59 protein-coding genes (1 of these 59 running past the window's edge) are annotated in these 56,456 nt (G+C 56.7%); 28 read left to right on the top strand and 31 right to left on the bottom strand.

The annotated features are described in order from the left end of the window. From Q7U76_11930 to Q7U76_11855, 16 genes are all read left to right on the top strand, one after another. Positions 1–459, top strand: partial view of an O-antigen ligase family protein gene (locus tag Q7U76_11930; protein ID MDO8357091.1) — the end only. Its footprint begins 831 nt before the window's first position; the window shows 459 of its 1,290 coding nt (coding positions 832–1,290); the start codon falls outside the window, past its left edge; its stop codon occupies positions 457–459. Next, positions 452–1,087: a CatB-related O-acetyltransferase gene (locus Q7U76_11925; GenBank protein ID MDO8357090.1), complete on the top strand. Its 636-nt coding sequence runs from the start codon at positions 452–454 to the stop codon at positions 1,085–1,087. The genes Q7U76_11930 and Q7U76_11925 overlap by 8 nt, the downstream gene beginning before the upstream one ends. Before the next feature lie 77 nt (positions 1,088–1,164). Further along, entirely contained in the window at positions 1,165–1,647 is a 483-nt protein-coding gene (locus tag Q7U76_11920) for a putative colanic acid biosynthesis acetyltransferase (GenBank protein MDO8357089.1), read from the top strand. Next, on the top strand, positions 1,644–2,282 hold the full coding sequence (locus tag Q7U76_11915; GenBank protein ID MDO8357088.1) for a methyltransferase domain-containing protein: 639 nt from the start codon (positions 1,644–1,646) through the stop codon (positions 2,280–2,282). The genes Q7U76_11920 and Q7U76_11915 overlap by 4 nt, the downstream gene beginning before the upstream one ends. Before the next feature lie 3 nt (positions 2,283–2,285). Further along, positions 2,286–3,116, top strand: coding sequence for a glycosyltransferase family 2 protein (locus Q7U76_11910; GenBank protein ID MDO8357087.1), 831 nt, complete (start codon positions 2,286–2,288; stop codon positions 3,114–3,116). Between the two features lie 38 nt (positions 3,117–3,154). Then, on the top strand, positions 3,155–4,429 hold the full coding sequence (locus tag Q7U76_11905) for a glycosyltransferase family 4 protein (GenBank protein ID MDO8357086.1): 1,275 nt from the start codon (positions 3,155–3,157) through the stop codon (positions 4,427–4,429). Continuing rightward, positions 4,429–5,340, top strand: a complete 912-nt coding sequence (locus tag Q7U76_11900) for a hypothetical protein (protein ID MDO8357085.1) — start codon at positions 4,429–4,431, stop codon at positions 5,338–5,340. The genes Q7U76_11905 and Q7U76_11900 overlap by 1 nt, the downstream gene beginning before the upstream one ends. Before the next feature lie 300 nt (positions 5,341–5,640). Beyond that, on the top strand, positions 5,641–7,236 hold the full coding sequence (xrtD, locus tag Q7U76_11895; GenBank protein ID MDO8357084.1) for a VPLPA-CTERM-specific exosortase XrtD: 1,596 nt from the start codon (positions 5,641–5,643) through the stop codon (positions 7,234–7,236). A gap of 12 nt (positions 7,237–7,248) precedes the next feature. Beyond that, a complete protein-coding gene (locus Q7U76_11890) occupies positions 7,249–8,877 on the top strand; it encodes an MraY family glycosyltransferase (protein MDO8357083.1) in 1,629 nt (542 codons plus the stop codon). Between the two features lie 28 nt (positions 8,878–8,905). After that, positions 8,906–11,293: a tetratricopeptide repeat protein gene (locus tag Q7U76_11885; protein ID MDO8357082.1), complete on the top strand. Its 2,388-nt coding sequence runs from the start codon at positions 8,906–8,908 to the stop codon at positions 11,291–11,293. After that, positions 11,290–11,892 carry a polysaccharide biosynthesis/export family protein gene (locus Q7U76_11880; protein ID MDO8357081.1) on the top strand — a complete coding sequence of 201 codons (603 nt, stop codon included), beginning with the start codon at positions 11,290–11,292 and terminating at the stop codon, positions 11,890–11,892. The genes Q7U76_11885 and Q7U76_11880 overlap by 4 nt, the downstream gene beginning before the upstream one ends. Positions 11,893–11,896: 4 nt before the next feature. Then, entirely contained in the window at positions 11,897–13,132 is a 1,236-nt protein-coding gene (locus Q7U76_11875) for a hypothetical protein (GenBank protein ID MDO8357080.1), read from the top strand. Beyond that, positions 13,114–14,904 (top strand): Wzz/FepE/Etk N-terminal domain-containing protein, encoded by a 1,791-nt coding sequence (locus tag Q7U76_11870; GenBank protein MDO8357079.1) that lies wholly within the window; start codon positions 13,114–13,116, stop codon positions 14,902–14,904. The genes Q7U76_11875 and Q7U76_11870 overlap by 19 nt, the downstream gene beginning before the upstream one ends. A gap of 23 nt (positions 14,905–14,927) precedes the next feature. Then, the gene (locus Q7U76_11865) at positions 14,928–15,764 is read left to right on the top strand and encodes a CpsD/CapB family tyrosine-protein kinase (protein MDO8357078.1); all 837 of its coding nucleotides are present in this window, start codon (positions 14,928–14,930) and stop codon (positions 15,762–15,764) included. A gap of 7 nt (positions 15,765–15,771) precedes the next feature. Then, the gene (locus Q7U76_11860) at positions 15,772–17,172 is read left to right on the top strand and encodes an AAA family ATPase (GenBank protein ID MDO8357077.1); all 1,401 of its coding nucleotides are present in this window, start codon (positions 15,772–15,774) and stop codon (positions 17,170–17,172) included. Positions 17,173–17,310: 138 nt separating this feature from the next. Then, on the top strand, positions 17,311–18,744 hold the full coding sequence (locus Q7U76_11855; protein ID MDO8357076.1) for a porin: 1,434 nt from the start codon (positions 17,311–17,313) through the stop codon (positions 18,742–18,744). Positions 18,745–18,781: 37 nt separating this feature from the next. On the opposite strand, the gene Q7U76_11850 is transcribed toward Q7U76_11855, so the two are convergent. Beyond that, positions 18,782–19,483, bottom strand: a complete 702-nt coding sequence (locus Q7U76_11850; protein MDO8357075.1) for a hypothetical protein — start codon at positions 19,481–19,483, stop codon at positions 18,782–18,784. A gap of 36 nt (positions 19,484–19,519) precedes the next feature. Further along, the gene (locus Q7U76_11845) at positions 19,520–20,560 is read right to left on the bottom strand and encodes a PstS family phosphate ABC transporter substrate-binding protein (protein MDO8357074.1); all 1,041 of its coding nucleotides are present in this window, start codon (positions 20,558–20,560) and stop codon (positions 19,520–19,522) included. Positions 20,561–20,771: 211 nt separating this feature from the next. Between Q7U76_11845 and Q7U76_11840 the strand changes: the two genes are divergently transcribed. After that, positions 20,772–21,479, top strand: a complete 708-nt coding sequence (locus tag Q7U76_11840) for a response regulator transcription factor (protein MDO8357073.1) — start codon at positions 20,772–20,774, stop codon at positions 21,477–21,479. Between the two features lie 192 nt (positions 21,480–21,671). Here Q7U76_11840 and Q7U76_11835 read toward each other — a convergent pair whose 3' ends face one another. Continuing rightward, positions 21,672–22,055 (bottom strand): CBS domain-containing protein, encoded by a 384-nt coding sequence (locus Q7U76_11835; protein ID MDO8357072.1) that lies wholly within the window; start codon positions 22,053–22,055, stop codon positions 21,672–21,674. 282 nt (positions 22,056–22,337) lie between these two features. Here Q7U76_11835 and Q7U76_11830 point away from each other — a divergent pair, with 282 nt between their 5' ends. Further along, complete coding sequence (locus Q7U76_11830) at positions 22,338–23,135, top strand: hypothetical protein (GenBank protein MDO8357071.1); 798 nt, start codon at positions 22,338–22,340, stop codon at positions 23,133–23,135. A 104-nt stretch (positions 23,136–23,239) separates the two neighbouring features. Here the strand turns inward: Q7U76_11830 and Q7U76_11825 are convergent, their stop codons facing one another. Continuing rightward, entirely contained in the window at positions 23,240–23,896 is a 657-nt protein-coding gene (locus Q7U76_11825; GenBank protein ID MDO8357070.1) for a hypothetical protein, read from the bottom strand. A gap of 556 nt (positions 23,897–24,452) precedes the next feature. After that, positions 24,453–24,665 (bottom strand): fibronectin type III domain-containing protein, encoded by a 213-nt coding sequence (locus Q7U76_11820; GenBank protein ID MDO8357069.1) that lies wholly within the window; start codon positions 24,663–24,665, stop codon positions 24,453–24,455. A 1,036-nt stretch (positions 24,666–25,701) separates the two neighbouring features. Between Q7U76_11820 and Q7U76_11815 the strand changes: the two genes are divergently transcribed. Beyond that, positions 25,702–26,172, top strand: a complete 471-nt coding sequence (locus Q7U76_11815; protein ID MDO8357068.1) for a methylglyoxal synthase — start codon at positions 25,702–25,704, stop codon at positions 26,170–26,172. 156 nt (positions 26,173–26,328) lie between these two features. Then, positions 26,329–27,279, top strand: a complete 951-nt coding sequence (locus Q7U76_11810; GenBank protein MDO8357067.1) for a hypothetical protein — start codon at positions 26,329–26,331, stop codon at positions 27,277–27,279. Positions 27,280–27,402: 123 nt separating this feature from the next. On the opposite strand, the gene Q7U76_11805 is transcribed toward Q7U76_11810, so the two are convergent. Then, on the bottom strand, positions 27,403–28,524 hold the full coding sequence (locus Q7U76_11805; GenBank protein MDO8357066.1) for a hypothetical protein: 1,122 nt from the start codon (positions 28,522–28,524) through the stop codon (positions 27,403–27,405). Positions 28,525–28,585: 61 nt separating this feature from the next. Further along, entirely contained in the window at positions 28,586–28,999 is a 414-nt protein-coding gene (locus tag Q7U76_11800; GenBank protein MDO8357065.1) for a hypothetical protein, read from the bottom strand. Positions 29,000–29,661: 662 nt separating this feature from the next. On the opposite strand from Q7U76_11800, the gene Q7U76_11795 reads away from it, so the two are divergent. After that, complete coding sequence (locus Q7U76_11795; GenBank protein MDO8357064.1) at positions 29,662–31,311, top strand: DUF839 domain-containing protein; 1,650 nt, start codon at positions 29,662–29,664, stop codon at positions 31,309–31,311. Between the two features lie 26 nt (positions 31,312–31,337). Then, positions 31,338–31,736, top strand: a complete 399-nt coding sequence (locus Q7U76_11790; GenBank protein MDO8357063.1) for a hypothetical protein — start codon at positions 31,338–31,340, stop codon at positions 31,734–31,736. A 47-nt stretch (positions 31,737–31,783) separates the two neighbouring features. Here the strand turns inward: Q7U76_11790 and Q7U76_11785 are convergent, their stop codons facing one another. The 3 genes from Q7U76_11785 to Q7U76_11775 all read right to left on the bottom strand — a co-directional run bounded on the left by Q7U76_11785 (position 31,784) and on the right by Q7U76_11775 (position 33,511). Continuing rightward, the gene (locus Q7U76_11785; protein ID MDO8357062.1) at positions 31,784–31,999 is read right to left on the bottom strand and encodes a hypothetical protein; all 216 of its coding nucleotides are present in this window, start codon (positions 31,997–31,999) and stop codon (positions 31,784–31,786) included. 14 nt (positions 32,000–32,013) lie between these two features. Beyond that, the gene (locus tag Q7U76_11780) at positions 32,014–32,952 is read right to left on the bottom strand and encodes a DUF3473 domain-containing protein (protein ID MDO8357061.1); all 939 of its coding nucleotides are present in this window, start codon (positions 32,950–32,952) and stop codon (positions 32,014–32,016) included. Positions 32,953–33,088: 136 nt separating this feature from the next. Then, positions 33,089–33,511: a TraR/DksA family transcriptional regulator gene (locus Q7U76_11775; GenBank protein ID MDO8357060.1), complete on the bottom strand. Its 423-nt coding sequence runs from the start codon at positions 33,509–33,511 to the stop codon at positions 33,089–33,091. Between the two features lie 293 nt (positions 33,512–33,804). On the opposite strand from Q7U76_11775, the gene Q7U76_11770 reads away from it, so the two are divergent. Further along, complete coding sequence (locus Q7U76_11770; protein MDO8357059.1) at positions 33,805–34,212, top strand: hypothetical protein; 408 nt, start codon at positions 33,805–33,807, stop codon at positions 34,210–34,212. Here the strand turns inward: Q7U76_11770 and Q7U76_11765 are convergent. From Q7U76_11765 to Q7U76_11755, 3 genes are all read right to left on the bottom strand, one after another. Further along, positions 34,209–34,529, bottom strand: coding sequence for a hypothetical protein (locus tag Q7U76_11765; protein MDO8357058.1), 321 nt, complete (start codon positions 34,527–34,529; stop codon positions 34,209–34,211). The two genes, Q7U76_11770 and Q7U76_11765, sit on opposite strands and share 4 nt — an antisense overlap. A 16-nt stretch (positions 34,530–34,545) precedes the next feature. Further along, a complete protein-coding gene (locus Q7U76_11760; GenBank protein ID MDO8357057.1) occupies positions 34,546–35,259 on the bottom strand; it encodes a response regulator transcription factor in 714 nt (237 codons plus the stop codon). Between the two features lie 139 nt (positions 35,260–35,398). Beyond that, positions 35,399–35,641: a hypothetical protein gene (locus Q7U76_11755; protein MDO8357056.1), complete on the bottom strand. Its 243-nt coding sequence runs from the start codon at positions 35,639–35,641 to the stop codon at positions 35,399–35,401. A gap of 299 nt (positions 35,642–35,940) precedes the next feature. Here Q7U76_11755 and Q7U76_11750 point away from each other — a divergent pair, with 299 nt between their 5' ends. The 5 genes from Q7U76_11750 to Q7U76_11730 all read left to right on the top strand — a co-directional run bounded on the left by Q7U76_11750 (position 35,941) and on the right by Q7U76_11730 (position 38,063). Next, a complete protein-coding gene (locus Q7U76_11750) occupies positions 35,941–36,174 on the top strand; it encodes a hypothetical protein (protein ID MDO8357055.1) in 234 nt (77 codons plus the stop codon). 259 nt (positions 36,175–36,433) lie between these two features. After that, positions 36,434–36,700, top strand: a complete 267-nt coding sequence (locus tag Q7U76_11745; GenBank protein ID MDO8357054.1) for a hypothetical protein — start codon at positions 36,434–36,436, stop codon at positions 36,698–36,700. Beyond that, on the top strand, positions 36,697–37,080 hold the full coding sequence (locus Q7U76_11740; GenBank protein MDO8357053.1) for a CBS domain-containing protein: 384 nt from the start codon (positions 36,697–36,699) through the stop codon (positions 37,078–37,080). The genes Q7U76_11745 and Q7U76_11740 overlap by 4 nt, the downstream gene beginning before the upstream one ends. Before the next feature lie 170 nt (positions 37,081–37,250). Next, a complete protein-coding gene (locus Q7U76_11735) occupies positions 37,251–37,787 on the top strand; it encodes a phosphate-starvation-inducible PsiE family protein (GenBank protein MDO8357052.1) in 537 nt (178 codons plus the stop codon). Between the two features lie 9 nt (positions 37,788–37,796). Beyond that, entirely contained in the window at positions 37,797–38,063 is a 267-nt protein-coding gene (locus Q7U76_11730) for a hypothetical protein (GenBank protein MDO8357051.1), read from the top strand. Positions 38,064–38,259: 196 nt separating this feature from the next. Here the strand turns inward: Q7U76_11730 and phoU are convergent, their stop codons facing one another. The 18 genes from phoU to gspE form a co-directional block, all read right to left on the bottom strand. Continuing rightward, a complete protein-coding gene (gene phoU / locus Q7U76_11725; protein MDO8357050.1) occupies positions 38,260–38,952 on the bottom strand; it encodes a phosphate signaling complex protein PhoU in 693 nt (230 codons plus the stop codon). A gap of 5 nt (positions 38,953–38,957) precedes the next feature. Further along, positions 38,958–39,758 carry a phosphate ABC transporter ATP-binding protein PstB gene (pstB, locus tag Q7U76_11720; protein ID MDO8357049.1) on the bottom strand — a complete coding sequence of 267 codons (801 nt, stop codon included), beginning with the start codon at positions 39,756–39,758 and terminating at the stop codon, positions 38,958–38,960. 1 nt (position 39,759) lies between these two features. Then, entirely contained in the window at positions 39,760–40,683 is a 924-nt protein-coding gene (pstA, locus tag Q7U76_11715; GenBank protein ID MDO8357048.1) for a phosphate ABC transporter permease PstA, read from the bottom strand. Then, a complete protein-coding gene (gene pstC, locus Q7U76_11710) occupies positions 40,683–41,627 on the bottom strand; it encodes a phosphate ABC transporter permease subunit PstC (protein ID MDO8357047.1) in 945 nt (314 codons plus the stop codon). The genes pstA and pstC overlap by 1 nt, the downstream gene beginning before the upstream one ends. Before the next feature lie 283 nt (positions 41,628–41,910). Further along, positions 41,911–42,921: a PstS family phosphate ABC transporter substrate-binding protein gene (locus Q7U76_11705; protein MDO8357046.1), complete on the bottom strand. Its 1,011-nt coding sequence runs from the start codon at positions 42,919–42,921 to the stop codon at positions 41,911–41,913. 472 nt (positions 42,922–43,393) lie between these two features. After that, positions 43,394–44,074, bottom strand: coding sequence for a hypothetical protein (locus Q7U76_11700; protein MDO8357045.1), 681 nt, complete (start codon positions 44,072–44,074; stop codon positions 43,394–43,396). A gap of 81 nt (positions 44,075–44,155) precedes the next feature. Next, on the bottom strand, positions 44,156–45,286 hold the full coding sequence (locus tag Q7U76_11695) for a PstS family phosphate ABC transporter substrate-binding protein (GenBank protein MDO8357044.1): 1,131 nt from the start codon (positions 45,284–45,286) through the stop codon (positions 44,156–44,158). 29 nt (positions 45,287–45,315) lie between these two features. Then, on the bottom strand, positions 45,316–46,680 hold the full coding sequence (locus Q7U76_11690) for a porin (GenBank protein MDO8357043.1): 1,365 nt from the start codon (positions 46,678–46,680) through the stop codon (positions 45,316–45,318). Between the two features lie 359 nt (positions 46,681–47,039). After that, a complete protein-coding gene (gspK, locus tag Q7U76_11685; protein ID MDO8357042.1) occupies positions 47,040–47,987 on the bottom strand; it encodes a type II secretion system minor pseudopilin GspK in 948 nt (315 codons plus the stop codon). Then, positions 47,974–48,522 carry a type II secretion system protein GspM gene (gspM, locus tag Q7U76_11680; GenBank protein MDO8357041.1) on the bottom strand — a complete coding sequence of 183 codons (549 nt, stop codon included), beginning with the start codon at positions 48,520–48,522 and terminating at the stop codon, positions 47,974–47,976. Before gspM ends, gspK begins: the two co-directional genes overlap by 14 nt. Then, the gene (gene pilM, locus Q7U76_11675; GenBank protein ID MDO8357040.1) at positions 48,519–50,093 is read right to left on the bottom strand and encodes a pilus assembly protein PilM; all 1,575 of its coding nucleotides are present in this window, start codon (positions 50,091–50,093) and stop codon (positions 48,519–48,521) included. The genes gspM and pilM overlap by 4 nt, the downstream gene beginning before the upstream one ends. 110 nt (positions 50,094–50,203) lie before the next feature. Continuing rightward, positions 50,204–51,106, bottom strand: coding sequence for a type II secretion system protein GspN (gene gspN, locus Q7U76_11670; GenBank protein ID MDO8357039.1), 903 nt, complete (start codon positions 51,104–51,106; stop codon positions 50,204–50,206). Continuing rightward, positions 51,103–51,723, bottom strand: a complete 621-nt coding sequence (locus Q7U76_11665) for a type II secretion system protein GspJ (GenBank protein ID MDO8357038.1) — start codon at positions 51,721–51,723, stop codon at positions 51,103–51,105. The genes gspN and Q7U76_11665 overlap by 4 nt, the downstream gene beginning before the upstream one ends. Further along, positions 51,695–52,108 carry a prepilin-type N-terminal cleavage/methylation domain-containing protein gene (locus tag Q7U76_11660; GenBank protein MDO8357037.1) on the bottom strand — a complete coding sequence of 138 codons (414 nt, stop codon included), beginning with the start codon at positions 52,106–52,108 and terminating at the stop codon, positions 51,695–51,697. Before Q7U76_11660 ends, Q7U76_11665 begins: the two co-directional genes overlap by 29 nt. Positions 52,109–52,150: 42 nt before the next feature. Beyond that, positions 52,151–52,768, bottom strand: coding sequence for a hypothetical protein (locus Q7U76_11655; GenBank protein ID MDO8357036.1), 618 nt, complete (start codon positions 52,766–52,768; stop codon positions 52,151–52,153). A gap of 24 nt (positions 52,769–52,792) precedes the next feature. After that, positions 52,793–53,248 (bottom strand): type II secretion system major pseudopilin GspG, encoded by a 456-nt coding sequence (gene gspG, locus Q7U76_11650; GenBank protein MDO8357035.1) that lies wholly within the window; start codon positions 53,246–53,248, stop codon positions 52,793–52,795. Positions 53,249–53,391: 143 nt separating this feature from the next. Then, positions 53,392–54,621, bottom strand: a complete 1,230-nt coding sequence (gspF, locus tag Q7U76_11645; GenBank protein ID MDO8357034.1) for a type II secretion system inner membrane protein GspF — start codon at positions 54,619–54,621, stop codon at positions 53,392–53,394. Positions 54,622–54,625: 4 nt separating this feature from the next. Further along, the gene (gene gspE, locus Q7U76_11640; GenBank protein MDO8357033.1) at positions 54,626–56,353 is read right to left on the bottom strand and encodes a type II secretion system ATPase GspE; all 1,728 of its coding nucleotides are present in this window, start codon (positions 56,351–56,353) and stop codon (positions 54,626–54,628) included. Between the last annotated feature and the right edge of the window lie 103 nt (positions 56,354–56,456).

Here is a 56,456-nt window from a genome sequence, read left to right as displayed (position 1 = left end):
TCGGGTCGTGTGACAGCCTGGAAGTGGACGTGGGAGTTATTTGTCCACAATCCGGTCCTAGGAGTGGGGTTCCGTGCTCATGAATACCTCCTGAAGGCCGACTCATCGGCGCACAACGGCTATCTCGCGACATTGGCGGAAGTCGGGCTGCTCGGTTTTCTGGCTGTCGCGTACTTAATCACTCGTGGGATGTCCCTCCTCTGGGCCGGCTCTCGAGAAATTGGAGCAGGGTTCAGCCAAAGCATTCTGTTCGGACTCTGTGTCGGGTATCTCCTGCTTGCGGTCTTCGAGCGATATCTCATTAATGTCGGCAATCCAACGTCACTCTTGTTTCTCGTCAGCATCATGAGGCCGGGGGTGATGGAGGGCCCTGTGACTGAGCCGGATGAACAGCTATTCGAGCCTGCGGACGAGCTGACTATCGAGCCACCGGGGGAGGGAGTCTACGGACATGGCTGATCGCACATCCGAGATGACCTATGAAACGCGAGACAGCACCGTGCTCAGCGCGAGTCAATCTCGCGTCAGGGACTGCTGCCGTGTTCTTGTCGGAAAAGGTAAAGACCTTCTCAAGCAGATTCGGGCCTGGCTCCTCGTTCGCTTTCGATACAGGGGCGCCCGCGTCGGGAGGGATTTTCATGTGGGCAAGGCTGTGAGTATCGGCCCGGGATTCGTCGCCGGCGACTTTGTGTACATCGGGCCTCATAGTCAGCTACCGCCTCACGTGCATATCGGACATTACTCATCCCTGTCGGCGTACGTCGCGATTGTCGGGTCCGACCATCATTACGACAAGCCAGGTGTGCCGGTGGTCTTTTCAGGGCGGCCTCCGTCTGTTATCACGACGATCGGGCAGGACGTATTGATCGGCCATGGAGCGATTCTGTTGCGGGGGATTTCGATCGGGAACGGGGCGGTCGTCGGTGCAGGCGCGATTGTCACGAAGGACGTGCCTCCCTATGCCGTCGTCGTCGGGGTTCCAGCCAAGGTCTTGCGCTATCGGTTCGATGAGCAGGAACAGGCGATTCATGAAGCGATGCTGGCGCAGCCGACGAAGCGCGGTCAGCAACCGGGGCCACTGATGTGATGCGAATACGGTCGAACCATCAATCCTTTCCCAGTCCGCACTCGTATCGGAATCGAGCGGGTCGAATGTTATGGGGCATGGTGTGGCTCCTGTTGTTTCGTTCCAGCCCACGGCCGTTCCACGCCTGGAGGCGGTGGCTACTGCGATTGTTCGGCGCGAAGGTGGAGCAAGGGGCGCATCCCTATCCCTCAGCCAGAATCTGGGCCCCCTGGAACTTGACGATGGGGGAGGGCAGCTGTCTCGGCGATCATGTGGATTGTTATGCCGTCGATCAGGTCATCCTTGAACCTCACGCAACGGTCAGTCAATACGCATTCCTCTGTACGGCTAGTCATGACTATAGGTTTAGTGACATGCCGGTCATCTCGGCCCCGATCAGGATCGGGCGTCGGGCATGGGTGGCTGCGGATGTATTCGTCGGGCCTGGCGTGACCATCGGCGAGGGGGCCGTGGTCGGCGCTCGCGCGAGCGTCTTTCGCAACGTTGATCCTTGGACCGTGGTAGGCGGGAATCCTGCCCGCATCATCAAAAAATATGAACTGCAACAGGAAGAGTCATGATGGAAACAGCGGTCGATATCTCCGGGTATGTCTACGAAGACCCGGAACTGAACGCGTCGCATGATTATCTCGTGCCGGCGCTCTTGGCAGAGCTTGCGGCACTGCGGCTTCCCACGGTTCACAAGCGTGTGTTCGAGGTGGGGTGTGGGAATGGAGCGGTGGCTGATGTGTTGACGCGGCAAGGCTATCTGGTGACCGGTGTCGATGCATCCGCTCAGGGCATCGAGCAGGCCAAGCGGCGCTATCCTCAATCGAATCTGCAACTTGGATCGGCCTACGACCCTCTCGCCGAAACCTATGGAAAGTTCCCGGTGGTGGTGAGTTTGGAGGTCGTCGAACATCTCTACGCTCCGCGGGTGTTTGCGCGCGCGCTGTTTGATCTCGTGGAACCGTCGGGAACCGTAATCGTCTCGACGCCGTATCATGGTTACTGGAAGAATCTCGCTATGGCCTTGACGGGACGGCTAGACCATCACTTCACCGCATTGTGGGATCATGGGCACATCAAGTTCTGGTCGATAGGGACGCTGAGGCTGTTGCTCCAGGAAGCCGGATTTCATTCCATCAGGTTTCGTCGGGTAGGGCGCGTGCCCGCGCTGGCCAAATCCATGATCGCGATCGCCACAAGGTCATAAGCCATGAGTGTGTCGATTCTCATTCTGACGTTGAACGAAGAAGCCAACCTGCCGGAGTGCCTTCAGTCGGTAAAATGGTCCGACGACATTGTGGTGCTGGACTCATTTAGCAGCGACCGCACCGTGAAGATTGCCGAGGAAATGGGTGCGCGAGTCGTGCAACGCCGCTTCGACAATTGGTCCGCCCATCAGAATTGGGCGCTCGAGCAGATTCCGTTCAAACATCCCTGGGTCTTTTATCTCGACGCCGACGAACGGATGACAGAAGAGCTGAAGGATGAGCTGGTTTCCATTGCGGCTGATTCGACTCGGGGCGACGTGGCCTACTACTGTGGCCGCCGGAATATGTTCATGGGCCGCTGGATCGGGCATGCCATGCCGCCTGGCATGATCATGCGTCTATTCCGTCCTCGCCACGTGCGATTTGAGCGCTTGGTTAACCCGGTTCCCGTGATCGACGGCTCTCATGGCTACCTCCGCGGCATGCTGGTCCACTACAACTTCAGCAAGGGGATCTCGGAGTGGATCGAAAAACATAACCGCTACTCGCAGTTGGAGGCGCAGGAGGGGATGAAGCTGCTCCTCCAGCCCTCGGAGACACAGCCGGAACTGTTCAGCACCGATCGCGCACTGCGCCGTCGCGCCCTCAAAAATCTTTCCTTTCGATTGCCCTGGCGGCCGTTTTTGAAGTTTCTATATTTGTATATCTGGCAACGGGGGTGCATGGACGGACGGGCAGGATTTACCTACTGCGTACTGCAATCCTTCTATGAGTACCTGATCGTGCTGAAGATGCGAGAACTCGAACGGCGGGAACGGGGCTTACCAACCTGAAAGGAATCGAGACGACCCTGCCAGGCGTCTCTGCCTATATGGCTAAAACAATCTTCATCAACCGGTACTTTTATCCCGACCACTCCGCGACCAGTCAGCTCCTCAGCGATCTCGCCTTTGACCTCGCCTCTCGCGGCCAGGACATTCATGTGATTACCGGTGGTCAACTCTATACCGATCCCCGGGCGTCGCTTCTCTCCGAGGAAGTGATTTGCGGTGTACATGTGCATCGTGTGCGCACCTCACGGTTCGGCCGCGCGCGAATGTGGGGGCGGATGCTCGACTATCTGACGTTTTATGCCGGCGCGACGTGGCGATTGCTTCGCTCGATCAGACGGGGCGATGTGGTGGTGGCCAAAACCGATCCTCCGATGATGTCGGTCTGCGCCGCCTGGGCGGCCAAGATCAGACAAGGTGTGCTGGTCAATTGGGTTCAGGACCTGTTTCCTGAAGTGGCCACTTCTCTGGATGTCTCTGGTGTGCGTTTTGTCGCACCGATGCTGAAACGGTTGCGCAACGGGTCGCTATTGCAGGCTCGATCGAACGTCGTGCTCGGCGGACGCATGGCCCAGCGCCTCCGTGACGAGGGGGTTCCGTCCGATCGGATTACGGTGATCGAGAACTGGGCCGACGGAGACGTCATTCAACCGGTCTCCAAGGAAGACAATCCGCTTGTGCGCGAGTGGCAACTGGACGGCAAGTTCGTTCTGGGCTATTCAGGCAATATGGGGCATGTCCACGAGTTCAAGACCATGATCGATGCGGCGGAGCGATTGAAAGAGGAGCGCGGCATCGCCTTCGTATTTATCGGCGCCGGCATTGCGCGGCCATGGCTCGAAGCGGAAGTCGCGGCGCGGGGCTTGACGAACGTGCAGTTCCGCCCCTACCAGCCGGCCGATCGTTTGCGTTGGAGCCTGAGCGTGCCGGACGTGCATGTCATTTCGTTGAGGCCGACGCTGGAAGGGATGATTGTGCCGAGCAAGTTTTATGGCATTGCCGCTGCGGGACGGCCGGTCATTCATGTCGGCGATCCTGATGGAGAGATTGCCCGTATCCTGGAGCGCGAACAATGCGGGTGGAGTTTCTGTATCGGTGAGGTCGGTCCCATGGTGGAATGCATTCGAGAGTTGTCTGATAACCGTCACAAGGCGACCGAAGCCGGGCAGCGGGCGCGACAGGCATTCGATCGGCAGTATGCCCGTGTGCATGCCCTGCAGACCTGGCGGACGCTGCTTGAATCTGTGTCCGCTCCCGTTTCCCGTCTCCAGGCGCAAGCCGAACCGGCATTGCTGGTTGCGGCTGGAAAAGAATAATGCGCCGGCACACGATTGCGCTGCTCGTGCTGATCTTGCTCACTGTCGCCACTGCGATAATCGTGCTGTCTCGCGCGCTTTCCACGATTGAACAGACGGCTGTGGCCGCGGTCCCGCGTCCGTTCGTCGTGTTTGACGCTACGCTCTATACGAACAAGCCCTCGCTCGCGGACTACCATGTCCATCCCTTCACGATGCTGTACGAGTCGCGCCTCTTTGTGGCCAACCAGTTATCGCCCTCGATGCCTTCAGAGGTCATCGTGCGGTCTCTCGCGTATGAGCTGCGTGCATCGACGGATCCGGTGGTCCTCGACATCGAGCGATGGCCGCTCACTGGAGATGGCGTGGCGGTGGCATCGACTGTGGCCAAATATCTCTCCTTGCTCTCGTGGGTCAAGGGCGAGGCGCCAGACGTTCCATTCGGACTCTATGGTACCGTGCCGATTCCCGATTATTGGCGCGCAGCCAGTGATCCGATGAGTCCGCAATTCCTGGCGTGGCGCAGGGACAACGATCGGCTGGCTCAGATCGTCGATCACGTCGATGCGCTGTATCCCTCGATCTACACGTTCTATCCAGACCGCCAGGCCTGGGTCGCCTATGCTAAGGCACACATCGCGGAAGCCCGCCGTCTCGCAAAAGGCAAGCCTGTCTACGGCTTTCTTTGGCCGCTGTATCATAACCAAGGCAATGAGTTGCTCGGCCAGCGGCCGATCGAACCGGACTATTGGGACCTGCAATTGGCCACGATGGCGCAACATGCCGATGGCGTTGTGATCTGGGGAGGGTGGGGAGATCATGGACCGGAACCCTGGAATGAAGAGGCTCCCTGGTGGCAGGTGACGAAACGGTTCATGCAGCAACTTGGTCCCTCTTCTCTCAGTGCTCCCACCGCCGCCAGGGCCCAATAATGTCGTGAAGCGGTTCATTTCATAGCGCTATCTCGGCCTGGCCTCGATCAATTTCCCTCGCTGCATGCAATCGAGAGCCCTCCGACTCACCCCTGTATCCCCCCAACTTGTTTTAACATTTTGTTAACACAAACTTGATATTGGCGATGCCATCGTTTTGCCGGTGAACGATAGACTGAGCCTCCTACTAATCGCCTAGCTCCTATGTGAGGGCTCGTCTGGTGGATGAGACCTGTTGAGAGGACCCGGATGAATAGTCACCCCACAGTGTTCGAAACCCCGCTGCCTTCTGTTTCCGTGATGTCTCAGACACGACTGCTGGTGGGCATGAGTGCTTGGGTGTTCTGGGGCGTACTGGCCGTTGTGCTGGCAGTGCTGGGCTATCTCTACGCAGACAGCCTGCGAGTCCTGGCGCAGTCCTGGCTGGAAGATGACAATTATAGTCATGGGCCGTTCATTCCACTCATCTCCCTGTACCTGATTTGGCTTCGATGGAATCAGTTGCGCGCGGTCGTGCGACAGGGCGCATGGTGGGGACTCCCGATCGCAGCCGTTGGACTCGTTGTCTATGTCGTCGGCGAGTTTGCCGCCATGCATGCGGTGGTCCAGCTCTCGTTATGGGTTGTGAGCGTGGGATTGCTGACATGTGTCATCGGGCTGTCCGGTATCCGCCTGCTGGCCTTTCCCTTGCTGTACCTTCTCGCCGCCATTCCAATGCCGGAATTTCTGCAGGGGGAATTATCCAATCGTCTCCAGTTATGGTCCTCGGCCTTGGGGATCGGATGTCTCCAATTCATCGGGGTCATGGCCTACCGGGAAGGCAATGTGATCGATCTGGGGCCGATCCAACTGCAAGTCGTCGAGGCCTGCAGCGGGCTCCGGTATCTGTTTCCCCTCACGGCGCTCACGTTGCTCGTGGCCTATCTCTATCGTGAATCGCTCTGGAAACGTGTGCTGCTCGTGCTGTCCAGTATTCCCATCTCGATCCTCCTCAACGGCTTTCGGATCGGTACCATCGGCCTGTTAGTCGAGACCTATGGCAAGAGTGCGGCCGACGGCTTCAGCCATTTCTTCGAGGGCTGGATCTTCTTCGTGGCGAGTTTGGGTCTCCTTTGTGCTGAGATGTGGCTGTTGGCTCGTGTGGGTGCGGCCACATCGCGTCGTCCATTTATCGAATTGATCGGTCCTCCGTCAGATGACATACGCAGAACGGCGTCGACACTTGCCGTGTCCCCCCCGGCTGGTCCTGTGTCTCCGGTTCCCATCCTGGCGGGAGGGGCACTGCTTATTCTGGCGGCCTTGGTTGCTCCATCAGTTGCCCCGCACGAGTTTCCTCCTCCTGCGCGGCAGCCGTTGCTCGACTTTCCCTTGCAGCTCGGCGAATGGTCAGGTGTCTCTTCTGTCATGGAGCGACAGTACCTCGACGCCTTGCAATTGGACGATTACGTGCTCGCGGACTACAGCGCGGTCGAGAAGGTTCCGGTCAATCTGTACGTGGCCTATTATCTCTCACCGAAAAAAGGCCGCTCGTCGCATTCCCCCCGGCAGTGTATTCCCGGCGGGGGCTGGGAGATTTCCTCTTTCGAGCCGCTGATGTTTGATCAACGGCAGGATATGACTAAGGCGTTGGAGGTCAATCGTCTGGTGATTCAGAAGGGCGGACAGAAACAGATTGTGTACTACTGGTTCAAGCAACGTGATCGCTGGATCACCAGCGAATATGGCGTGAAGTTCTATCTCTTTTGGGATTCCTTGACGCGCCACAGGGCAGACGGCGCGCTCGTGCGTCTCGTGTCGGGCGTCAATGCCGGCGAGACCGAGGCCATCGTCGATGCGCGTCTGCAGACCATGGCCGGTCTCGTGACACCGCTGTTAGACCGTTATGTTCCGGATTAAGGAATGACGGATATGGGCACGGCGATATTTTTCAGCTTCATGGGATCGTTGATCATCTGTATGGCATTGATCCCGGCGTTGACGTCATCTGCCTGGCGGTTCCAGTTTGTCGACGTTCCACGCGAACGCCATGCCCATGATGCGCCGATTGCCAAAGTCGGGGGAATCGCGTTTGCGATCGCGACTTTTGCGGCTGTACTACTCTGGTCGCCCAAGGAACAGTTGATTTTGATCAGTCTGCTTGGCGGTGCGGTCATCCTTCTCTTCGGCATGTGGGATGATCGGAACGGCCTCAACCATCGCATGAAGTTTAGCGGGCAAATACTGGCTGCCGCTATTGTTGTCTGGTTTGCCGGTGTTCGTCTGACGACCGTACCCTTCATGGATGAGACCCTGCTTCCCCTCTGGTTGGCCGTTCCACTCACCGTTCTGGTGATCGTGGGGGTGACGAATGCCGTCAACCTGGCGGACGGACTCGATGGTTTGGCCGGCGGGTTGTCTCTGCTCAGCTTTGCGGGCATTGCTTATCTCGCGTACCAGGCGAACGAGCCGCTGCTGGTGCTGTTGATGGTATCGGTCCTGGGAGGGCTGTTGGGATTTCTCCGCTTCAATACCTACCCGGCCAAGATCTTCATGGGCGATGCCGGGAGCCAGTTTCTGGGCCACTATCTGGCCGTGGCCGCTATTTTGTTGACCGATTCCGGCAGAACGCTCTACAGCCCCTTGCTGGCGCTGTTTATTTGGGGGGTGCCCCTGCTGGATACGATTGGAGTGATGGGGCAGCGCCTATTGGAAGGCCGGTCCCCGTTTGTCGGCGATCGCAACCACATCCACCACAAGTTGTTGGCCAGAGGGCTGACCCATGGACAAGCCGTTACGGTGATCTACCTTGCTCATGGCGCGATGGTGAGTTGCGCCTATTTGTTACGGTGGCAGTCGGATGCCGTCCTATTGGGTATCTACCTCTTATGGGCCGCGGCGATTCTCTCCATGTTCGTTCGATCGCCCCAGCAGACGGCGTTAGCGATCCTGTCCACAGCAACGAACGGCTCCGTCCAAGCGACGGACCATCGATTGCAGGTACGAATCGGAGAATGGGCACTTGCGGCGCTTCAAGTGGCGGTGCCTCTCTATCTCATCGCATCGGTGGCGATGCCGAGGGAAATTCCTTGGGATGCCGGGATGATCGCTGCGGGATTGCTGATAGCCCTGTTGGGTTCACTGGCGGCAGGTCGCGGAACGCCATGGGCCGTACGGATGGGTCTGTATGTCGGGAGTACCTGCCTGATGTACTACAGCGAAATCTCCCCGCGCCTTTCCGGACCAGAAATGATGACGCCCGTCAATATCGGGTTCGTGATCTTAGCGGGACTCGTCGTGTTGACCATCCGGTTTGCCGGGGAGGACCGGTTTCAAACGACACCGTTGGACTACTTGATTGTCTTATTGGCGGTCGTCATGCCGTTCTTGCCGGACATGACCGCGGGCGACGTGCCGGTCAGTCTTCTCGCGGCAAAACTGATTGTGTTGTTCTTTTCATTCGAGCTGCTGCTCCATATCTATGCTTCTGCGGCCACCCGCTTGGGCTGGGTTTCTGCTTGGATGTTGGGCGGGTTGGTGTTACGGGCCTGGTGGTGGTGATCGGATTGTGGAAGGGGAGGCAGGTGTCATGAAACAGGGTATCGCTCTCGTGCTGGCAGTTCTGATGATGAGCGGGTCTCTCGGCTGCGGAGGCCCCGAGGAGCGCAAGGCCAAGTATCGCCTCCACGCGCAGGAATACTTTCAGCAGGGCAATTTCCCCAAGGCCCGCGTGGCGATCCGGAATGTCCTGAAGATCGATCCCAAAGACGTCGAAGCCTATTTCCTGTATGCGCAAGTCGAGGAGAAAGAGCGGAACTGGCGCAATGCCGTTGCGGGGTATCAGCAGGTGGTGGAATTGAGCCCTGATCACGACCGCGCGCAGATGAAGCTGGCCAAGTACTATCTGGAAGCGCGCGCGCTGGAGCAGGTGACGAAGATCACGGATCGGATTCTGTCGAAGACCCCGGGACATGTCCCTGCGCAGGCATTACAGATTGCCGTGACGGCCGTGTCCGGGAAGTTGAGCGAGGCTCTCAGCCAAGCTGAACGCTTGATCGCCACTGCCCCTGCTGAGACCGATGCGGTCTTGCTCATGGCGTCGTTGTACGCGGCCAATCAGCGCGGAGAGGCAGCGCTCCCGCTGCTCCGGCAAGCGCTGGAAGCCCAGCCGCAGAACCTTGAATTCCTCGACACTCTGGCCACGATCTTGATCAAGCAGGGACAGATGGAAGAAGCAGGATCGACGCTGCAACGGATCATTGCGCTGGAGCCGACGATTATGAATCACCGGCTGCGTCATGTGGCCTTCTACGATCAGCAGCAGCAATACGATAAGGCTGAAGCGGTGCTCAAGGAGGCGATCCGGCTCGATCCCGACAACGAGACGCAACGGCTGACATTGGTCGAGTATGTGGCGAAGCGGCGCGGACTGGAGCAGGCCGAATCAGCCCTGCTGGATGCGCGCAAAGACCTGCCGCGTTCGGGCAAGCTATGGTTCGCGCTTGGGGGTTTGTACGAATCGACGCAGCGGGTAGACAAGGCTCGCGAGACCTATCGTGCCATCCAGGATGAATTTCATGGGAAGCCTGAGGGGTGGGAAGCCAAAGTGAAGCTCGCAGGTCTCGATTGGGCGGCAGGCAAAACCGATGACGCGGAACGCCAGCTTCAAGACGTGCTGAAGGAAAACGCTCGATCGGTCGACGCGTTGTTGTTGCGGGGAAAGATCGCCTTGCAGCGTGGGAACGGAAAAGACGCCACGCAGGATTTCCGGTCCGTGCTCAAGGACCAGCCTGAATCGGCTGACGGACATCTGTTGCTCGCACGAGCCTATTTGATGACGGGTGAGACGACGCTCGCCCGCGAGAGTTTGGCTGTCGCGCTCAGCGTGAAGCCGACGTTGATGGAAGCCCAGCTGATGCTGGCGGGACTGGATGCGTCCGTTGGCCATACCAAAGAAGCACGAGAACGCTTGGAACCGCTCATCGCTCGCGATCCCGGTAACGTGACCCTGTTGGGCATGATGTTTCAGTTGCAGACACAGGAGAAGGATTGGGGACAGAGCCAAGAGACGTTGACGAAGCTGCGGACTGCCGGCGCGGACCAGACGGTCGCGGATTTGGCGGAAGGGCATGTCGCCATGGCCCAACAGCAATGGGACAAAGCGGACGCCGCCTATTCCCGAGCCGCCGAACAACGGCCACTGGCGCCGGAACCGCTCCTGGCCCTGGTGCAGCTTGGGATCAAGCGTGGGCAGGTTGCTCAAGTGCAATCTCGGCTTGAAACATTGTTAGCGGCCCATCCCGATCATCCTTTTGCGGATGGATTTCTGGGCGAGCTGTTGCTGACGAAAGGCGATACCGCGGCGGCCATCGCGCATTTTGAATCCGCGGCGCGTCTGAATCCAAAGTGGAGCACTCCCTGGGTCCACCTGGCCCGCCATCACTACGCGGGAAAACATCTGACGGAGGGGGACGAGGCCCTGCGCAAAGGGCTTCAAGGGAGTCCGGACAATGAACAGATGCGCTTGCTGCTGGCGGTGAGTCTCGATGCGCAGCGACGGTTCGACGAGGCCATTGTCCATTACGAAACGGTGCTAAAAACGAATCCGAAGTCGATGCTGGCCGCAAACAATCTCGCGGCGACATTGGTCGATCACAAAAGCGATCCAAAGAGTCTTGAGCGGGCTCTGACGCTGAGTCGGGCCTTTGAGTCGCAGACGCCGAATCCCTATCTGCTCGATACCTTGGGGTGGGCCCACTATAAGTTGAACCACGGGGGGGATGCCGTGCGTTTACTGAAGCAAGCCACGGCCTTGGCGCCGGACCATCCGGTGCTGAACTATCATCTTGGTGCGGCGCTGTCGAAGTCCGGACAGCCTGGCGACGCGCTGGTGTATTTAAGGAAGGCCGTAGCGGCAGGCACGCCGTTTGAGGGATTGGATGCTGCGAAGGCGCTGCTGGCGGAGGTGGCGGGATGAGGAAATTTCTGCAGGGAGGATTGGTTCGCCGCTTCGTGTGTGCGGCAACGGTTGCAGGGGGACTCTGTCTGTTCGGGATCAACCTGAGTCAGGCGGCAGAGGCGGCGGTCGCCGAACCCAGCTACCTGCTCGGCCCTGAAGATGTGCTGAAGGTGGCGGTGTGGAAAGATGAGCATCTCACGCAGGAAACGGTGGTGCGCCCCGACGGGATGATCACATTCCCGCTGATTGGAGATGTGTCCGCGACGGGTCGTACGGCAGAGGACGTTCGCGTCGAAATAGCGAAACGGCTGAGCAAGTTTCTCCCGAATCCCAATGTGACGGTTACCGTGCTGAAAGTTCTGAGCAACCGCATCTATGTGCTCGGCCGCGTGAATAAGCCGGGTGAGTATCTCGTCGGCCACTACACCGATGTGCTGCAAGCCTTGAGCATGGCGGGGGGATTGACGCCCTATGCGGCGGAGAACGACATCAAGATCATGCGCCGTGGCGGAGCCAATCAGCAGGTCTTCCATTTCCGGTATGGAGATATGCAGAAGGAAAAGGACCTGAAACAGAACATTTTGTTGGAGCGTGGCGACGTGGTGATGGTGCCGTGACCGAATGGGACCATCGAATGCCGATTTCAAGCCTGTGTCCGTGGGAATCCGGCTGCGAATGCGCATCTTGGCCGGCTTGTGTGGCCTGATGCTGATGACGTCTGCCGGTATTCGAGGAGAGGTTGGTGCGGCCGAATGGTCGGCAGAGCCGTCGTTGAGCGTGAAAGGCGAGTACAACAGCAATTTATTATTGTTCAATGGGAACAATGAAGTCTGGGGCCATTGGGTCAGCCCGGCTGTGAAATTCAAGGGATCTACAGAATCGTTGGCAGTAGAGGGAAACGTCAAGAGCGACTTCGTTCAATACTACGGCAACCAGGACAGAAGCCTGACGAATCTGTATTTCCCGTTGCGGGCCTCGTACCAGTCGGATCGGCATACGTTCGGATTCGAGGGCGGCTTCACCAGGGACAATACGTTGATGGGGGAATTGAAACAGACCGGATTCGTGTTGGGTTTCACCCAACGAAGCCTGTGGACGGCCATGCCCAGTTGGACGGTTGGCATCACGGAACGGCTCTCCTGGCAAAGCAACTACCAGTTCATGGATGCGCAGTATGAAAACGGGCTTCGATTGGGTCTCGTGGATTATCAAGTGCACGGGGGGACGACGGGACCGACCTATAACCTCGGTCTGTTGGATCAAGTCCAACTGACCGGCGAATACACGGTGGTCCTCACGCCCGCCATCCGGCAAGACTCCACCTATTACGGCCTGCAGGGCGGGTGGACTCACGACTTCGGCCATGAGATGACCGGTTCATTCTCCGGAGGAGTTCGGTTCGTGACCTCGACGCAAGAGATTCCAGGAGGGGCGCTGACCGATCGTGAGACTGTCTGGGTCTACAAAGGGACTCTCCGGAAGAACTTTGAGCGCACGACGATTCAGATGGACGTCAGTCGAGAGATCAATCCCAGCGGGTTCGGCCTGTTGCTGCAAAGCGATCGCCTGGGCGGATCACTGTCGCACAACCTGACTGAAACCCTGAGCGCTTCGTTGAATGGAGGCCTCTACTTTGTGTCGGGGGTCGTGACCAATGCCACGAGCGGCTCCGTGCCGCAGTCGAGCTTCACCTCGTTGAGCCCGAGCCTGTCATGGAAGTTCAGTCCATGGTGGACGCTGGATGTTTCGTACGCCTATGCGGAACGTGCCGTGAATAGCCTGAATCAATGGAATTTCTCACATTCGACGTTTGTCATGGTGACGTACGGAGGACAGAAATGGTCGGTGTCCCGATGAGCAGCGGCCGTGCGCCTCAGGCGACAAGAACGATGGACGCTCCGGCAAAAGATCTCTATGACTATCTGGCATTGCTGCGCCGGCGCAAGACCTTGATTCTCATGGTCGCCGCGTCGCTCTTGGCGGCCAGCGCCGCGCTGGCGTTTCTGCTGCCGGCGGTATATCGGTCGACTGCGACGATTCTCATCGAAGAGCAGGAAATTCCACCCGATCTCGTCCGATCGGCCATTGCAACCTACGCCGATCAGCGTATCGAGACGATCAAGCAGCAAGTCTTGAGCCGTTCGACCTTGTGGCACATCGTCGAGCAATATGGCCTCTACAAGGATCTTCGGAAGCGGAACCCGACGGAAGAAGTTCTCGCTCGTTTCGTCAAGGACATCCAGATCGACGTGATGAACGTGAAGGTCATCGATAAGCGCACACAGAATCCCACCCAGGCGACGATTGCCTTTACACTGTCGTACGATGGCGAGAGCCCTGAACTGGCACAGAAGGTAGCGAATGAGCTGACCAGCTTATTCCTGGGTGAAAATCTCAAGACCCGCGAACGGCATGCGCAGGAAACCACCGCGTTCTTGAAGCGCGAGGCCGAGAGTCTTTCGCATCATATCCAGGATCTGGAAGGCAAGCTGGCGGGGGTGAAACAGCGAGCCGCCGGTGCGCTTCCCGAACTGGTGCAACTGAATATGCAGCTCATGAGTTCGACTCAACGGGAAGTCATCGATAGCGACCGCGAGATCAGAAGCTTGAAAGAACGAAAGACCTACCTGGAAGGAGAGCTGGCCACGCTGAAGCCGCATACCCCTCTCATCAATGCGAGCGGCGACCGGATGCTGGATACGAGCGAGCGCTTGAAGGCGCTGCGCGCCCAATATGCCAGCGCATCGGCCTACCTCGAACCAGAGCATCCCGATCTCATCAAGATGAAACAGGAGCTGTCGTCGCTTGAGAAGGAACCAGGCGCGACGGATGGGCGTGAGGAACTATCGAAGCGTCTGACAGCGGAGCAGGCGTCGCTCGCGGCATTGCGTGAACGGATGGAGGCCTCGCATCCCGATGTGGTGAAAGCTCAGAATGTCGTCGCCTCGCTCGAACGAGAACTGCAGGCCGCAGTAGCCAGGCCGCCAAAACCGCTCACCGTGAAGCCAGAGAATCCTGCCTATATCAACATTCAGTCGCAGTTGGCATCGACGACGGCGTCACTGCAATCTCTGGAAAAGGCACGGGTAGATCTGAAACAGCGAATGGCCGAATACGCCAAGCGAGTGGAGACGACACCGACGATCGAGCCCGAGTATCTTGACCTACTGCGGGATCGTGAAAATTCTGTGCGCAAATACCAGGAGATTACCTCTCGCTTAATGGAAGCTCAGGTCTCCGGTGAATTGGAAGTGCAACGAAAAGGGGAGCGGTTCTCGCTGATCAATCCGCCGGAGTTGCCGGAGAAGCCCGACCGCCCCAACCGGATGGCGATTCTGCTGCTGGGTGCGTTTCTCGCCGTCGCCGGAGGAGTAGGAACCGGCGTCGTTGCGGACAATGTGGATCGCACGATCCATACGTCCGACCAGCTTGGTCGCGCCATGGGGATGCTCCCGTTAGGTGTGATTCCCTATCTGCCGTCTGAAGACGAAGTGGCGCAGCTTGGACGCCGCCGAGCGGTTGTCGGTCTTGCCGGACTCGGCGTGCTGGTGGTTGGCGCAGTCGTCCTCCACCTGACATGGATGCCTCTGGATGTGTTGTGGTACACGATCATGAGAAAACTTGGCTGAGCGGGAGAGAAGGGGAACGGCTGATGGACTATTTGCAACAGGGGCTAGAACGGTTCAAGCAAGAGCATGGATCGGAGGTACCGCCTCAGAGGCGGCAAGCCGGCGCGTCCCGACCGGTGCCCCCGCCCATCGTCTATACCTCGACGAAAACCGTTGAACTCACCGATGAGACGATGCGGACCCAACGGCTGATTTCCGGGTTCGAAGGAGGCGCCTTTGTCGACGCCTTTAAAATGCTGCGAACACAGGTCGTGAAACAATGCCGTCAGAACGGGTGGAATGTATTGGGCGTGACGAGTCCGACTCCACACGAAGGAAAAACGCTCACGGCGGTGAATTTGTCACTGGCGCTGGCGATGGATTTGGCTCACACGGTTCTGCTCGTCGATGCCGACATGCATCGGCCGGCCGTTCACGAGGCCTTCGGTATGGATAGCTGTCCCGGCTTGACCGAGCATCTCTTTGACGAGGTGCCGCTCGAACAGCTGTTGATTCACCCCGGGATCGGCCGGTTCGTGTTTCTTCCAGGCGGACGCGTGATCGCGAATTCCGCAGAGGCTCTCGCCTCGCCCAAGATGGCGGTGTTGGTGGAGGAACTGAAGCACCGGTATCCCGCAAGGCTTCTGGTATTCGACTTGCCGCCGCTGTTATCGCGCGCCGATGTCCTGGGGTTCGTTCCACACATCGATGCGCTGCTCCTGGTCGTCGAAGAAGGCCGGACGGCCTCGACGGATGTGAAGCGGGCCATGGGGCTGCTCAAGGGAAGCGTGCCGGTCCTTGGCGGCATCTTGAATAAATCCGGCCGAGGGGCACTCACGAAGCGTCGGGCGAACGACCTTCTCATGACAAGTTCGAGGTAACGGATAGATGTACGAAACCTATTATCGGCTGCAGATCAAACCGTTCACGCTGCTGCCGGACCCCGGATTTCTCTTCCTGGGATCCAAGCACAAGATGGCGCTGAGCCTGCTGGAATATGGACTGGTCAACGGTTCCGCCTTTATCGTGATCACCGGTCATCCGGGCACAGGGAAAACCACGCTTCTGAACCGTTTGTTGGAGCAATCGCGCCATCAATGGACGATCGGCCTGTTGGCGAATACGCATGAGGGGTTGGGCGGGCTCATGCCTTGGATTACGGCATCTTTCGGCCTGGAGACGAAAGGCAAGAGCGAAGTGGAGCTCTATCATGAGTTCGGGAGGTTTCTCGAGGGGGAGCAGGCTGCCGGACGGCGTGTTTTGCTGGTTCTCGACGAGGCCCAGAACGTCGGATCGGTGATGCTGGAAGAACTGCGCCTGCTCTCGAACCTGAACGATGGGCGGCGGCGTTCGTTGCAGATTCTGCTGTCGGGACAACCCGCGCTTCGAGATCTCTTAGAAGGGCCTGGGATGGAACAGTTCGCCCAGCGCATCGCAGTGGAATATGCGCTCGAGCCGCTGGCCAAGGAGGAGGTCATTGCCTATATCGCCCATCGAGTTCACATAGCCGGTGGACGGAGGCCGTTGTTTTCCAGACTTGCCTGTTTGAAAGTCTTTGCGTTGACCGGCGGGGTTCCCCGGCTGATCAATCAGCTCTGTGACCATGCGTTGGTGTATGGGTATGCCGCACAGGTCGAAATGATCACGGCACAGGTCGTTCTCGATGCCGCACGTGTCCGTGACAAGAACGGATTTCTGCCGTTTCGGGCAATTCCTGACACGATCGAGCCGAGCCTGAGCGAACTCGAGGCGGAAGCGGAGGAGGTGGCCGCACAGACTTTAGTGCGGTCTGAGCCGAAGGGATCCTCGCCGAGCACAAACCCGGCATCTTCGCCTGATCCCGCATCTTTCTACCGCAAGGCCCTTTCATTGAAACAGGCGGGAGAGTTTTCTCAGGCCCTCGCACTCTTGGACCGGCTGACGGACGATGGAGTATGGGGCATCAAAGCACTCGGGCAGAAAGGACTCTGCTTGAAGGCGATCGGTCGGTACGAGGATGCGCTGGCCGCTTTTCGCACGGCGCTTGACCGTCCGTCTGGATCGCCGCAGGACCTGGTCTCGCTCCGGTATCTCTACGCAAGGACGCTGGAATCCATGGGACGGTCCCAAGAGGCCGTCGAGTACTATCGAACGATCAGCCGTGAGAGCCGACAGTATCGCGATGTGGCCGTGCGGCTCGATCAGCTGGCCCCCTCCACGCCGCTTGATGCCGAGGCCATGGCCTCCCCACCAACGTGGTTACAGTCGTTGGTCAGGAGCTGTAGCCAACTTCTTCGCAGCACCAGCTGACCGACCAACCAACCATTCACCCCCATCCTTCTGGCAAGTTAACCGTTACCGGACCTAGCCGTAACCTGTCTGTAATCCCCGATTCCTATTCTGCTCCCAGCAATATGTCCTGGTACATTTCTGAGCTGCGGAGGGCGGATGAAAATCGGATTGAGTCGTGCAGTCTGTCTGGCAGGAGGCCTCATCGCATCGATCCTGTTCGGGGCATCGGATGGATATGCAGGAAAACTTGAAGATCTCCTGTTGGAAAACAAGCAAATCACGGTCGATCAGTGGGTTCAGCTCAAGGCCGATGAGGAAAAGCGGCAGGTCAAGGAGTTCGAGGAAAGTCGGGGAGTCGGCGATGTGCCGATTCGAGAGCGCTGGTACGAAAAAATCAGCATACGTGGCTATACCCAATTCCGCTATAACAACTCCACCAATAATAATCTGTTGATCAATCAGCAGGGAGACCGCTCGATCGGAAAGAACGATGAGTTCTTCTTGCGCCGGGCTCGTGTGATCGTCAGCGGACAACCGCATGAGCGTGTGTTCATCTATGTCCAACCGGAGTTTGCCAGTCTCTTGGCCGGGACCGAACAGACTGTCACGTTACGTGACTGGTATGCCGATCTCTTTCTCACGGAAAACAAGGAATGGCGAATCAGGGCCGGACTGTCGAAGGTGCCGTTTGGGTTCGAGAACATGCAGTCCAGTCAGAACCGCCTGGGCCTAGACCGGAACGATGCGATCAACAGCGCCCAAAACAATGAACGGGACCTCGGCCTGTTTCTCTACTATGCGCCGACACATGTGCGAGAACGATTCCGTCGTCTCGTAGACAGCGGACTCAAGGGCTCAGGTGATTACGGCATGCTCGGCATCGGCGTTTATAATGGGCAGACGGCTAACAAGCGCGATGCGAACAAGGACAAGCACGTCGTATTCCACTCCATGTATCCGATGGAGTTCCCCAATGGACAAATGTTTCAGGTCGGTATGGATGCCTATACCGGACAATTCAACGTTTCGACGGCGCCGGTGGTGCCTCTCGCAGGAGTTCCCAACGAGCAGGTGTTGGGAGGGTTTTCGCCAATTCTGAGAAACGGTGGAAATTATCTGGACGAGCGGGTCGCCTGGCACTTCGTGCTCTTTCCCCAGCCCTTCGGTCTTCAAGGGGAATACACGATCGGGCGGGGCCCTGAATTGAACCGAGCCAGGACAGAGGTCACAAGCGGCACCCTCCGGGGGGGATATCTTCAGTTGTTCTATAACTACCGTTGTGAAAGTCTCTGTGAGAGCGTCATGCCGTTTGTCCGCGCGCAGGAATATTATGGCGCGAAGAAGCACGAAGCGAATGCTCCGAAGAATACGGTGCGGGAGGTGGAGGTTGGCTTGGAGTATCGGTTCAATCAGGCGCTCGAACTGACGTTGGAGTATACCTGGACACAGCGGACGTCAGCAGACTCGTCCGCGACTCCCGCATCCTGTGCCGACAATTCTCTGGGGATAGGGGCGCCGGCTTGTATCCAGACCCCCTATCAGCTTCAGTCAGGCAACTTGGTCCGATTTCAGCTTCAGTGGAGTTTTTAAGCGGTTTCGGCAGGGAGAGATTGCAACGGATGGAGTTCTACGGCGCCGTAGAGACTGGCTTCACGGGCAGGCGGTGCACCTGAATGATCAGCTCGCGCCTATCCCATTTGAGCAGCTTCCCGACTCCGAAGGAATCTGTCGATCGCTGAAACTCCGGTGGCTCGAACCGCAATGTCCCTTTCTGGGGGGTCAGAGAGCGAAGGGGAGTTAGTCTGTCATCCTCTGTATCGGCTACGGTGGTATCGGCAGTGGTATGGGTGTCCGACCGATTGTTGCTCAGCAAGACATGCAGGTCCTCTCCATCCAGAAACATCCCGCCTGACGTGACTTCGCGTTTGACGCCTGACACATGCCGGGACTGGTAGAACGTGACCACTTCCTCGGGCGTAGCCTTGCCGATGGCCAGGCTCAGCAACGGAGCCCAAAAGAGGACAGCATCCTCGTCGAACGCTCGGTGCCGGCGCGGAATACTCAAGTCGTCGTAGAGTGGCAATCGCACCAGCGGCTCTTGGATCACGATACCTCGCAGGACTGCCGCCATACGCTCGGTTGATATGTCGGCCGGATGGCTGTGTCCGCTATTCTGTCCAACAGAGGGATCGGCTTGGAGTCGAACGAACGCGTTCGGCGTCTCATAGATGGTGAGGGTCGGAAATTGCCCTGATGAACAGCCGACGAACGCCGTGAATCCAAGAGCGAGCCATGCATGGAAGCGAAAGAATGCAAGCGATCGTTTCATGCAGGTAGTCTTTTCCTCACGACGAGAAATGAAAAATTACTCGCTGATCGGACGGCCAGGCGACTCAAGTTGAACCGCTTTGACAGAGCCGGACCATTTGGATGTGAGTCGTGTCAGTTCAGCCAGGGACAGCGGAAAATATCCGTGATCGAGTGCGAGTTGCTGGCCTTGTTGGCTCAGGGCAAACCGCACGAGTTCCGTCAAGGCCTGCGACGGTGCAGTCTTAGGCGGCCTGGCGATATAGAGATAGAGGTTGCGCCTCAAGGGGTACGACCCATCCATGGCCGTTTGGAAGTTCGGCTCGATGTAGCGGCCACCCTTCACTGAAGCAATCGGAACGGGTTTCACCATCGAAGTCCGGTAACCGATTGCGCTAAACCCGATGCCTTGCGGGTCCTTGACCAGGTCCAGCACCACTGACGCAGATCCTTGGGCGTTGATCAACTGAGGGCGAAACGTCCCGCCTTTGCAGACTTCTTCTCTGAAGAGGTAACTCGTGCCGGATTTCCCGTTCCGTCCATGGAGTCGAATAGGAGCGTCAAACCATTCGTCCATCAGTCCAACGAGTCCCCAGGAGTCAACGGCGTAACTCAAGCCGCGCCGCCGTTCGCGGCAGAACATGGCATCCAATTCGTCCAGGGACAAACCGGTAATCGGATTGTCCCTGTGAACGAAGATGGCCAATGCATCGTTTGCGACGGGAACTTCAGTCGGTTCGTAGCCGTATTCCTTGACGAATACAGAGATCTCTGCAGCCGTCATGCGCCGGGACATCGCGGCGATCTCGGTCTGATGTGCGAGGAGAGCCTCCAGACCTGTTTCTGATCCCGCTCCTGTCGCGGTAATTTTCATCCCGGGATGCCGGCGAGAAAGATCGCCGACCCATGCGTCGATCAACGGTTTCATCGTGTCGGAGCCGGCGGCCGTGAGCTTCCCGGAAATCTGTTCCTGAGCGGCGTAGGCGGGAATCTGAGGGTCTAGTTCCGGTCGAACTTGAGCCAACGCCTCGAACCCAAGTCCGAGCGATAAGCCAAGAACGATGAGAGGGGACCAGAGGATCCATCGGCGATATTCCATCAATCATTGCTCCAATCAAGTATTGCTTCACGGTACCTAATCCTATTGTTATAAAAACCAGAGGTTTCTGCCAGGTCAACGATATGTTAACTCGGCGTTAACTCCAGGCAGTCATGAGGGTGCACAATTTGTCTTGAGGTGTAGGAGTTTACCGACAGTTAACACCACCCTAACGATGATTTTTTCATGTCCGGTCTATAGTCACCTCGTAATGTTGGCTACACCACCACCGATGACCGTCGCGCGGAATACGATTCTGATCTTCATGGAGGCTGAGCCATTCGCTCAGTCGCTCAAGAAGGCTTTCGACGCGAGCGGATATCAGAGCACGGTCGTGACGACCAAGTCTGCTGCTTATGCGGCAGCCAGAACATCCGTGCCCTCGCTGATCATCATCGATCGGCAACAGAGGACTCTTGCCAATTTGCGCCAACTCCAGACTCTCGTTGCCGTACCTATTGTCGCGGTGCAAGAGGGGACGGTCCCTTGTACCGAAGACGACTGTATCCGAGATTATGACCAAGGCGTAGACCTGGTCATCTGCAGTCAAAATACTCGTGAGCTCGTCGCCCGCGTGCGCGCTATCTTGCGGCGGCGTGAGCCTCGCCTGGAATCGACGACGTACTATAGTGCCGGCGCGCTTCGCATGGACCTGGACCGCCACGAAGTGACCGTCAACGGTCGATTGGTCGATCTGACTCCGAAAGAATTTCAGATCCTTCGTCAATTTCTCGAATCGCCCAGCCGGGCCTTCTCCCGTCAGGAAATGCTCAATCGGGTCTGGGGCGACGGGTTTGCCCTGGAAGAACATGCCCTCGACGTCCACATCCATTCCCTCCGGCAAAAGATCGAAGCGGATCCAGCTACCCCAAAAATCATCGTCACCGTGCGTGGTATCGGCTACAAACTGAGAGCCTAACGAGGTTTTCCTTTTTGCCATTCAGGCGCAATCGCTGCTGTTTCGGCGTGAGGTGTGTGGCCAGAGGCTAGGGGTGACCCAATCGTTCTGAGGCGGACTAAACTAATAGGTTCCAAACTGCTCAGGCCCCTTCCTTCCGCAAGATATGCGGAAGGAAGGGGCCTGAGTGAAAGTGCGTGAAGTACAGAGTGTTTAGAATTCGTCGATGGAGACCGGCCGGAGTAAATCGCGAACGGAGAGGATTCCCACCACCGATCCACCCTTGGTCACACCGAGGTGCCGTGTCTGGTGCCTGTTCATCAAGTCTGCCGCTTCGGTGAGGGGGCAGCGTTCTTCGATTCCGACAATCGGGCTGCTCATGATGTCTTCGACAGGAATAAAGTAGGGGCCACGGTCCGAGCCGACGACCTTCCTGACGATGTCCGATTCGGTGACAATGCCAATCACACGACCTTCATGAGAGATCAGCACGCTGCCCACATTGCAGGCCTTCATCAGCTTGGCCGCCTCGATCACCGAGGTGCCCGTATCGACGGTCACGAGATCTTTCTTCATCAATTGTCCGACTGTAATCATCTGTTCCTCCATTCAATGTAATTGTATTTCTATTAAGATGATCCTACCTGGTCTGCATTGCGCCCCAGTTAGAGGTGTATTACCGGTGCGTAAATTTCAGCACGTATGAGCAGCCTTGCCGAAACCCTGGATTGTGCCATTGCTGCTGCTTCATGCTAGCAGGCTCGCAGCCTCCATCCGTTAACCCAATCTTAACTGGAGCCCTGTCGCCTTCCTCAGTATTATCCCTTCGCCGATGTTCTGAATGGGATAAACCGGTTGGATGAAGGAAGATAGAACTCTATGAGCTGGACGACTCGTGTCTGGACCGTTGCGATCTGTCTGTGGGCTATCCCAACTCATGCCGCGGTTCTCGATCCCTGGGCCTTCACGTCGCTGGGGACCCTAAACGCGTCTGATGCCATCTCCATCAACACGGACACACTTCAACTTACTGGTGGGGCCTCCTACACCGGCGTGATCGATCCGGTATCCGGCGCGAGCATCTTCGCGTTCGATGACATCACCGCCACCAGTCTCTCCATCTTCGGAACCCGCACGTTGGGGTTGCTGTCGAAGGGCAATATCGCGTTCACCGAAACGATCGACCTGCTTGGCAGCGGTGGTCTTGATCTGGTCGCCACCGGCACGATGATACTCGCGAACTTACAGACCAAGGGAAACGGAGAGGCGGTATCTCTCACAGCCAATCAAATGAACGTGGGAGGGATGGTGGATGCTGGCGCCCGGTCGATTGTGGTGGCGAACAAGACTGAAGCCATAGGGCTAATTAGACCGAACAACATTGTGAGTGGAACGGCGGGGATTTCTGGCTCGAGCGGGTTAGTGGTCACGACCGGAATGGGGATCGCCCAACACAATGTGGAATTGGGCTCGGGTCTGATCAGTCTGACCGGCGGAACTATCTCGGGCCGAGTCGCCGTTTCTACGGCAGGTCAGATCATCGGCACTTCTGGAGTGAGCCTCGTTGCGCCTGTTCCGTTGCCCGCCGCACTTCCGTTATTTGCAACCGGGTTTGGGATACTCTCTCTGTTCTTGAAGCGCCGGAGACTCTCACGAAAGTGCGGGGTCGTTGCTTGACTTCGCACTCCGTCATCCACGTCGAGCACATCGTCGAAATCCAGGGTACTAGGTCCAGCATGTTCTCATTCTCATCCCATTGGCCTGGGTAAAGATCATCCGCCTCATTGTTCGAATTCGTCCCATCCGCTCATACGGCTGCCGAAGACCAGCGTTCTGTGGCTCGTGGTGACGAGGATGAGACCATTCTCGTTAGTCACCTTCGTGATGTGCTCGTGCAGGCCAAGTGCTTTTGAGGAGAATGCTCCGAGTAGCGGGCCGAATCCTATCAGACGCTCGTTGGTGACGGCCACCGCGCCGTAGTCGTTGCTGTGCATCCGTTCGACTCTTTCATGCACTCCGAGCGCTTCTTCGAACCAGATACCGTTCGCCCCGCGAAATCCATAGATATGGGTATCGGTCCTTACCAGACTGAACGTGGGCATCATCCTCCGCTCGACAATTTTCTCGCGCACATCGCGATCTATGTCGCTCCAGGCGAAGGTCCGGCTTGAGAATCCGAGCAGCCGCCGCGAGGTGACGACGATGGCATTGATCCCCTTGGCTCCAGAACCGACGACGATCTCCTGCACATCCAGAGGGATCTCCCGACGGCCGCTCAAGGGGCTGGTTGCTACGGCCTGCCCCCCTTCGATCCAGACGGAGACATCATCGTCGAGTTCAAGAGTCTGTGCGTTGGCCAAACTCAGAGGACAGGCCAGCGCAAGCATAAGCAGTGGAAAGACATACTGGGTTCTTGAGGCTGGTCCGATCCATATCACGAGTCATTGTACCGCAGTTGGAGGCGGGATCGAAGGACGCAGGGGAGACTGCAGGATATCGTACATCATTCGCTTTTCAGGGAAACGTACGGGACTATTACCTGCCTCATCACTTGATGTCGTAGTACTGGCCGAGCCCCTCTAGTTAGAATTCATCAATTCGAACAAGATCACAGTTTATCGGCGAGAAGCCGTCCGGACGAGAAAACTTCCGAAGAGCTGACTAGTTTCATTGCTGGACGGGTGGCCACTGCTAAAATGAGTCTCGCCGAAGTTGATAGAAAGCAGATAGTCGATCTTTCTTAGCTGAGCAGAGAATGGTGCACCGATTGAGGGAGATCAACGAAGGGTTAAGAACGAGTTACGCCGAAGGGCCGTGAGGGAAGGACGAGGAGGCATATTCTTTCCTGAGAGGTCGGCAGTATGTGAAGACGCCCAATTATTTACATACAGTGAGATATACCGCGACAGCGGGTGAGAGCGATTGATGCCACAAAAACACCGCCTTCCTTCGCGCACGTGTCCGTTCGATCTGTATGAAAGCGCGTGGCGAAAATCAGAATAGGTCGAATTGAATGGGACTGGCTGGTGGGCTCTCTCCGGCGGCATTGTAGGCCGTCACGGTAAGATCGTATCGCTCACCGATCGGCAGGTCTACGGTAAGCTGGGGCTCGGAGCCGGCATCGATTGTCTGTCGGACCGAGGTGGACAGGGCGGTGATGTACGCTCTGTATCCAGCCGCATTGCCAGATGAGGAAGGGCTCCACATGAAAGTTACTGTCCTTGTCGGGGACCTGTTTTCCGATCTGAGCGGTTCAGCGGCAGTCCCATTCTCCGGCGTATCGCGCTGAGATCCTCCTCCGATTGTTTCATAAGAGGCTGGAGCCCTATCTGCTGGCGCTGGCACATTCGCCGGATCGACGGCATCCCCGGATGTCGAAGGCGTGAGCGGACCGTCGTTTCCACCGATCGGTTGTTGAGGGGGCTGTGACAGGGAAGGATGTGAAAGAATCGTCCCTTGTGAGCCCGTGGCAGGCTCTTGAAAGTCGCCACAGGAAACGAGCAGCAGTCCTGAGAGGAACGGCCAGAGAATTGTTTGGATGGATAAGCGCCGGAGCATGGATCCTATCGATAAATTGAGCGCCTCGATACATTCGTTGGACAGACTGTGCTCGGTAAGTACTTAGCGGCAGGCCTGTTACGGGAACTTCATGGTTGATGTAACAGGATTGTTAATAGTTCTTCGACGAACGCACAACAGGTCGTCAGCGATGCCACGATCTTTGATAGGCATCGTTTACACGACCTTTAGATCCCCGGAATCGTTTGGTGACAGCACATGGGTATGCTTCTGGTAGCCATGTTGGGAACATGACTCGGATGTTGTTCTGTTTACAGCGGCTTTGTTATCGACGCCGTGGCGTCGCAGTTGGAAGTTGAACCGGGCGATGGAAGAGATGGAGGGGAATCCGTATGTTTACCGGCATGAGGGGAGCCTTCTTCTTGTTCGTCTCTCTCGTCTTTTTCCTGATGATCGTCAGCCTGCTTGGGTTGGGAGCCGTGATGAGACCAGTCCGGTGGAGTGAACGTCCGAGACATGCGGGATAAACGTCCTCTTTTCCTCAGTGCTGACCGCTTGCCCGCACTCCATCAGCCCTCTTGATGCCGTGCAAGAGCGATCGAAATCCTCCCGCAAGTCATTGATCCCATGGACCATCCTGGGTATGAAACCCGCTCGTAACAGTGGCCGGGCATACTCTGTATAGAATCACTGCAGAGGAATATATCCGAATCAGAGGGTGATCATGCACGACAATATCGTACCGATGGCCGAGCAGAAAACGATCGCCATCGTGGCTCATGACAACCAGAAGCAGGATCTTCTCGCCTGGGCCAAATTCAACCGCGAGGCGCTCGCGGGCCATCACCTCATTGCGACCGGGACGACATGGAAACTGCTCCACACGGAACTCGGTCTCCCGGTGATTCGGCTCCAGAGCGGACCGTTGGGAGGGGATCAGCAGATCGGAGCCAAGATCAGTGAAGGCGAGATCGACGTCTTGATCTTCTTCTGGGACCCGCTGGAACCGCACCCGCATGACCCGGACGTGAAAGCGCTGTTGCGGATTGCCGTGGTGTGGAATATTCCCATCGCCTGCAACCGGGCGTCGGCGGACTTTCTGATCTCGTCTTCTCTCATGCCGCAGGAGTATCAGCGCCTCGTGCCGGACTACGATGGCCATCGGAATCGCCCGGTCCATCTGGACGCGGCGTAGTCTGGCAGCAGAACGATCAGTATTTACCTCATGCTAGCCTTGAATTTACCTGCCTGTAACGTGGGTCGGCGAAGCTCATAGCAGACACTATGAACTGGAAGAGTCATTGGCGACACAAGTCGGTTGGTTGCCGGTTTTCTCAATCGAAAGGAAGGCATGTACAAAGGAAAGTTGTCGGCGTTACAAGAATTTATGAGCGAGGTCAGTGCCCTGGCGTTTCATGCCGTGATCGTGGCGCTCAGCGCTGGAATTGCCTGGTCACTGCCGAGCATTGCTCGGCAATTCCTGATATTCTGGTCGCGTGTCGAACAGGAGAAAATCCTCTTGCTGACCATTGAGGTCGGCGTGGCGCTGGTGCTCATTGTGATTTCCAATTATCTGTGGCGCGCGCATCAAGACCGCCGGCAGGCCGTGATGGCAAGGGGCGCGGGACTGGTTTCGTTTTTCCCGTTGCACGATCCTGGGGCCGGCAAAACCATCCGTGACCTGAAGCAGCAGCAAAGTTTGGGCCGCACAGTCCTCGCTATCGGGGTGACCGGCCATGGCACGGTCGTGGGCGATAAGGCTGAGATGCATGTCTTGTTGGAAACCTGTCTCGAAGCAAAATTGATTCTCTTGAATCCCTTCTCGGAAGAAGCGGCCAGGCGAGCCCAGTCGCTCTCACATCCGGACATTTCTCCGAACCGATTCCGGCAGGAACTGCAAGACACGATTGCCCTGATCAAGCGGTTTCGCGCCAGCGGAAAGGTCATCCGGTTGAAGCTCTACTCAGATCGGCCACATTTGCGAATGGTGATCCTCGGCGACTATCTTTGGCTCCAGCATTACCACACGGGCCTCGACGTCCGCTGGATGCCCGAATATGTCTTCCAACACAACCTCGACCATCACGGGCTCTATACGCTCTTTTATCAGTACTTCACGAAACGCTGGGAGAATCAGGAGATTCCCGAATACGATTTTCAGACGGACGAACTGGTCTATCGGGCAAGAAACGGTAGCGAATTGCGCAGAGAATCGTTCGGGCTTGGAGACTCGGCCGAGTTGATGGCGACGGCAGCGGCGTTGGCTGAACCAAGCCTGGCGGTGGCTCAGGCCGGAATCTAATGCGCGAGATATGGATACGCCGCCCGGTGTCGGTGAGACGTGAATTGTTACCTGTGTATGGTTGCTGAATCGATTTCTGGGCAGTCCTATACCTCACGTTTCACCGTTTATGTCTTGTCTTTGTCAGTGTCCGCCCATCGGGAAGAACGACACCCCGATCGAGATGGCGATCAGCACGATGATGATCCACTCAAGCACTTCCATGCGGCGGGTGGTCGCCCGGTCAGACATCTTGCCGTAGATGCTTTCCAACGTCTCCAGCTTACGCAGAATGCTCGCATCCCAGGCTTCCAGGTGGAACCGTTGGGAGGCGAGGCGGTAGACGCGAGCCAAGTACTGGTCGCCTAAGAGCTTCAGGGTGTTCGTCACTCGCTCGAAGAGGAGTGCGCCATCGACTTGCAGTTGCGCGATATGCGTGGTGTCCTTGTCGTGCGAACCGGGAAGGGGGAGCAGGCGAGGCTTTCGTGCGAGCGCGGCATACCCTTCATCCAACGCCGCATCGAGCTGTTCGTCGAGCATCCGCATTTCCAGGAGTTCCACATTGGCAAATTCCAGCACCGCTCGCACGTCGTCCATGTCTTTTCCAAAGAGGACGGCCGAGTGCCAATCGATGAGTGCGGCGTCTTCGACTCCATACGAAATGCGGCAGGACGTGGCATCTTGAATTTCCTGATCTGCGAGCGGGGTCCGTTCACCGCGTAGCACTTGCGCCAGTTCTGCTTCCCGGCTTGTCCAAAGCGGAAGTCCCTGCGACGGCGAATAGGATTCGATCGAGAAGATGATGTAATCCTCCACCTCTTTGGCAATTTTCGGCCGTTCGATCGACGGATGAAGCGCCTGAACCAGTTGTTCCACCCGCTTGCGGGATTCTGTGAGCAACGGCTCGTTTTCGTAGAGCGATTCACTGAGCTCCAGCAAGCCCTCGAAGGGACCGTTGAGCGTAAATCTGTACGTGATGGTGACCGCGCCGAAGTCATACACCATGACTTCGACTGTGGGGCTGGATCGATATTGGCCGACCGCGAGGCTTCCGCCTTCTTGCATGAGGCGGAGCGGAGCCGGCCGGTATTCGAAATATTGAGGGGATCTCGTTTTATGCCGGAGGCGGCCACGCTGCGTGTCGGCGGTGATCCGGCGGTTCACTTCCTCCAAATTGATCGACCACCCGATATCGTAGGCAAATACCGCATAACAGGTGCCGCTGTTGATCGTGAGTGACGGAAGCGGTGTAGTGTTTATTGACATCCTTTTCATGTCCTTCACGGGAATGGAGGGCCCAACAACAGCCCGGAATCCGATCGGTCGATTAGGGGGAAGTCAGCTCCTGTACGATGCCCTGACTGTCGTAGCGGATACGAATTTCTCCCCGTAACCGTTCCGTCCTCTCCCTATTCAGATCATGGGCGCCTAGCCCAGGATCGATCCGTTGCATGCTGGTCACGGCTGTTCCTGAGGGGCCGATCTGAGCGGTGGGAATTTCGAGGCGAGGGGCCGAAAAGATCGGGCGATAGACGGCGGTGTCCCCACCAGGAGACGCGATGACCATATCGGGTGGCCCGTATCGTTCGATCACATCATGCTTCGTTGTCGCGCCGACACGAATCCAATCCGGATGGCCAGGCGGCGAGACACATCCCGCGAGAAGACTGAGCACTGGCAGCATGATCGAGACAGAAAGCAGAAATGAATTATCTGTGACCGGCAGCGAGATATTATTCATGAGTGGCTCTCCGTTTCACACTCGGTCAACTCTACTCTCTCCTGGCAAGGCGACACAAATCTCATCTTGGGCTGACTCAGCAATGTTCCTCCTTTTTCATATTACATCACTCCGCATCATCTTAACGCATGCCTGCTGCGAATTCGGCTCCGATGAAACCACGCTGTTGCACGATCTTCATACAACAGAAACAATGTCGTAACGAATCAGTGGCATGGATACTGTCCGTCTTCCAGAGCACCTGTCTCTTGGAGATCATGCGGTTCAGTCCGTGGGAATTGGAGGTTCTTGTGTTGATCGAACGGCTGCCCATGTCGACAAGGTGGCTGAAAACTGGTCTGCTCTGGTTTGCTCCGCGCGCGCCTCGGTCCTAGTCTTATTCTCCCTCCGTCGATCCACACGATCTCACCTCGCGTGAACAGGTAATTACTTAACATGGCTGTTACGCGTTCTTGAGGCCAGTCAGATCGAGACGTAACGGCTTGCTGTGACACTGCTTCCTGTGGGAGTGCCGAGAGCGTGGCGGCAAGAAGGAGACTGCAGCTTCTTGATGCTGTGCGGTTCCCGGCTCAATCGGACATCAGGACAGCATGTGATCCTGCATGTCTCTCAGTCTGCGACCGTTCCCAGCCTTTCACGCACCCAACTGGAGGAGGGCGGAGATGGCACAGTCGTTCGGGCAGAGAGGGCTCAGTCAATCACGAGTGGCGACATTCACAATGGCACGCTCGCTGCAGCTGGTTTCATCCGGCACGGTGAGGAAATGTGGAAAGGAGTCGATGATGGCAAAACTCAAGAAGCGATTGGTGAAATGGGGGTTCGCTGCGGCGAAAGTCGGTTTGGCCGCTTCTATTCTTGCGGCTCCGGCTGTGTCTGCCCAGGCGAGTGAATTCGAAGGGTTCGAGGGGTTAGATTTTGGCGCGCTCGTCCAGCGTGGACTGGAGCGGTCTTCCACCGTGTGGTTCGGAGTCGGCAGGCCCCTGAAGGAATCGGCTTCACCCACGACAGGAGATTATCGAACACCGACTCAAAGGGCTTCGGAGCATGTGTTGTTGGCCGATGGTCTCAAGGCCGAGTACGTGACTCGGATAGCCGCCAATGCGGCGGACATGTTCGCGTTTTGGCCGAGTGACGAGAGTCCGACACACCTGATTTTCTGCATTGAGGGAGGGCGTCAAGACCTTGGGACCTTTCTGCCGGGTGGCTTGGTCAGAAAATTCAATCCTGCCGTACAGCGCATCAAGCTGTCGGACGGCTCGGTGGAGACGATCCTGCGCGGGACGATAGCGTGCGACGGCATTCGCCGTACGCCGTGGCAGACGATCCTGGCGACAGAAGAGGCCAGTGACGGCGGGGCCTATGAGATCCTGAATCCGTTGGCCGTGACGAATCAGACGATCACGGATCGTGCGCTGGGTTCCATCGTCGATGAGAACGGATTACCCTCCACCTCGATTGTGAAGCGGACGGCGTTGCCCAAGATGGCGTGGGAGGGAATCGGAGTGACGCCCCAGGGTGTAGTCTATGCCGGAGATGAACTGCGACCGGGCACTCCGGCGAACGCCGACGGCGGCGCCATGTTTAAGTTTGTTCCGGCGATCCCCAGGACCACCAACGCCCCCATTGCCACGCTTGCGGAATCTCCTTTTGCTGCCGGCAATGTGTATGCGCTTCAGGTGTCCTGCCAGAGCGCCACGCAGCAATTCGGGCAGGGCTGTGAAATCGGGAATGGCGCCTGGATCAATGTGAGCGCGGCGAACGCACGGACAGACGCCAATACCATGGGAGCGACCGGCTACTATCGTCCAGAGGATCTTGAGTTGGATGACATGTTCGAGGGGCCTGGTGTTCGTTTCTGCTGGACGAATACCGGTCTGGCCGAAGGGGGCAACTATGGGGAGGTCCTTTGCGGTGTAGATTCCGATCCCCTGACTGCGAGCGCGACTCAGCGAACGGTCGTCGTGAACCGATTTGTTGAAGGCGATCAGGACATGAACCAGCCGGACAACTTTGCTTTCCAACCGAAGACCGGGAATCATTATGTCATCGAGGACAATCCAAACGGAGACATCTTCGCCTGTTTGCCGGATGGCGCAGACCTTAATCTCAAAACCGACGGCTGCATCAAGATTCTGTCGGTGAAGGACTCGTCCGCAGAACCGAGCGGCTTTAAGTTCTCTGCAGACGGGCGGACGGCCTATTTGTCGATTCAGCACAGCAGCGACGGCTTGATGCCGAAGATCGACGATTATGCGACGGACGACATCATCAAGATCACTGGGTTCAAGATCCCTTTCCGGTTTCAACACTGAGACGCGGCCGTCCACGCGTCTCCTATTTGGCTAACAAGACGTGCGCGCTGGAACAAACGGCGCGCACGTCGGACTCACACACTATGTATCTCTCTCCCGATCGATCTCTGGTAACACCTCTGTCCGACCCCGAACTCGCGCTACGTCGTGAAGTCTTGGTGACGGGACTGTTCAAGTATGTGGCGGAGATTCAAGAGCTTGAGGACGGCTATGCATTCAAGTTTCGCCGCTCGGGATTGCTCAACAGGCGAATCGCGGATTACCTACTATTCGAAGGGTTGCATGCGCCCCAACTGACGTTCGCACTGATCGAGGAATCGAACGAAGGTGCGTTGTGGTTACAGGTGCGAGGATCGGTGAGCGAGAAGGCGAAGGTCACAACGGGTTATGTGCCGAACCATTCACTTATGCCATCTCTGGCCTAGGCTCTGGACCCATGCCTGTACCAATCCCTGGCTCGATGAGGTCGAGCCTAGGCGAGGGCCGGTTTATTCTTTTTCCACCGGTCGCTTCCGTAGATGGGCGTGCGGGCTCGGCTTGGGTGTGGATGACGGCGGCGTTGGCGGTTTTGGACGATCACGCGGTCGATGATGTCCCCGCAGTGGAGGCAACGAAACGCCGGAACTCTGGTTCCCCCCTCGCAGATGATCTCAGGCACTCTTAAGCCGGCACAACGGGTACAGGGCATAGATCCCTCCTTGGTTAGACGGTCGTGAGTCGCGGCGACTCCTCTTGGGAAGCACGTGGGTCTGAATTGAGCGCTGTGCGGACGGGCGCGCTCAGGACCTGGTCGCGAATCGCGAGTACGACTTTGCAGACCGGTCCAAACTGAAAATCTGTGAGCAGCTGATCGAGCCGGACGGCTGTCTTGTCCAGATTGAAGTAGTGACGGAATTCTGAGAGGGCGGTACCCCGCATGCGCGGCTGTGCGGCATCGATCTCCCAGGTCCGCATGGAGACGACGATCGGTTCGTCGAGCGCTTCGATTCGAGAGAGAAGGGATTTCAATATTGGATAGCTGAATGCTCTGAGATATCCGCCACTGCCGATGGCCTTGCGGAATCCTCCAAGATTCATGGTTGAGGGTGGGATTTCCCAGAGACGGATGCCTTCCAACGCAAGCCTATGGATCCATGGGCTTGCGCCTGGTATCCCTGCCAGGTCATGGCGGATGGGAAGCACGCTGCTATCGTATAGAAATCCTTCTTCGGCCACGATTTGCAGGGCCCAGGGTGTGTGCGCGGTGATACTCAGGCTTGGCGCTCGAAATCCGACGACTTGGTGTCCGGTGACATCCTCCAGAATATCTTTGGCTCGACGAATGTCTTCTCGAAAGCGCTGCGGGGTTTGCGCGCCGACCAACTCATGCCCATATCCGAGACAGGCAATCTCGTGGCCGGCGGCCGAAACTTCGCGAATGACCGATGGGTGCTGTTCGGCCAGCCACCCGAGCGAAAAGAACGTCGCTTTCGTTGAGTGGTGAGCCAGGAGTTCGAGGATTTGCTCAACGCTCGCTTGAGCCCGACTTTGAAAGGATGACCAATTTCTCCGGCGCATGGAAGAGTCAAAGCGTGAGGCGTGAAAATGCTCCTCGAGATCGAAGGTCAGAATATGGTGCGGTCGTTGGTCGATATCGTGCATCGAGGTCTCCTTCATGACGTTGCGGCCCGGGGCTTGTCCCTTCTCCTGGCGGGAAGGGACAAGCGCGGGGAGCCAGGTGCACGGCGAGGTAGCAGCTGGACTCCAAGGTGCGGGCGTGGCAGTGTTCGGCATCGGGTTAATTCCTGGCGGCTTCTTGTTCGACGAGGGTGAGACAGGGGACGCATAAGAGCGAATCCGGCTGCACCTTCAGTCTGGCCTCGGGGATCTCGTACGCGCAGCGGGAACAGATGCCATATGAATGTGCATGGATAGACGTGAGTGCCTGCTCAATCCGTCGAAGCTTTTCGAGCGCGAGAATATTGACGGACAAGGCGACGTCGAGCTCATGCTCAGCTGCGGCTTGGTCGGTTGGATCGGGGAAGAGTTCCGGTTCTGTCATGAACATATGGGAGATCATGGTTTCTCGTCTGAGCACCGCTCGAAGTCGATTGAGTTCCCGCTGAAGATCCGCGAAGTGTGTACTGGTCCGCGGCTGGATATTCAGGTGCTTCGGCGTAGCCATTTTCTTGGTACGGTTTGAGGAACTCGTGTGTGGCATCGGCGTGACCTCCCTGTGACGATACTTCTACGCGCTCCAAGACACGGGGCGATCAGCAACGGATCAAGTCTGTGTAACGCGGGTCTGGTGCCTGCGGGACGTGAGGAGAGAGGTGCCTGTGATCCTCGCAATATGTGAAGAGCGAAGGCTTTCTTTGCGGATGTCTGTCTTTGAGAGGAAGAAGTTAACGAACTTGTAACATGCCCTTGTGTTAGGCGTAATGGTGCAAGCTCAGGATGTTCAAGTTGAACTATGACAGGCGTTCGATGTGCGTGTGATCCGGAGCGACAGCCATGACCCGGGAGATTCGAGTGGGAACCACGATGATGCGGACGTTCAGCCTGTTGGTGGTGAGTGCTCTGCTGTGTGTTTCGGTGGGTTGCGTCCGCCCCCAAAAGTTCATCGACGTCACATGCGGACATATGCCTGGCGAGACGCTGCTCGATCGGGAAGCGGCCATTCAATGCCAACAATTCAAGCAGGACGAAGCAGCCACCGTGGCGTACAACGAAGCCAGCTTGCTCCTCAAGTCTTACCGGGCCTGCTTGGAGAAGTACGAGCAGGCACCAGCGCGTGCTCGCGAATATTGCGGACAGTACGGGAAAGCGCTGCAAGACATCGGGCTGAAGATCAAAGAGCCCGTCGACAGTATCCCTCCGACAAAAAGTGCGACTGGGGCTTCGCCGAAAACTAAGTATTAGTTTTGTTTCCCCTGTGGACGGTTGGTCTGTTCCCCTCTGTGGCAGGACCGTGGCTCCCAGTGCGTCGATTGCCGGTCTTCGTCAAAGTAGACGCGATATCCCACACAGCGGGAATTTCCTGATAGAAATTCATAGTCCCAGGCCTCTATTCCAGGCGGAAGCCGTTTGAGCCGCTGTGGATAGCCGAATCGTCGGATCATGTCGTCCTGACCGATCTGTCCGATGCTGGCTTCGAACTCTTCCACTCGGGGATGACTGCAAGACAGAAGGGACAACAGGAGGCAGCAGGAAAGGAGCAGAGATAGCGTCTTAGTCATGTGCAACAGTCGCCGGTTAGCGCTGCTTCTCAGTCGCGTGGTCCGATAGTTTGTACCCCAACGATTTGACCGAGATGATGGCGTCATCGAGTAGCGGGATTTTCATCTTCAGCCGGCGGATATGCACATCCACGGTTCGCGTGGTCCCATAGTAGTCGTAGCCCCATATGGCATTCAGCAAGACATCCCGTGTCAGCACACGCCCAGGGTGACGCAGTAGGTGTTCGAGCAGGCCGAACTCTTTGGCCGTGAGTGCGACCTCTTTGCCCTTTACGGTCACTTCGTGTCGGGAGAGTTCCATGACGAGCGGCCCGAAGCTAAAGGACGATTGCTTGGGATCGTCTGTCCGTTCGAGTCGACGAAAGAGCGCTTTGACCCTGGCGATCAGCGCTTTGGGGCTGAACGGTTTCGCCACATAGTCGTCGGCGCCGAGTTCGAGGCCGACAATGGTGTCGGATTCCTCGGCTTTGGCCGTCAGCATGATGATCGGAAGCAGCGCGGTGTCCGGCGCGTTGCGGACTTTCTTGCAGACTTCAAGGCCGTCCATTTCTGGCAGCATGAGGTCAAGAATCAGAAGGTCTGGATGCCCGGACTTTATGAGCTGCAGCGCTTCGGCGCCAGACTGCGCAATATTCGCGTGAAACCCTTCCTTCTCCAGGTAGAGTTTCACGAGTTGGGCGATGTCCGCCTCATCTTCGACGATCAGAACCTTCTTGGGAGCAAGAGGCATGCGGTCTCCATCTCTGCTGCATGATGGGCTGAGTCCCAAAGCAATCCAGCCATGCCGTAGGATAAACCTTCAATGTTACGGTTGTATTAACTCAGAATGGGTACGAGAGAGGGCAGAGGGGAACCGTGGCGTGGTTCAATTAGGATGTCGCGCTGGGAGGGGGAGTGGCGTCGCCGGCAGAAATAGGGTCGTGAGTCGCAATGGCTTCGTCGAGGACTCGGAGCGATTCATTCAGGAGATCTGCCGCACAACTGAGTGTGACATGAATTTGTTGGAGCGCCTCCTCCCAACGTCCTTCCTGCTGAAAGGTTTGAAAACGGCGATGATGTTCTTCCATGATCGCTTGCTTCGCATCCAGCATCAGGCTATCGACAGCTGTCACAGGTGCCTCCCATTCGTGTGATCGAGTCCGCACGGTAGCAGACCTGTGATTCGCACAACAATGATACGAACGGGTGGATGATGTTTTAGTTCATAGATAGATTGTAAGTGCATGATAATATGCATATTTATTGATATAAATGCATGGATCTCTCCGGGCTGTCCTACTTCTATCCATGACCGACAGGCTTGTCCCGTCCGGTCTTCGTATTCGGAGATACAACGAGGCTCGCCAGCTTGACGATTCCTCGATAACAGGTTTATCGTGCCTCGTACGATTCACATATTGAGGAGGAACTGATGCGCACGATTTCAAGCTGGACCCTGCTGGTGGTTGGATTCCTACTCACAGGCTGCTCCTCAACCGAATGGGTCCACCCCAACAAACCCTCATCAGAATTCACCACCGATTACAATAAATGCGGGATGGATGTCTCTCGGGATCCCAAGCTTCAGCAGGGCAGTCAGCTCCTCGTCATTAACGCCACAGAACGCTGCATCCAAAAAGAAGGCTGGCGGTTGATCGAAAAGTAGAAGCCGTTCTTCTCTGCTTCCAGTTCCTCTTCGTCGAGCATCTGCTACTCAGATTCCTGTGCATCATCTGCAGCCCGTCACTCCGGCGTAAGCTGGGGTGACGGGCTATGGTCCGCGGCCTCCGGAACAGCCCGTTCGCTTCATTCACGACACAGTTTACAGAGACGTTACGAGGAATTCACAGGACTGGAATGTCCTAGGGGTAAGGTAGAGCCACGTGAATATGCAGAGCGACCCATACACCACCATGGAGCAGGTCATGAAAAACACCGAAGCCTATCTGTTCGTGCTGACGATCTCTCTCTTGTTAGCCGTACCGATCGTTCGGGCCATTCAAACATTACTGGCCATGCATGCACGAGTCATCTTCCCAGTGCTTCGGATGCAGACCGGGCAGAGCTTCAGCACGTTGATGACCTCCGTCAGAAGCATGGATGTGGTCGTCTGCCCCCACTGCGCATCGTCATTTGACCGTCCCATCGACTCGCGCCATACCACATGGACACAACCAAGGGAGGCCCTATGATCACCGTCGATCGGCTCATGACCCGCAAAATGGTCAACATCGAAGCCGGCACCTCAGCCATTGAGGCGGCGAAACTCATGACCACCCACAAAATCGGAAGTCTATTCGTGACAAAGCAAGGCCGTATCGTCGGCATCGTGACCGAGCCGGATATTGTCAGGAAAGTCGTCGGGGCGGAGCGGGTGCCCTATTATATCCCCGTGGAAGAGATCATGAGCAGCCCGGTCATCGGCATCGATGGCCGCCGGTCTGTGACCGACGCGGCCGATTTGATGGAGCAGCATGGCACTCGCCATTTAGCCGTACTCAAGGACGACTCGATCGTGGGGATCTTATCCGTCCGTGATCTCTTACATCCGGTTTCAATCGATGAGTTTTAATCGTTCATGGCTCATACCAGAAAAGCTGTCACACGATAGGGGACTCGCAGACATGGCATTCGATCTCTTCACCTCACTCTTTACAATGGGCATACGCTTCGCATTAGTACTCGGCGTGATGCTGTTCATCGTGTCACTCGGTCGCGATGCCTGGAGCGTTTTTTCGGGGCATGAATAGAAAGATGATCTACACCTCCATGGAACAGACTCTATCGAACGGCTGGCCTCGACGCTTCGTCACCACGCTCACGGCCTATGACATGACGCGAGTCTGGGAAGCCGGCACGCGATTCATCCTGAGCCTGCTCACCCTGACGATTCTTCTCGGTCTCGCAGGCGGCGTCGTGAAAACGTTTCTCGACTTGCGGCTTCTCCTGTCCGCTGATCTTGAGGTCGCGCTCCGACATATTATTGTCGATGCACTCACGTTACTCGCCGTTGTGGAGGTCTTGAGAACGACGCTGACCTATTGCTCCGACGGACGAGTACGCGTCACCTTTATCGTGGATACCGTGCTCGTCGTCATGCTGACGGAGATCATCTCGCGATGGTTTACAGGCGGGGAGTGGCATCAATTCGCGATACTGGGCGGCATCGTCATCACCTTGGGGCTTATGCGTATTGTGGCTATCCGTTACAGTCCGTCGCCAACGGGGTGTACGCAGCAGGCCGGTCAATCAGGGCCATCACTTTCACAATCTCACTAGGAGGTGCTTATGTCGATCAATTCTCTTCTTGAGTCAGATTTTGACATCCATCCGTTGCGCGGAGAGCGTCACGATGCCGATGCGCTCACGGCAACCATTCTCGACCATCTGAGTGAGCAGACCGTGATCAGTCTGGACACGCTCATCTGCCTCATGCCTCAATACACCTGGAATCAAATTTTCGACCGCGTCGACCAACTTGCCCGATGCAACAGGGTCGTCCTGCGTCGACACCGATTTGTCTACACGCTCTTCTCGACAGATTTCGTGGCCTAGCCACGCTGTTCACGGACGAATATCTGCCAGCACGCCTCATTCACATCACCACGCAAGACGCACCTCCCTCTCGTCTTTTTCTCATGCCTCGCCCCACAGTCCAAGCAAGGGTGTGGACCATTCTTGCGTTGTCCCCATACGTACTGGAAGTCAGCAATTACTCGGACTAGGCTCGGTAAGAGAAAGGTGAGATATTTTACTGCTGTGAGAGGCCGTTTATGGAAGATGCCGGCGGGGTGGTGTGGCGGATGATCTTACCCTCGACGAGATAGACCACCAGTTCGGCGATATTCGTGGCATGGTCGGCCATCCGTTCGAGGTATTTGGCGATGAAGCTTAAGCGAATGGCTCGTGTAATGGTTTGCGGGCTTTCGAGCATGAAGGAGAGCAGCTCACGGAACAGTTGTTCCATGAGATCGTCGACGAAGTCGTCGTCTGCCAGCACTTTCCTCGCGAGGGTGGCGTCGTCCTTCACGAACGCATCGATGCTTTCTTTCACCATCGTCCGCGCCCACCGTCCCATCCGTGGGATGTCGATATAGGGCTTCAACTGCGGCTCTTCGTTCAGTTCGATCGACCGCTCACAGACATTTTCTGCCAGGTCACTGATGCGCTCGAGTTCGGTGGCGATTTTCATCGCGGTTGTGATCAGCCGCAAGTCTCGCGCGGCAGGCTGATGGAGGGCGAGCAGGCGGATGCAGTCTTCGTCGATCTCCACATCCAATGCGTTGACCTGGTGATCCCGCTCGATCACCTGTCTGGCCAGGGCCGAATCGCGGTTGACCAATGCGGTGAGCGCCTTATCGATTTGATCTTCGGCCAGACCGGCCATGCGCAGGAGCTTGGTTTTTAACTCGACGAGTTCTTCATCAAAATGGCGTTGTCTCATAGGGTTCAACCAAATCGTCCGGTGATGTAGTCTTCGGTCTGTTTCTTGGAAGGTGTCGTAAAGAGCTGTTTGGTGAGGCCAAACTCCACCAATTCACCGAGGTACATGAAGGCCGTCCAATCGGACACCCGCGCCGCCTGCTGCATATTGTGTGTCACGATGAGGATTGTCACACGACTTTTCAAGTCGAGCAATAATTCTTCAATGCTGGCCGTCGCAATCGGATCGAGCGCCGATGTCGGTTCATCCAACAACAACAATTCGGGATCGGTTGCCAACGCCCTGGCGATACAGAGCCGTTGCTGCTGGCCGCCGGAGAGGGAGGTCGCCCGAGCCGTCAACCGGTCCTTGACCTCTTCCCACAAGGCGGCGCTTCGCAAGGCCTGTTCGACCTTTTCATCCAAGAGCTGGCGTTCAGTGGTCCCTCTTACCCTCAATCCGTAGGCGACATTGTCATAAATGGACTTGGGAAAGGGGTTTGGCTTTTGAAATACCATGGCGATCCGCATCCGCACTTCGATAGGATCGACCTCACGCGCGAGAATATTGCGTTGATCCGGGTATAGGAGAATTTCACCCTCGTAACGGTTTCCCGCATAGAGGTCATGCATTCGATTAAAACAGCGGAGAAAGGTCGATTTTCCGCAGCCTGATGGCCCGATCAAGGCCGTGATCTGATATTCGGCGATGGGGAGCGACAAGTTCTTCAGCGCCAAGCGGTTTCCATAGGAGAAACTGAGGGCGCGGGTCTCCGCCTTGAGCGGCTTGGGCCATTCCTGAGGGTATGTCGAGTCGGCGACATCCATGTTACCAGCTCACCTGCTTTCGCATACGGTATCGCAAGTAGATCGCCAGCCCGTTCATTGTCAGAGTCATCCCGACCAACAGCACCCCGGCCGCCGCGGCGTTGCCGGCGAAGTCCTCGCCCGGTCTCGACACCCACCCGAACATTTGAATCGGCATGATCGTAAAGGGAGAGAGGAGCCAGTCAAAGGAGATATATGGCGGTTGCGTCGTGAACGGAGCCGGAGGCAGAAAGGCAATAAACGTCAGAGCACCGATGGTGACGATGGGGGCAGTCTCCCCGATAGCCCGGCTCAAAGCCAGGATAATGCCCGTCAGGATGCCGGCCGCCGAATAGGGGAGGACGTGATGCGAGACCGTCTGCCATTTGGTGGCGCCCAATCCATAGGCTGCCTCCCGGATCTCGACCGGAATCGCACGAATCGCTTCACGCGTGGTGACGATGACGACCGGCAGAATCAAGAGTGCCAAGGTGAGGCCGGCCACCAGAATGCTTTCTCCCAGGCCAAGGATATAGACGAACAAACCCAGCGCCAGCAAGCCATAAATGATCGAGGGCACGCCGGCCAGGTTCGTGACCGTGACCTCGATCAATTCGGTCATCCATGTTTTTCGCGCATACTCTTCCAAGTAGATAGCCGCTGCCACGCCCAGCGGGATGCCCACGACTGCCGTGACCAGCATGATCAAGGTCGAGCCGACCCAGGCCGGTAGAATGCCGGCTTGCGCGGCGTGTCGAGAAGGAAATGACATGAGGAACTGCCAGTCGATTTGACTGGCACCTTGGTACAGCAGCGCCCCGAATAAGAGGGCGAGGGTTCCGACTGCGATGGTCAATGAGCCGAGCCCCACGATTTTGAACAGGGCCTCGGCGAACTTGCGCCGAGCGATGGAAGGACAGGAATGGGGAAGTGATGGTGTGGACATCAGTAGACCTCCCGAAATCGCTTCCGCAGAACATGTCCGAGAATGTTGAAGGCAAACGTCATCACGGCCAGCACGAGCCCGGCGGCAAAGATGCTTTGGTAGCCAATGCTGCCATGGGGCAGATCACCGAGCGCCACTTGAACGATGTAGGCGGTGATCGTGGCCGCCGGCTCCAGGGGGTTCCATGTCAAATTCGGATTCTGCCCCGCCGCGATCGCCACCACCATGGTTTCGCCGACCGCTCGCGAAATTCCGAGGACATAGGCGGCCACGAGGCCGGAGGTTGCCGCCGGCACGACCACACGCCAGGCAGTCTGGAGTCGAGTCGCGCCCATCGCGTAGGAGCCTTCCCGCAGCACCATCGGTACGGCGCGCATCGCATCCTCGCTGAGCGAGATCACAAAGGGCATAATCATAATCCCGATGACGATACCGGGGCCGAGCATGTTGAATCCCGGGAGATCGGGCCAGAGTCGTTGAAGTGCCGGGGTCACGACGAGCAACGCAAAATACCCATACACGACGGTCGGAACTGCGCCCAGCAGCTCTAGGGCAGGCTTCATGATTTCCCGTAAACGAGACGAGGAAAACTCGGAAAGATAGATGGCCGCCACCGTCCCAAGGGGAATCGCCACGAGTAACCCAACCGCACTGGTGACGAGGGTGCCGGCAAGCAGCGGCAAGATCCCATAGTGAGGATTGGCAAAGAGGGGGGTCCAGAGTGTATCGGTAAAAAAGTCCGTGAGCGGGACCGTTTTGAAAAACCCGATCGATTCAGACAGCAGCACAGCGATAATCGTCACCGTCGTCGCAACGGATGTCAGGGCGGCAAGAAAGAGCCCGCTCTCGATCACCCGTTCGCGTTGTTGGCGTGTACGGCGACGGGCAGCCGCCTCTTCAATGGCATTTGGCTTACTGATATGCATCGCCTCCTGCTCTGCCATGCTGGATGTGTTCATCGACCGACCAAGCCTTTCCTCTGGCAGGATGCTGAAAAAATCCGCCAGCGGCGTTCTCGCTTCACGAAGAGGCTCAACGTACCACTAGGGTATGACTCGCCTCTTCGCTCGCTGCGGCCTTGCTGGACGGCCTTTTTGAGCATCCTGTGGTTGTTCTGGCCGCGGTGCCACTCCAAGTATTTTGGCCGTTTTTTCGCATACGCCGAGTTTTTCCGCAGCCTGCTAGACAGAACTTCGAGCCAGAGCCTGAACGAACACCTCATGAATACTACCGTTTCGGAGGACGGCTCATGATTTCTTCAACCGCCAGTCCCACTTCAGGCACACCGCCGAAACCGGTACCCAGCACGCCTTTTTTGAAGCGCTCACGGGCCATGCCATAGGCTGGTTCCGGCAAAGGGATATAGCGGACTTCTGCGATCAGTTTCGGCCCTTCCGTCAGGTAATAGTCGACGAAGTCTTTCACCTCTTGGCGTTTCGCCGCTGCGTCACTGACATAAATGAAGAGAGGGCGCGACAGGGGCTGATAACTGCCCTTGATGACATTCTCTGCACTGGGCAGCACCGGTCCGCTCTTTCCGACAATGGCCACCGCTTTGAGCTTCTTCATCTGAGCGGCGTAATAGGCAAAGGGGATATATCCCAGCGCATTCTTGTTATTCTCAATTCCCTGCACGAGCACGTTATCGTCTTCACTGGCGGTGTAGTCGCCACGGCTGGCTTTAGCCTTTCCGACGATGGCATCGGTAAAGTAATCGAAGGTGCCAGAATCGGAGCCGGCGCCAAAGAGCACAATCGGGGCATCGGGCCAGTCGGAATGGATCTGGTTCCATTTGGTAATTTTGCTCTGGGCCGCCGGCTCCCAGATTTTCTTCAGCTCTTCGACTGTCATAGCGGTAATCCAGGTGTTCTTCGGGCTCACTGCCACCGTCAAGGCATCGAAGGCAATGGGCAGCTCATAATAACCAATCCCATTCTTCTGGCAAAGCTCCATTTCCTCCTTCAGGATCGGGCGAGAGGCATCTGCGATATCCGTCTCACCCCGGCAGAACTTCTTGAATCCACCGCCTGTGCCGGCGATGCCCACCGTCACTCGTATGCGGCCCCGGTTCGCCTTCTGAAATTCTTCCGCTACCGCCTCCGTGAGGGGATAGACCGTGCTCGATCCGTCGACTTTGATGAGAGCCGTTGGGGCGCCCTGTGCCAGATGAGTCCCTGAGCCGAAGACGCCGAGAAACCCGGCCATCGCCATACAGGATACCAACCGGACAACTAGCATGCGCGCTCCTCTCATCCTCAATGAACCTATTTCCATCTCATGCCCTGTGCACACCATCATGACGCAAGACTATTGTAAGCTGTGTCTTTTATCGCTGGTGAGCCTATACCGCGTCCATTCATGCACCGTCACAGATTTGTAAATTTTGTGTTAACTCAGAAGGAGAATGGCTGCCTCATGGGAGGGCGTTACGGTATCGCAATAGCGGGCGGAAAGAAGAAGGTTGACTGGGGTTATGGCACAGGTGAGCCAGAGTCGTTTCCAGGTCGAGAGCCTGGACCTATGCGGCAAGATTGTTCTCTGGCGGCATCGCTGCGAGTACACCCTCTTTTCCGCTCACGACCTAGTGTCACTCCTTCCTTCTCCCAAGAGCCTACTATGAGGATTGGCCCTAAGAATAGAACTGTCTCCCGAATCAGATCAGATCCTATGGCACCATCCTGTTAAGCACCTGCCATGCTGATGGCAATCACTATCGTGAAATCGGAGGCTTTAGTTTCATTTCCCGTGCCATTTGAACAAGATCTATGACCACCAAACGGCCCGGATCGATGTAAGGCCAAGGCCACCGCTCATCTTCCGGCACCATGGAAGTCGCCGGGACAAACGTGGCGCGAAAACTTGTTCGGCTAATCGGGAGGAGCGGGTTCTCGACAGGATCGATCTCTGACACGATACTCTGGCTCATGCCTTCAGATGGTAAGGTGCGATCATTTGCCAGAATCACATACAGGTGCCTGCCGTGGACAAAGAGACCGCCCGACGTGATGGCCAGCCCAACGGTTGAAGTGGAGACGCGTCGATAAAACGCGATCAGTTCTTCGGGCTTCGCTTCCGCCAAGGCCCGACTCAGATGGGGAGCGAGGAATGTCTGTTCCTCTTTGGAGAAGGCTGAGACCAGTGACGCTTCTCCGGTGAGAAAGGAGGGAGCGAACGAACTCCGTGGCTGTATTCTGACCCCGGCCAGAATATGCCGTAGCTCATCGGGGCTGACCTTGGCCGGATGACTGTGGCCTGTGCCTGCCTTGCTATCGAACTGAAGCCTGATGGCCGTCGCATTGTCCTGATAGACAGCGCGTGGGGGCGGAGCAGTTGCACACCCGACCGAGAGCGAAACAAGGACGCCTAATATAGAAACCACCCAAGCCTGCATGTTGTTCCTTCCCATGGCGGTGAGTCACTGCACGCAGTGCTCTCCTCTCCGTTCATACGATAGCAGAACGGAGAGAAGCTGTCAGCGCGCGGCGGCGTTGTGCGCCGTCACAAGACTCTGCCCCAGGAGTTCAAAGTTCTTGGAAATCTGTGCGGCGGTCAACGGGTAAAAATTCGCTCGAGCCACGGTCTCCTGCCCTTGACGGCTATTCACAAACTTCAAAAACTCCCACACCACGGAATCGAGTTTTTCTTTCTGGTTTTTATTCACGTACAGATAGAGAGGTCTCGCCAGCGGGTACTGCTCATTGGACACGCTCTCAGCGCTGGGCAGGATCGCCGCCCCCTCTGCCTCTTGTGCGAGCGGGACAATTCGGACCATGGAGCTATGGAATCCCACGCCGGCATAGCCGACTGCGAGAGGGTCTTGAGCGATGGCCAGGATCTCCGATGCCGAACCAGGCTGTTCCTGCACGTCGTCATGGAGTTCTCCGTCTATCAATGCCACGTGCTTAAAGAATTCGCGGGTCCCGGACTTCTTGTTTCGTCCGTACAGATGAATCGGCTGCTGGTTCCATCGATCCTTGAGCCCCACCTGGCCCCAGGTTGTGAGGCGTGCTCCCTTGCTTCGCTTCAATGTCGAGCTGAATATGCCGTCGATTTGTTCGAGCGTCAGGCTTTCAATTGGATTCTCGTTGTGTACATAGATGGCAACGGCATCCATCGCGATGGGAATGCCGATGGGTTCGTACCCATGGTGGCTGACAAACCCCTTTCGCTCCTGGTCTGTGAGTGGACGTGACGAAGCCAATAGATCCGAACTGCTGGCACCTTGCGTACCTTTGCCCCCTGACTTGTCCCCACGGAATTGGAGGGAAAGACCGAGCATGAATTCGCGTATGGCCTCGCTGGATCCCTGCCCTTCGACACCGAACTTCGTGTTGGGTTGAAATGCTCTGAACGCGGCGGCGAGCTTCGCCATGAGAGGCTGCATCGTATCAGACCCGACAATGGTGACTCGACCGCTGATTCCTTGCGCCGGCTGGTACTGTTCCGTGATCGGGTCACTTCCGGATTGGACCAGGGCGTTGACCTGTTCTGCTGCAGCCATCTCGTATCCCAGGAACCAAAACGTGAGGGCAAGCACAAGGGCAACGCAATGTGCTGTATGAGCAGACCAGCTTCGCCAATGGATGTTGCGTTTCATCATCATATCCTCTCTTATCGATAAAGATGGTTCCATTAATTAAAGAAGAACTGAGCCTGGAATCGCAACAAGGAGGCATCGTATTGATCCTGCACCTGATTGCGCACCAGAGTCTCGTTGAGGCCATCTTTTAACATGAGTTCGGTGACAAACCTCCAGTGGGTATCCGGTTCCCAGACCAGACCGAAGTTCCAAGTTCGCGATTGGCCGTCTGGCGCGCCACTGGTTGCTTTGATTCCACCATAATATTCACCGAAGCGCACATAGGGGGTGAGCTGGCCGACATCCGAGTATTGCCAGGTATAGTACCCTTGCACATAACCGCCTCGGAGCGACGATTCTTCAATGGTGTTATTGCCCGCGTTCCGCTTCGCATTGCGTCCGATCGTACCCTCGGCAAGTAGTCCCCAAGGTTGCGGTGGCGTCCATAGGTAGGCAGTGATGCGCTGATCGTTGACGTCGCAACCCCCCTCCTTATTTAAAGCATCGTGACACTTCGCTGCCGAACTGGTGCTGGTGGGTGAACCGGCGCCGCTGACTGAGTAAATCCCGCGAAAGGCCATCACGCCGGTTTCCAAGAGTCGCCCGTTCGGCAGTTCAAATGGGTAGGCCAATCGTGCGCCGACATGCTTGTCGCCGTTCATTTCCTGTTTGTTGCGACCTTGCCCGTTGTAGACCATGACGCCGAAGACGCCATAGTCGCCAGGGCCATTGTGATAGGCCGCTAATTGGGCAAACCGTTCTTGGGCGATTTTGGGACTCCAGTAATACGCAATGCCGAGGTCTCGCTCTCCCGGCGCTCCGCTTTGAATCGATTCATGCCGGTCGAGTTCCTGCCGATTTGTGCTCGAGCGGTAGGTATCGAAGGAATTCGGCACTCGGTGTTGACCAAACCGGAGCCGGTGAATCTTGTCTTTTGTCAGGTAGTAGTCGGCGTAGGCATCGATAATTTCCTTATTAAACATATTTTGAGTTCCTTGGTCACCCTCGAACGCGCCCTGAAGAAAGAATGCCAGCCGTTCTGAAACCTGCCCCTGGAACACGAGGCGGATGCGCCGGAAGTAGAACTCGCGCGGCTGGTGGGTTGCGTTGCTATCGCCCTGAGGGATGCTCATCTTGCCGTCGGTGGGTCCGGCGGAGATACGAAACTGGGTGTACCCGCTGATCCGGATGCGCTCATACCAGCGGGGATTGCCAGCCATTTGCATTTCCGGCGTCTGCTCGAAGACGCGCCGTTCTTCCTCCGCTTTCAGGCGAATCCAGTCATCTTGGGTGATGACGCCCTTTTCCAATAGCAGACTTTCGAGATTGGTACTTTCAATGGTGACGCGCTGGCCGGCACCTGCCCGTTGGCTTGGGTCGGCTACAGGTGTGGCGATTAAACCGCCGTGAGGTCCCATAACGTCCGGTTCTGCCGCAACTGCAGTCAGGGTACTGATTGTGCCCAAGCTGAGGACCAGGCACACGATAGAGGCAGATCGCAAAACGGCACATGAACACACCGCACCTCTGTCCTTCAATTGTTGCGGAAATTGCCAGATCTGCACGCTTCATTCTCCCTTGTTTTTTGACTCATGCGGGCCGATGAAAACACAGCCCTGTCACAAGGGAGTATCCAGGACACAGATAAAGAATCCGTGACAGCGGTGTTACAGAATTGTTAACTTTTGATGGGGATCAGGTTTATGTCGGCGTTTTCAAGAGGCTATCGGGAGGGCACCAGAGAGTGCCGTTCAGGCGATGAGGCAAGCTCCAGACGTCATAAAACGCGGTAGTACAGCACCGAGCTCGTTCCTGTGCTGGCATTGCGCTGAAGCACCGCGGTCGCATTCCTGGTCACTTCGTTGACGCTCACGACCATACGGGCCAGGAACAGATCGCTTTTGATGTCGTACAGGTTTTGGAGCCGGAGTTCCTTTCCAACTGCTTCGAAGCTACTGACGCGATCGAGGTCCTGAATGGTCTTGAAGGGACGCGCTTGGATAATATCCGACGCCACGCCTTGCGTGATACGAGGATCGAGGGCCTGAAGCACCAGAAGGTCGGCTGTGTTCACATTCACCCGGCTTTCTCCTTCTTGGGGATAGACAGTCACCAGCTTTGAAATCTTCTGGATGATCTCGGGCGAGATTCCCTTGATCAGGCGTAACTCTAAGAGCGTCTGCAAGGGAGCATTCGCCGCCCGGTAGGAGGGGCGCAAGGTTTGATAGTAGGGGCCCTCTGCACCGGACGCTTCCGGTACCTCGTCCTGATCCACCCAATCGACGATGGCGTCCACCAGATCCGGATTGACCTGCACGAGTTCGAAGAGGCGTTTGAACCGTAAAACTTTGGTCTTCTTGGCGATGAGATCTCCGCCGGCCGCTAAGTCGTTCAGGTTGAGTTTGCCCCGTTCATCCTCGATTTGCGCGCTCAGTACTCCATCGCCGATGGCATAGTTCGAGATGGGAAAGGCCCATATGTCGGTGGGGGCATCGAAGAACTCTCCCGTTTGCTTGTCTTTGATGAAATCTTGCTGCAACACGCCACGGGCAGCCTGTACCGCCGCACGCGCGAGCACGGTCGCTTTAAAATTGTCTCGAAATGCTGCGGCGTCTCGGTATTCACGCCGCGCCTCGACATCGAACTCGAGAATCAGCGCAACCAGGAGAGTGAGAACCAGGAGGGTGAGCAGCAGGGCAATGCCACGCTCATCAGACCTTGGCATAGGTCACGATTTTCAGCGTCGCGTCGAGATTGACTGGATTGTCGTATTTCGGTTTCATCTGGAGATGGTGTACCTGCACGTCGTAGGGGGCCTGCTCAATGGCCACGAGCAATGCGAGGATCTGGGGAAGCGTGACGCCGTCGAGCCGTAGGTCGACTGAGGTTTCCTGATAGCCCTGGACGACCAGGGGAGCCTGTGGCTGCATGCCGACGATGCGATCGCGAATTTGTGCCGTCGTCGTCGCTTCTTCCATGAACGCCAGCAGGGAAAACTGCGCCGGCGGCTTCGGCATACGTTGCTCGAGTTTGGCGATACGCGCCTGCTTGGACAGATATTCCTGTGCTACCAGCGCCAGCTCCTGGCTATCTTTCGCTTTCCGGCGTGCCTGCCGGTCGAGTTTGTCGATCGACGCGGTGAGTGGATCGATGATCAGCAGGAACAGGAGGACTGCTACAATCACCGCTCCACCGGCTGACACCATGATGCGCTCACGTTGCGAGAAATGCTGCCACCGCTCTTTCAGCATCTGTTTCATGGCCGTTGCACCGTATAGGTCAGTCGAAATACGACTTGGTTCGGTACAGCCCCAACACGGGTGTCACTAATGGACACGTCATGTAGTCCCTCGACTGCCGCGAAGGCCTGCTTGATCTTTTCGACGGCATCGAAAGTTGTCGTTTCCCCCTCCAGATGGATACTGGCTCCGTCGATCGTGAGTTCTCGCACTTTCAATGGCACTCCTGGCGGGACATGCTTGACCAGTTCTGCAAGACTGGCCAACACGTTATAGCGACTCCCGTCGACCACCGAGAGGCCGTTCTCTATTTGTGACACTCGATACCGAGCCTGATCTAATTCTTCGCCGGGGCTGGCGCCTGGACCAAATGTTTGCTCGTATTGAGTCTGGAGCCCCCGCTTGAGGTCCTTGACCGTCGAATCTTTGAGCATCACGCGCGTGGAGAGATCCATCAGACCCAGAACGGCCAGGACGAGTCCGCCCCACAAAGCCAACCGGCGGTCTTGCTTCGAGGCCTCTCCTGTGGCCGATACATCCTGGCTTCCGGCTTTAAAGTCCAGGACGAGACCAGATCCGGCCAACCTCGATTTCCAGCGTGGCCGCACGATATTCGGATGGATCGACAATCCGAATGCAATGGAAAAGGCGCGGGGACAGCTCGATCCGAATCCTTGTCGCGGCCCGACAGGCTGCAGGCCCAGTTGGTGCGCCATGTACCCGCTCAGTTCTTTCAATTTTGAACCGCCGCCCGATACCCAGCAGTGGGTTAATCGTTGATGGACGCTGCCTTCGTAGGCATGGAGAGAGACGCGCAATTCTTTGAGGACTGGTTCGAGCCAGGCGTCGACCTCGTTCACGGCCATGGCTCGCTTTCGTCGTTCTGCTTCAGCGAAGCTGCAGGCATGACGCACGGCGAGTGCATGCGTGAGATGATTCCCGCCCCATTGCACAGTCCGCAACAGGACCGGACGACCTTCATGTACCAGGCACAAGGTCGTCTTCGAGGCCCCGACATCGATAATCGCCATATCGCCTGGAACTTGCGCCCCTTCCTCTTTGAGGAATTGGCTGACCGAAAATAAGGCCATGCCGTCAATGGTGATCGCAGCGGGGTTGAGATCGGCGGAGGCCATAAACCGGATATGTTCAGCGATTTTTTCTTTGGGCGCTGCGGTGACGAGGACGTCGGACCCTTTGGCTTTTGCGGTCCCTTCCTGGGATCCCCGCGCCGGCAACAATAGACTGCCGACCGTGACGTCTTCCAAGGGCATCGGAATCAGGTTTTCCATTTCGAAGGGGACTACCTGCGCCAGTTTGGAGGCATCGCGAAAGGGAAAGGAGAGGGTTCGGACAAATACATCCTGGCAGGGGAGCGCCGTGACGATCTCTCCACTGCCGTACAAGCCATGCTGCCAAAGAAAATCTCTGAGCATGCCCGCCCGATGCGCGGGCTCCATCTGTTCCGGTCGACCATAGGGAACAGGCCGGTGGAAATACTCTACCGATTCACGCCCGCTCAAGCGGCGTCGGAATCGCACGGCCTTGAAGGCCGTCTGTCCGATATCGAGCCCGACACATTCAGCAATCATCGACAACGACCTGTACTCCTCAATGTCTTCACAACGTGCGTATATCTCGCGAGACTATCCGTACTGTACCAGGCTCGGGAACAGGAGAAAAGAACTACTTCCCTGAGTGCTTACAGCGCTACTCTCGCATTCATGATCGGCCCGGCCAGTTTAAACGTTAAGGGGGCACCGGGCTGAAACGGCGGTAACGACAGGCTTGCCGCTTTTTGCGCAAACCCGGGACCGGGAATGATCGTCACCGTCAGATCCAGAAGGCTCTGCTGAAGCGGCTGCCGCAACGTGACATGCCCCTGAGCGGTAAACGATCCATCGACACCGTCACCCTTTAATTCCGTCACATCGCAGACGCCATCATGGCAGGTGAGCGACGCCTGTATGCGACCGAGCGCTAGCGAGGGCATTGCCGCAGAGCCGGCAGTGACTCGATCGACGACAAGGTCCTTGATCTCCATCTTCACGGTTCCGTCACCCTTGAGGGCAGCCGTGGCGTCTTGCGTGTTATCCCATCGATGCATGAAATCCCCCTGGGCGGTTCCTTGGCTGACGTAGGGTTTCAGGACCGTCGCAAGTTCCATTTGCTGGAGATGACCTTTAACGGAAACTGGACCACGTAAGCCCCACGAGGCCGCTGTGAGAGATCCGGTGGCTCGCCCGGCGCCCACCTGGGCTGCTCCTGGTAATTGCACGACATAGTCTATCACCAGGCGGCCGAACAATGCCTGAAAGACTCCAATTGTTGTCCGTACGGCTTCAAGTGGAATGGCCCCGATGGTGGGGCCAGAGAGGACAACATCACGCCACTCAATGGACGCGGGAAATCCCACCGACCAATCCGCGGCCCGCACCTCCCATCCACTCGCCCGATGAAACTCAGCCAGTAGACGACTCTGGAGTGGGCCATAAGGAAATGTCAGGAGCAGCGAGAGGATGAAGCCGGTTAGCGTCGCCAACCCCCAGCCCAGAGGGCCTTTCAGTTTCGATGTTTCAAGCCAGGTGATGGGCCATACCGTCATGATGCCCCCACCGCGACCCATTGGCGGACGGTCTGAGGTTCGGCATTCTCTTGCAGTAGCGTCAGTTCGATCAACAAGGCTTTCGGAGTTCCCGATCGTCCACGACCATCCCACTCGTCTACCCAGAGATTGTTCTTGCTGTCATAGAAACGCACGTTGAAGGCTTTGACCTTGCTGGCGAGCTCGACTTGCTCGACCGACTCATCTGTCAGTCCGTAGAGGTTTCTCCGCACAAAGCGAAGGAGGCGTTCGCCTTCTCTGGTATAAACGATGCGAACCAATTCGGTATCTTTCGTCGATTCCGCTCCTCGAAACTGGCCCATCGTAAGAAAGGCGATTGAATCGGCCGGTTGACCATCCTGCTGGCCGTTGATCCCCATCCAAGGACCAGACGTCAGGCTCACGCCGACCGACAACTCATCGGTCATCACGCGTAACGTGCTTCGAACAATCTGTTCATTGGCCGAGCTTGCCCTTGCGGCATCGATCGCACTGGTCGTGACATAGAGCGATCCAAAGACTAAGGTCGCCATCATGGCGACGAGAGACACGGCCAGCAGCACTTCAATGAGAGTGAAACCGCCCTCACTACTGGGGGGAGTTTGCCGAAAAAACATAGGTACTGACCTCGACCATTTCTTCTGTGGCGCCTCGTGGCCACAACACCTGGATCTTCACTTCCTGTACGATCGGTAATGGCGTGGGTGCGACAATTCGTTTCCACCGATAATTGGCCGGTCGATTCGTGGTCTCGGCAGTGGCTTGCGATCCCAGAGGGATCGATTGAAATTCTCCACCCGTCTCACCGAGTGGCAACAGCATCCCCAGCTCCGTCTCGATCAACTTTTCCTGCGCGAGGACCGTGGCGGTCGTGAGTTCCTTGGCCCTCGCATGGAGATCGAGGTCCCAGTTGCGGAGCCCCAGCAAGATCGGCAGTGCCAACGCCAGAATGCCGAGCGCGATCAGCACTTCTAATAACGTAAACCCTCGTTCGTTTCCCATAGCGCATCCTACGCGTGCCCGGTCACTCTCACCGTCGGCTCATTATCTGACTGCCACCGCGGTTTGAAGTAATGGTCTCACACGGTCGGGAATGGTGAGGGGCTTCGAGGGCTCGATCCGTTCATCGCTCATGCGGATGGCTCCTGTGACGGGCTCAATGGCAATGGCCAGAATATTGTTGTTCTTATCCGCCAGATGCATCGTCATCGGATCGATCCTTCCGGTAGGATAAAAAAACAGGTCGACTCGGCCGGATTCTTTTTTCCCCTGACTTGCCAGCATGTCTGAAAAGCGAATGGTGTCGGGAAGGTTCAACGGCGTGGCCCAGGTAGCGTCGGTCGGCACTTTTTCTTGATTGCCATCCAGGATCACCGGCCAATAGGTTCCTCGATCCAGATCAACGTACAGGTGGACCGTTTTTTGGGTCAACATGGCCATGCCCTGAAGGGATCGCACGGTCCCGACCATCCGCCGGCCCACTGAGCCGAGGTTTTCCTCCAGCGATATTCGAGGCAATACGATGCCCAGCAAGCCGACAAGCAAAAAGAGTACAAGGATGATTTCCAGGATCGTAAACCCTGCCGTAGCCAGGCAGGCATGAGGCACGTGGCGTGAGGCGAGGGGAGCCAACAGATGTTTCTCGCACATCCCTCGCCCCATGCCCCTCGCCTCTTGCCACATCTTCTAGTCCTTATCGAGATTCCAATTGGTAATATCCGCATTGATTCCTTCGCCGCCTACTTCACCATCAGTGGCGAGGGAGATGATCTCGTAATCGCCTTTCGGGCTGGGACTCAAATATTTGTATGGATTTTGCCAGGAGTCTTCCGGCAGCTTCGGGAGATAACCTCCGAGCTTCCACTTTTTCGGGATCACCCCGACCGAAGGTTTTTCGACCAAAGCCTTTAAGCCTTGTTCTGTTGAGGGATAGACACCGTTGTCGAGTTTATAGAGTTGTAAGGCGCCTTCGATATTGCGAATCTGCACCTTAGTGGCCGTGCGTTTGGCATCATCCGTTCGTCCCATGATGCGAGGAACGACCAACGCGGCAAGGATCGCGAGAATAGCCACCACGACCATGATCTCGATGAATGTGAAGCCACGTTCACTTCTGAGGATATGGCATGATGGATGATGGATGATGGGTGATGGGTGATAGGTGAGGCCCCGGCATCCGGTGCCTGTTGCTCCAGGTCATCTGCGCGCGCTCGAACCGTTCCTTGCCTCTCATCGAACACCTCCCATTTGACTCATCACGTATCACCCTTCACTGATCACGGTTTCTAGCGAACCATCTGTCCCATCTCAAAGATGGGTAGCAGGATGGCCACTACAATAAAAAACACCAATACACCCATGACGAGAATCATGATGGGTTCCAGCAGCGATGTAAACCGCGTAATCACCCGATCCACTTCCCCATCGTAAATTTGTCCGATTCGACGCAGCATCTCCTCCATTTCACCGCTCCGTTCACCGACCGCAATCATGTGGGTGACCAGGGCGGGAAATTCACCGCTCCGCTTCAACGGTTCGGCAATCGTTTCCCCTTCGCGAATATTCTGTCTGGCCCCTTCAACGGCATGTTCCAGCACGCGATTATTCATGACACGTTTTGCGACATCCATGGCATCCAGTAATTGCACACCGCTGGCCAGCATCGTCGCCAATGTGCTCGTGAGGCGTGAGATGGCGACCATCCTGGCCACTTCGCCGATGAGTGGAATTTTGAGCAGCCATCGGTCGGACTTGAGCTTCCCCGCTTCCGTGTTCATGGTTCGCCGCACCGACCAGACAATAAGTGCCACTCCACCGAGTATCACAATCCAATAGTCGGCAAGAAAATGGCTGATGCTCATCAAGACAACCGTAGGCCAAGGGAGGGCCTGTTTCAAACTCGTAAAGACCGCGGTGATTTTCGGCACGACAAAGGTCATCAGAAAAAAGAGTACCGACACCCCGACAATCAACATCAGGGCTGGATAGAGTATGGCATTGGTCACTTTGTGCTTGAGCGCCAACTGCTTTTCCAGAAACTCTGCGAGGCGGAACAAGATTTGATCCAATGCGCCGCTAGCTTCACCCGCCCGCACCATGTGCACATAGATCTGAGAGAACTCGCGTGGATAGCTTTCCAGCACCGCGCTATAGGACTTGCCGCCACGGATTCCTTCTCGGATATCGGCCATCAGGCTCTTCACGGGTTTTTTCTCGGTTTGATCCACCATCACGCCGATCGCTTCAACCAGCGGCAGACCTGCCACCAGTAATGTCGCCAGCTGTCTGGTCATCATGGCCACATCGCTGGTGCTGAGGGCAGGGGAGCGACCGATCGCCGAGGAAGAATTGCCAGGAGTGTCTTCGCTCGAGGCAGTGCCTTGCTCCACCATATCGGTGGGAAATACGCCGACCTTCCGTAGTTTCACACGAGCCACCTTTTGGCTCTCGGCGTCGATGATGCCGGTTGCAGACCCTCCGTCGTTCTTATAGCCCTTATAGTGGTAGACAGGCATCCGGCTAGATCTCGACTTCCTGCTGGGTAATTCGCATCAATTCTTCTGTCGTCGTGAGCCCGTGAAACACTTTTTCCGCGCCTTCATCTTTCAACGTCACCATGCCCTTTGCCATCGCCGCTTGGCGAATTGTCGCCGAATCCGCTTTGTTGCCGATGAGGCGACGGATTTCATCGTCGAGGACGAGGAGTTCGAAAATGCCGGTTCGACCTCGATAACCGGTCTGAGAACAGGCCGGGCACCCGGCTCCACGATAGAAGGTGGGGCGCGCCTTTGGAGGGACGATACCGAGGCGAATGAGTTCCTCGTCCGTCGGCTGATAGGGCTTTTTACAGTCTGAACAGACTTGCCGCAGCAACCGCTGGGCTAAAACGGCGACCACCGAGGAGGCGACGAGAAACGGTTCAATGCCCATATCGATCAATCGAGTGGCCGCGCTCGAGGCATCGTTGGTATGCAGGGTGGAGAAGACCAAATGCCCTGTGAGCGAGGCATGAATGGCGATTTCAGCAGTTTCACGATCGCGGATTTCACCGATCATGATGACATCGGGATCTTGTCTGAGAATCGATCGTAACCCTGCAGCAAACGTCAGATTGATCTTGGGATTGACCTGCATCTGACCGACACCGACCAGCTGATATTCCACCGGGTCTTCAACGGTGATGATGTTCTTGTCCGGCGCATTGATCTGAGTTAATGCCGCATAGAGGGTCGTGGTCTTCCCGCTTCCGGTCGGACCGGTCACCAGAATGATGCCGTGGGACAATTGGATTAATTGCTGAATGATACCCAGGCGGTCTTGCGAGAAGCCCATCTCCGACAAATTCAACAGACGGTTCTCTTTTTCCAAAAGCCGCAAGACCACTCGTTCGCCATGGGAGGTCGGCAGCACCGAGACACGCAGGTCGACATCTTTGCCCGCCGTGCGAATCCTGAAACGTCCATCCTGCGGTAATCGCTTCTCCGCAATATTCAAACTTGCCATGATCTTCAGTCGCGCGATGATGCTCGCTTGCAAATGTTTGGGGGGGGTAAGGACGGGATAGAGTACCCCATCGATGCGATACCGCACGACCAGTCCCCGTTCAAACGATTCAAAGTGAATATCGCTGGCCCGTTGTCTGACGGCTTGGAAGAGGACGGAGTTGACTAAGCGGATGATGGGGGCTTCGTCCGTCGCGTCGAGCAAGTCTGTCGGCTCGTCTAACTCATGGGCAATTTGATCCAGACTTTCACTGGCTGCGATATCCTCCATGACTTGCTCCGCGCCTGCAGGACTTGCCGCGTCGTCATAGACACGATTCAGACAGGCGAGGAGCGAAAGGCTGGTCGTCAGTATCGGTTTGATGGGAAGTCCGAGCAACAGACGAAGGTCGTCCAGCGCCGCCGTTTCCATGGGGTCTGTCGTGGCCACAAGCACCGCGCCATCTTCTGTTTTGAGGGGGAGTACGTGATAGCGCCGCGCAAAGTGGATTGGAACCTTCTTGACCCATTCATGGTCGACCTGGCTGACGTCAAGATGCGGGAGCCAGGGCAGTTCGAACTGAATCGCGAGCGCTTGTAGCAAGACGTCTTCGGTTATCGTCCTGAGTCGGATCAAGATTTCGCCGAGACGACCCCCTTTTGTCCCTTGAATATTAATGGCCTCAAGCAATTTGGAGTCGAGCACGCCGAATCGGTCTTCGAGTATCGTGCCTAGCAGCGGACGACTGCTGTGTTCGTCGTTCATTACAGAATATCCATGATGAGATTGTTCTTTCTCGGAACGGTCACAGGCCTTGGAGCAAGACCGCAGATCCTTGTGACGTACAGAGAGCGTTTCTGTCTGATAT

It is taken from the genome of Nitrospirota bacterium (genome assembly GCA_030645475.1).
Lineage (GTDB): Bacteria > Nitrospirota > Nitrospiria > Nitrospirales > Nitrospiraceae > Palsa-1315.
Note: the sequence above shows the minus strand (reverse complement) of the source record. Positions and strands in the feature narration are given on the sequence as shown.

What these genes read in the sequence shown, in the direction of transcription:
- Q7U76_11655 (MDO8357036.1), bottom strand. Translation starts at nt 52,768, where the DNA reads ATGGGGCGAGGGATGTGCGAGAAACATCTGTTGGCTCCCCTCGCCTCA.
- Q7U76_11910 (MDO8357087.1), top strand. Translation starts at nt 2,286, where the DNA reads ATGAGTGTGTCGATTCTCATTCTGACGTTGAACGAAGAAGCCAACCTG.
- gspF (MDO8357034.1), bottom strand. Translation starts at nt 54,621, where the DNA reads ATGCCTGTCTACCACTATAAGGGCTATAAGAACGACGGAGGGTCTGCA.
- Q7U76_11920 (MDO8357089.1), top strand. Translation starts at nt 1,165, where the DNA reads ATGGTGTGGCTCCTGTTGTTTCGTTCCAGCCCACGGCCGTTCCACGCC.
- Q7U76_11665 (MDO8357038.1), bottom strand. Translation starts at nt 51,723, where the DNA reads ATGTTTTTTCGGCAAACTCCCCCCAGTAGTGAGGGCGGTTTCACTCTC.
- pilM (MDO8357040.1), bottom strand. Translation starts at nt 50,093, where the DNA reads ATGATTGCTGAATGTGTCGGGCTCGATATCGGACAGACGGCCTTCAAG.
- Q7U76_11690 (MDO8357043.1), bottom strand. Translation starts at nt 46,680, where the DNA reads ATGGGACCTCACGGCGGTTTAATCGCCACACCTGTAGCCGACCCAAGC.
- Q7U76_11850 (MDO8357075.1), bottom strand. Translation starts at nt 19,483, where the DNA reads ATGAAACGATCGCTTGCATTCTTTCGCTTCCATGCATGGCTCGCTCTT.
- Q7U76_11815 (MDO8357068.1), top strand. Translation starts at nt 25,702, where the DNA reads ATGCACGACAATATCGTACCGATGGCCGAGCAGAAAACGATCGCCATC.
- Q7U76_11785 (MDO8357062.1), bottom strand. Translation starts at nt 31,999, where the DNA reads ATGCCCTGTACCCGTTGTGCCGGCTTAAGAGTGCCTGAGATCATCTGC.
- Q7U76_11830 (MDO8357071.1), top strand. Translation starts at nt 22,338, where the DNA reads ATGAGCTGGACGACTCGTGTCTGGACCGTTGCGATCTGTCTGTGGGCT.
- Q7U76_11780 (MDO8357061.1), bottom strand. Translation starts at nt 32,952, where the DNA reads ATGCACGATATCGACCAACGACCGCACCATATTCTGACCTTCGATCTC.
- gspN (MDO8357039.1), bottom strand. Translation starts at nt 51,106, where the DNA reads ATGACGGTATGGCCCATCACCTGGCTTGAAACATCGAAACTGAAAGGC.
- gspM (MDO8357041.1), bottom strand. Translation starts at nt 48,522, where the DNA reads ATGAAACAGATGCTGAAAGAGCGGTGGCAGCATTTCTCGCAACGTGAG.
- pstB (MDO8357049.1), bottom strand. Translation starts at nt 39,758, where the DNA reads ATGGATGTCGCCGACTCGACATACCCTCAGGAATGGCCCAAGCCGCTC.
- Q7U76_11795 (MDO8357064.1), top strand. Translation starts at nt 29,662, where the DNA reads ATGGCACAGTCGTTCGGGCAGAGAGGGCTCAGTCAATCACGAGTGGCG.
- Q7U76_11870 (MDO8357079.1), top strand. Translation starts at nt 13,114, where the DNA reads ATGGTCGGTGTCCCGATGAGCAGCGGCCGTGCGCCTCAGGCGACAAGA.
- Q7U76_11735 (MDO8357052.1), top strand. Translation starts at nt 37,251, where the DNA reads ATGAATAGAAAGATGATCTACACCTCCATGGAACAGACTCTATCGAAC.
- Q7U76_11915 (MDO8357088.1), top strand. Translation starts at nt 1,644, where the DNA reads ATGATGGAAACAGCGGTCGATATCTCCGGGTATGTCTACGAAGACCCG.
- Q7U76_11660 (MDO8357037.1), bottom strand. Translation starts at nt 52,108, where the DNA reads ATGGGAAACGAACGAGGGTTTACGTTATTAGAAGTGCTGATCGCGCTC.
- Q7U76_11695 (MDO8357044.1), bottom strand. Translation starts at nt 45,286, where the DNA reads ATGATGATGAAACGCAACATCCATTGGCGAAGCTGGTCTGCTCATACA.
- gspK (MDO8357042.1), bottom strand. Translation starts at nt 47,987, where the DNA reads ATGCCAAGGTCTGATGAGCGTGGCATTGCCCTGCTGCTCACCCTCCTG.
- Q7U76_11835 (MDO8357072.1), bottom strand. Translation starts at nt 22,055, where the DNA reads ATGATTACAGTCGGACAATTGATGAAGAAAGATCTCGTGACCGTCGAT.
- Q7U76_11770 (MDO8357059.1), top strand. Translation starts at nt 33,805, where the DNA reads ATGACCCGGGAGATTCGAGTGGGAACCACGATGATGCGGACGTTCAGC.
- Q7U76_11705 (MDO8357046.1), bottom strand. Translation starts at nt 42,921, where the DNA reads ATGCTAGTTGTCCGGTTGGTATCCTGTATGGCGATGGCCGGGTTTCTC.
- Q7U76_11820 (MDO8357069.1), bottom strand. Translation starts at nt 24,665, where the DNA reads ATGTGGAGCCCTTCCTCATCTGGCAATGCGGCTGGATACAGAGCGTAC.
- Q7U76_11925 (MDO8357090.1), top strand. Translation starts at nt 452, where the DNA reads ATGGCTGATCGCACATCCGAGATGACCTATGAAACGCGAGACAGCACC.
- Q7U76_11890 (MDO8357083.1), top strand. Translation starts at nt 7,249, where the DNA reads ATGGGCACGGCGATATTTTTCAGCTTCATGGGATCGTTGATCATCTGT.
- Q7U76_11745 (MDO8357054.1), top strand. Translation starts at nt 36,434, where the DNA reads ATGAAAAACACCGAAGCCTATCTGTTCGTGCTGACGATCTCTCTCTTG.
- pstA (MDO8357048.1), bottom strand. Translation starts at nt 40,683, where the DNA reads ATGTCCACACCATCACTTCCCCATTCCTGTCCTTCCATCGCTCGGCGC.
- Q7U76_11860 (MDO8357077.1), top strand. Translation starts at nt 15,772, where the DNA reads ATGTACGAAACCTATTATCGGCTGCAGATCAAACCGTTCACGCTGCTG.
- Q7U76_11865 (MDO8357078.1), top strand. Translation starts at nt 14,928, where the DNA reads ATGGACTATTTGCAACAGGGGCTAGAACGGTTCAAGCAAGAGCATGGA.
- Q7U76_11840 (MDO8357073.1), top strand. Translation starts at nt 20,772, where the DNA reads ATGTTGGCTACACCACCACCGATGACCGTCGCGCGGAATACGATTCTG.
- Q7U76_11700 (MDO8357045.1), bottom strand. Translation starts at nt 44,074, where the DNA reads ATGCAGGCTTGGGTGGTTTCTATATTAGGCGTCCTTGTTTCGCTCTCG.
- Q7U76_11810 (MDO8357067.1), top strand. Translation starts at nt 26,329, where the DNA reads ATGTACAAAGGAAAGTTGTCGGCGTTACAAGAATTTATGAGCGAGGTC.
- Q7U76_11760 (MDO8357057.1), bottom strand. Translation starts at nt 35,259, where the DNA reads ATGCCTCTTGCTCCCAAGAAGGTTCTGATCGTCGAAGATGAGGCGGAC.
- Q7U76_11900 (MDO8357085.1), top strand. Translation starts at nt 4,429, where the DNA reads ATGCGCCGGCACACGATTGCGCTGCTCGTGCTGATCTTGCTCACTGTC.
- Q7U76_11875 (MDO8357080.1), top strand. Translation starts at nt 11,897, where the DNA reads ATGGGACCATCGAATGCCGATTTCAAGCCTGTGTCCGTGGGAATCCGG.
- xrtD (MDO8357084.1), top strand. Translation starts at nt 5,641, where the DNA reads ATGTCTCAGACACGACTGCTGGTGGGCATGAGTGCTTGGGTGTTCTGG.
- Q7U76_11730 (MDO8357051.1), top strand. Translation starts at nt 37,797, where the DNA reads ATGTCGATCAATTCTCTTCTTGAGTCAGATTTTGACATCCATCCGTTG.
- Q7U76_11845 (MDO8357074.1), bottom strand. Translation starts at nt 20,560, where the DNA reads ATGGAATATCGCCGATGGATCCTCTGGTCCCCTCTCATCGTTCTTGGC.
- Q7U76_11885 (MDO8357082.1), top strand. Translation starts at nt 8,906, where the DNA reads ATGAAACAGGGTATCGCTCTCGTGCTGGCAGTTCTGATGATGAGCGGG.
- Q7U76_11800 (MDO8357065.1), bottom strand. Translation starts at nt 28,999, where the DNA reads ATGAATAATATCTCGCTGCCGGTCACAGATAATTCATTTCTGCTTTCT.
- gspE (MDO8357033.1), bottom strand. Translation starts at nt 56,353, where the DNA reads ATGAACGACGAACACAGCAGTCGTCCGCTGCTAGGCACGATACTCGAA.
- Q7U76_11855 (MDO8357076.1), top strand. Translation starts at nt 17,311, where the DNA reads ATGAAAATCGGATTGAGTCGTGCAGTCTGTCTGGCAGGAGGCCTCATC.
- Q7U76_11775 (MDO8357060.1), bottom strand. Translation starts at nt 33,511, where the DNA reads ATGCCACACACGAGTTCCTCAAACCGTACCAAGAAAATGGCTACGCCG.
- pstC (MDO8357047.1), bottom strand. Translation starts at nt 41,627, where the DNA reads ATGGCAGAGCAGGAGGCGATGCATATCAGTAAGCCAAATGCCATTGAA.
- Q7U76_11880 (MDO8357081.1), top strand. Translation starts at nt 11,290, where the DNA reads ATGAGGAAATTTCTGCAGGGAGGATTGGTTCGCCGCTTCGTGTGTGCG.
- Q7U76_11765 (MDO8357058.1), bottom strand. Translation starts at nt 34,529, where the DNA reads ATGACTAAGACGCTATCTCTGCTCCTTTCCTGCTGCCTCCTGTTGTCC.
- phoU (MDO8357050.1), bottom strand. Translation starts at nt 38,952, where the DNA reads ATGAGACAACGCCATTTTGATGAAGAACTCGTCGAGTTAAAAACCAAG.
- Q7U76_11750 (MDO8357055.1), top strand. Translation starts at nt 35,941, where the DNA reads ATGCGCACGATTTCAAGCTGGACCCTGCTGGTGGTTGGATTCCTACTC.
- Q7U76_11805 (MDO8357066.1), bottom strand. Translation starts at nt 28,524, where the DNA reads ATGTCAATAAACACTACACCGCTTCCGTCACTCACGATCAACAGCGGC.
- Q7U76_11740 (MDO8357053.1), top strand. Translation starts at nt 36,697, where the DNA reads ATGATCACCGTCGATCGGCTCATGACCCGCAAAATGGTCAACATCGAA.
- Q7U76_11905 (MDO8357086.1), top strand. Translation starts at nt 3,155, where the DNA reads ATGGCTAAAACAATCTTCATCAACCGGTACTTTTATCCCGACCACTCC.